Here is a 56540-nt window from a genome sequence, read left to right on the forward strand (position 1 = left end):
CAGCGGCGGCTCCTCGAACCGGGTGAGGTCCACGTGCACCCCACCGAACGGGAAACGATGCGGCGGCACGGGGTCGGTGACGAGCCCCCGCACCTTCTCCAGCAGGCCGCGATAATGCAGCAGGTCCAGGATCTGCCCGCTGAGGCCATGGGCCTTGGGAGTCTTCCCCTGTTCCGGCCGCCGTTCCAGGATCAGCGGGCGCGCACCGGCCAGCCGCAGTTCGGCGGCCAGCATCAGACCGGTCGGGCCGGCACCCACGATGATCACGTCGACGTCCGTCAAATCTTCACTCCTGTTCGGCCTGTTCCAGCTACGGCCGAGGATTCTGCGGCACCACCGGGGTCTTGCCGCAAGCCCCCTGGTGCGCTATATGTTGAACATGGAGGGGCGTACCCCACCATTTTTCCGGGTACGAGCACCAGGGATCGCGCGCCCGCGAGGCGGGACGCTGGCCGGGTGACCAGAATCCGCATCGCCACTGTGTTCACTCTCACCGCACTCGCCGCCCTCACGATCGCGCCCGCCGTTTCGGCCGCGCCGAAGGGTCTCGCCTGGGGTCCCTGCCCGTCCGGATCGCCACCGGGGTACGACTGCGCCGAGATCGAGGTCCCGTTGTCCTATCAGGACCCGGGCGGTCCCAGGATCACCCTCGCGCTCGGCCGTCTCCCCGCGACGGACCAGAAGCACAAACGCGGCACCCTTTTCACCAACCCCGGCGGCCCCGGGAACCACGGCCGCTTCAGCAGGTTCCGGACTCCGTCCCTGCACCGGCAGTTCGACATCGTCGGCTTCGACCCCCGCGGCGTCGGCGCCAGCACACCGGTCCGCTGCTTCACCAGCGACGCGGAAACCGAGCCGCTCAAACGGATCCTGGGCAACTTCCCGATCACCGAGGAGCAGGAGACCCGGCATTTCGCCGACGCCCGCGAGGTCACCGCGTCCTGCGGCCGCAACGCCGGGCCGCTGCTCGGCCATCTGTCCACCGCGAACGTCGCCAGGGACCTCGACAGGATGCGTGAAGCCGTCGGTGAGCGCCGCCTGCGCTATTACGGGCTTTCCTACGGCACCTATGTCGGCGAGGTGTACGCCAACCTCTTCCCGCATCGCGTCGGCGCCTTGGCGCTGGACGCGGCCAACGATCCGATCGCCTGGTCCACCGGGCACCGTCCGGAGGACGCGAACATCCCGTTCAGCATCAGGCTCGGCGGCTTCCGGGACGCGGACCGCGCGCTGCAAGCGTTCCTCGACGCGTGCGCGGCCGACACCCGGTGCGCGTTCCGCGAGCCGGGGAAGGACCTACGGGCCAAGTACGACGCGCTCCTCGACCGGCTGCAAGCCACGCCGGGGCCGGTCACCTATCAGGAGGTCATCCGGCGCACCCACCATGCGCTGACCGACGAGGCCCACTCGCCCGCGCTGGCGGAATTCCTTCAGTCCGTGACGAAACCCGTCGCGGCGAAGACCATCGCGACACCGTTCGATTCCGCGATGGGTGGCGGCGGGACGATCTGTGCCGACACCACGAACCCGCGTGACCCGGCCGCCTGGCCCCGCGCCGCCCGCGCGGCCGACCGGGAAGGCCGCGGTTTCGGTTCCTACGACGCGTATCTCTCCTTGCCGTGCGCCTTCTGGCCCGCCTCCGATCCGGCGCGGTACACGGGGCCGTGGAACCGGCCGACCGCGCCGATCCTGTTGCTGGCCAACGGCAAGGGCGACCCGGAAACCCCGTACGCCGGGGCGAAGCGGGCCGAACGCATCCTCGGCAACGCGCGGCTGCTGACGCTGGACGCCTGGGGGCACGGCGCGTTGAACCGCAGCGCCTGTGTGGACGCGGCTGTCGACGCCTATCTGTCCCACGGACGCCTTCCGGCGCGCGGCACCGTGTGCGCCCCGGATCACGCGCCGTTCGACGCCAGGTAGGCCCGTGCGGTGTCCGCGTCGGTGAGCCAACCGGCGTAATCCGCGGGATCGGCGAAGATGTTCGCGAACCGGCGCGCCACCTCGGGCACCGTCTGCGCGGCTTCCAGGGTGGCCAGCACGTGATCCGGCGGCGGTCCGAGCAGATCGTTGCTCAGCCGGGTCGCGTGCTGCGCCTTTTCCCAGTATTCGGCGAAGGTGCCGCGCAGGAACGCTTCGTCGAACGGACGGTCGCCGTGGTCGAGGACGCGCCGTTCGTAGACCGCGGCCGCGTGCGCCGCCATGTTCGCGCCCTGTCCGGCGATCGGGTCGTTCGTCACCGCGGCGTCGCCCATCGCGAGGACCTTCGCCCCCGACGGCAGCGTCCCGACCGGGTCGCGCACGATCGGCAGGACCCGGCCGCGCAGGACGTCCAGCGGGCCACTGGGGAGGGCGCCGGCGAGTGACTCCTCGACCCACGGGAACTGCTTGCGCAGCAACGCCATCGCGAGCTCGAAGTGCTCGTCGACGCCGGTGACGCCGTCCCACACGTCCATCGGGCCGCCGGGTACGCCGAATAACCCGAGACCGAAGACGGGACCGCGCACGGACTGGATCGGCAGCCCGAACAGCTCACCGGCCTGGGAGAGCCCGAACGTCAGGCCCGGATAAACCGGAAGCGGTTCTTCCCGGCCGGAGACGAGGTACAGGATCCCGATGGTGCGCTGCGGCTCACGATGCGGGGAACGCGCGTCGTCACGCGGGAAGAGGACGTCGAACTGCGGGCCGCGCCCGGCCGCGACGAGCACGAGTTCGAACTCGCGGGCGTACTCCTCCAGCCCCTCCGGGGTCACCTTGCCGATCCGCACCTCGCCGCCCCGGTCGGCGAAGGCGGTCAGCCAGGCGGACACCTTGACCCGCTGATCGACCGACTGCGCGGGCTGGTCGAACCGGGCCTGCCATGAGACGGCGGGCTCCAGGGAGTCCCCGGCGAGCCCGAAAGACGCGCCGAGGATCTCCGGGGCCTGTCCGTCCCAGAAGTTGATGCCCAGCGCGCGTTCCCTGGTCAGCGCGGGATGGAACACGCACTGGTTCGAGATGAGCCTGCCGTGCCTGATCGTTTCGGCGTCGCGGTCGGTGACCACGGTGACGGCGTATCCGTGCCGCTGCAGGCCCAAGGCCAGGACCAGGCCTGCTTGACCGGCCCCGACCACCACGATCCGGCGCATGGCTCCCCCTCAGTCGACCAAGGCTTGGTACACCAGGTTCCTCAATTCGACGCGGATCGGGTAGGTGGAAGAGGGCAGCAACTGGGTGAAGAACAGGACCGTGACGTCCTCGTCCGGGTCGACCCAGAACGCGGTGCTCGCCGCGCCGCCCCAGGCGAATTCCCCGGCGCTGGCCAAGGTCTTCGCCTTCACCGGGTCGTCGAGCACGGAAAAGCCCAGCCCGAAGCCGAAACCGTCGTAGGGCGCCTCGGAGAACCCGGTCCGCCCGCAGGTCTCCAGGTCCACGCCGCCGGGCAGGTGGTTGGTCGCCATGAGCCGCACCGTGCGCGGGCCGAGCAGCCGCACGCCGTCGAGTTCGCCGCCGCGCACCAGCATCTGCGCGAAACGGTGGAAGTCGCCAGCCGTGGAGACCAGCCCTCCGCCACCCGAGAAGCACGCGGGCTTCACGCGGCCGACGGCGCCCAGCTCGTCGTGCCGGAACGGCTCCTTGGTGGCGGGATGCGGCACGTAGAGCGCGGCCAGCCGGTCGAGATCGCCGTCGGCGACCTGGAACCCCGTCTCGTGCATGCCGAGCGGGGCGAAGATCCGCTCGGCGAAGAAGGCGTCGAGCGACTGGCCGGAGACGACCTCGATCAGCCTGCCGAGGATGTCCGTCGCGACCGAATAGTTCCATTCCGAACCCGGCTCGAACAGCAACGGCAGCCGCGCGATGGCCTCGGACACGCCCGCCAGATCGAGCCCCGGCGCGGTGCCGAAGTCGAACCCCGCCTCGCGGTAGGCGGCGTCGACCGGATGCGTGCGGTGGAAACCGTAGGTGAGCCCCGCGGTGTGGGTGAGCAGATGCCAGAGGCGGATCGGTTCGGTGGCGGGCACGGTCGCCTGCTTCACCGACGAGCCACCGGCGAAGACCCGCGGTTCCGCGAACTCCGGCAGCCAGCGGGAGATCGGGTCCTTGAGGTCGATGAGGCCGTCTTCGACGAGCATCATCGCGGCGACCGAGGTGACCGGCTTGGTCATCGAGTAGACGCGCCAGATCGTGTCGGTCTCGACCGGCAGCCCGGCCTCGATGTCGCGCAGCCCGTTCGACGCGAGGTGCGCGACCTTCCCGTTCCTGGTCACCACGGCCAGATACCCGGGGAGCCGCTTTCGCTCCAGATACCCGTCGAAGTGCTTGTCGATCCGGCGCAGCCGCTCCGCGTCGAAACCCACCTCGGCCGGGTCGACGTCCACCTTCAGCTCGATCATGCGACCGAGGCTACGCGTTCCGCTCGGCCTGTTTCTCCAGTCGCCACGCCTCGTCGGTCTTCCCGATCCGCCAGTATCCGGAGATCGACAGCAGGTCGCGCCGCATACCCCGGTCGTCCAGCAGATGACGACGGAGGTCACGGACGAACCCGGCCTCGCCGTGGACGAACGCCTGCACGACACCTTCGCGCCAGTCGAGCGCGCGGACGGCGGCCGCGAGGTCGTCGCCCCGGCTCCGGTGCAGCCAGGTGATCCGCGCGTCGCCCTTGGTGGTCAGCGTCTGCTCTTCGGCGGCGTCCTCCACCAGGATGAACGCGTGCACGGGAACACCCGCCGGCATCGCTTCCAGTGACGCGGCGATCGCGGGCAGGGCGCTCTCGTCACCGGCGAGCAGATGCCAGTCGGCCTCCTCGCCCGGCGCGTACGCCCCGCCAGGACCGGAAATAAGCAGCTCGTCGCCGGGTTTCGCGGCGGCGGCCCACGGCCCGGCGACGCCCTCGTCACCGTGGTGGACGAAGTCGAGCACCAGCTCGCCGAGGTTCGCGTCGAAGGCCCGGACGGTGTACGAGCGCATCCGCGGCCACTGCTCGCGCGGCAGCTCTTCGCGGACGCGGGCCAGGTCGAACGGTTCGGGGTAGGTGACGCCCGGCACCCGGAAGTGCACCTTGACGTAGGCGTCGGTGAATTCGTTGGGCCGGAACGAGGCGATCCCTTCGCCCCCGGCGACGATCCGGACCATATGCGGGGTGATCCGCTCGGTGCGCAGCACCCGCAGCCGGGTCGCCGACACCGCTCTCCGCGCCTCGGCCATGCACACTTCCTTTCCTGGGTTAGGTGAACCTAACCGAGCGTACGCCTCTCGCCGCCGGGCCGGGCCAGGTCTCCCAGCATCCGATCGAAACCCTCCCCGACCCGGCCGGCGAAGCCGACGAAGAACCGGTTCGCCAGTGGAACCGCCCATCGGCTCCAGGTGGCGACGTTGTACACCCGGTGGGTCACCCGGGCACCGGCCGGATCCTCCTCGACGGTGTACTCGCCGCGATACCACCAGCCACCCTGCTGGGCGAGGAAACGACGCTCGGCGTCCATCTCGAAGCCGGGGTTGTACGGCTGCGCCCGCAGCGTCTCCGCGAGCCGGGTGAAGACCTCGGCGACCGGCGCGCGGACCACACCGGCCACCTCGACCAGAAGCTTCACGATGCCCTCGCGGCCGGATCGCTCACCCGGGTGTTCTGGAACGACGCGACGCGCCAGCCGCCGGGCTCCTCCACGAGGACGTACGTCAGCGTCGACTCGCGGCCAGGCTCCGGCTCGCCGTCCGACAGCGACGACCCGCCGCCGGACACGACGATCGCGACGTCCGGCCGGACGAACCGCACCTTGGGCTCACCGCCGCCCGCCTCCAGCTTCGACCCCTTGAGCGGCCCCTCGAACAGCGACCGGTGCGCGCTTTCGATCATCGCCCGCCCGGGCATGTTCATCCCGAAGAAGGTCACGTAGTCGGCGTCTTCGGTGAAGAGCGACGCGTAGGCGGCCGCGTCGCCGTCGTTCCACGCGTCGGCGAGTTCGCCCAGCACGGCGAGGACTTCGGTCTGTCGATCGGTCATGATTCCTCCGCTTGGACGAACACTGTTCGTTTGACGAACACCGTTCTACAGGCGAACGGTGTTCGCGTCAAGTAGAGTGCCCGGCGAACCCAGGACCAGGAGGCGAACGAAGTGAGCAGGCCCCGGCGTCGCGCCGAGAAACCCGTGCTGTCCCAGGAACTCGTGGTGAAGACGGCACTGGACCTCCTCGCCGCCGAGGGGCTGGAGGCGGTGAGCATGCGGCGCGTGGCCCAGGCGCTGGAGACCGGCCCGGCGTCGCTCTACGCCCACGTGGCGAACAAGGAAGAGCTCCACGAGCTGATGGTCGACCATGTGCTCGCCTTCGGCCCGTTCCCGGAGCCCGATCCGGAACGCTGGGTCGAGCAGGCGAAGGAGCTGCTGCGCGACAACGTGCGCGCGCTGACGTCGGTCCCGGGGATCGCCAAGATCGCGTGGGCCATCCCCGTGCCGGTCGGGGCGAACGCCTTGCAGCAGGCCGAAGCGATGCTCGCGGTGCTGCGCGCGGGCGGCCTCGACCTCAGGCGAGCCTTGTTCGCCGCGGACGCTTTATGGCTCTACGCCAAGGCTTTCGCGTACGAAGGCGCGGGCTGGCAGCACGGCGACATCGACCTGGCCGAACAGGAGGAACGCGGCAAGCGGATGGTCGAGTACATGACGTCGTTCCCGCCCAACGCCTTCCCGAACCTGCTGGCCTCGGGTGAGTACTTCACCGCGGAGACCGCGCAGGAACGCTTCGAGTTCGCCATCGATCTCTTCTTGCGCGGCTTGGCTTCCTCTTAAGCACTCCAGGTGAGTCTCCGGTCGGTACTTCCGGTGCGCGGATGGCCGTTTCGCGCGACCTGGCGTGGCGTCTCGAAGGGCACCTTCGAGACGTTGAACGTCCCAAAGGTGCCCTTCAGGACACCAGGTCGATGTCGCGCCTTCAGCTCAGGTGAGCCGGCGCACCAGACCGTCGGCCAGCAACCGCCCCCGGTCGGTCAGCACCGCACGGCCCTGACCGTCCAAAGCGGACTGATCCAGCAGTCCTTCGGCGGCGGCGGCGCGGGCTTCGGCCCGGCCGTCGTCGTCGAGGGCGTCGAGCGGAAGCCCTTCGGACAGCCGGAGTTCCAGCATCACGCGTTCCAGATGCCGGTCCTCGTCGGTCAGCAGCTCACGCCCCGCGGCGGGTGACTCCCCGGCGGCGAGGGACGCGGCGTAGCGGGCCGGATGCTTGACGTTCCACCACCGGACGCCGCCGACGTGGCTGTGCGCGCCGGGACCGGCGCCCCACCAGTCGCCGCCGCGCCAGTAGCCGATGTTGTGCCGGCAGCGGGCTTCCTCCGAGGTCGCCCAGTTGGACACCTCGTACCAGCGCAGCCCCGCCGCGGCGAGGACGCGGTCGATCATCTCGTAGTCGGCGGCCAGCACGTCGTCGTCCGGCGCGGGCAGTTCGCCGCGGCGGATGCGGCGGGCGAGCGCGGTGCCTTCTTCGACGATCAGCGCGTACGCCGAGACGTGGTCGACCCCCGCGGCGAGCACCGCGTCCAGCGAAGCCTGGAGGTCTTCGGTCCGTTCCCCGGGCGTGCCGTAGATGACGTCGAGGTTGACGTGTTCGAACCCCGCGGCGCGGGCTTCTTCGGCGGCCGCGACCGGACGCCCCACGGTGTGCACACGGTCGAGGATCTTCAGCACGTGCCGCGCGGCCGACTGCATCCCGAGCGAGATCCGGTTGTACCCGGCGTCGCGGATGCCCGCGAAGAACTCGGGCGAGGTGGACTCCGGGTTGGACTCGGTCGTCACCTCGGCGTCCGGCGCGAGACCGAAGGTGTCACGAACGGCGTCGAGAACGCTTCGGAGCCCGTCGGCACCGAGCAGGGACGGGGTGCCGCCGCCGACGAAAACGGTGTCGACCGCGGGCGGCTTCCCCAGCACGCGCGCGGCGAGGTCGAACTCGCGCTTGAGGCCTTCGAGCCAGGACTGCGGCGACGAACCGCTGTCCAGTTCGCCGGCGGTGTAGGTGTTGAAGTCGCAGTAGCCGCAGCGGGTCGCACAGAAGGGGACGTGCACGTAGACACCGAACGGTCGCGTGCCGAGCCCTTCCAGCGCGCTCTCGGGGAGGGCGGACTCGACGGGCGTGGCGGTTTCGGGCAGCAACGCGGGCACACCCCAGTGTCCCCCACGCCGTGAAGGCCTCCTTCCCCGGGGAAAGAGGCCTTCACGGAACGCGTCATCGGTCGGCGATGCGTACCTTGACCGACGTGGAGCGGGTGCCGTCCTCGAACCGCACCCAGACGAGGGTCTCCATGCTCAGCGAGTAGTCGTTGACCACGTGGTCGACCGACCAGTCGCCGTAGCGATCCGTGACGGCGTCGCGGCTCATGGCGACCTCGACCAGCACCGTATGGGCCACATGCCCCCGGACGCCCGGCGAGCAGCCGACCGCCTCGAACCGGTACGAGTCGCCCTTGTGCAGAACAGCCCCCTCGTCGGGCGAGATCAGCCTGCACCCCTGCTGTGCCCCGGAAGCGGTACCCGGGATCAGCAGGGACGTCAGCACCATCGCGGCGACCACCCCTCGGCGCATGCGCAACTCCTCCGTCCTCTGTGGATCGGAGATCGAAGCTAGCGGCGTCGGCGGCCCCGCGCGGCCTCACTCACCCGAAGCGGTACTAGGCCAACCCGTTCGCGGCCAGCCATTCCGGCGACGGCGGGATCACCTCGATGATGTCGATCAGGAAGCCGTTCAGGTCCTCGATGTAGAAGTGCCGCTGGCCGAACTCCTCGTCCACGAGTTCGGTGACGATCTTGACCCCCTCCTCGCGCAGCCGCTCGTACTCGGCCGCCGCGTCGTCGACCATGAAGCCGACCATGGAGCCGGCCGCTTCCTGCGCCCGCCACGGCTCCGGCGTGGCCTTGTGCCCACGCTTGGCGAAGCTCATCTCATAGCCGGGGACGCCGACGTTGAGGCTGGAGAACCAGTCGAGCTCGATCGTCACCGACAGCTGCATATGCCGCTTCCACCAGGCGGTGGTCTCGGCGATGTCGTCGACGAGCACACAGGCACCGAAACCGCTGAGTTGCATCTGGTGTTTCCTCCCGGTTCTTAACCACTTGATGCGTAGTACTATAGACATAGTGGTTTGACTGAGGCAAGGAGAATGTTCCGATGCGACAGAACCCGGAGCGCCGGACCGCGCTCACCGACGCCGCGATCACCGTCCTCGCCCGCGAGGGCGCTCGCGGCCTCACCTACCGCGCCGTGGACGTCGAAGCGGACGTCCCGCCGGGAACGACGTCGAACTACTTCCGCAACCGGGACCAGCTGCTCGGCGAGGTGGGCGTCCGCGTGCAGGAACGACTGTCGGCCCCGGCCGAGGTGATGGCGAACCCGCAGGCGGAATCGCCGTCCCACGACCGGGTCGGCGTCCTGCTCGGCGAGCTCATGGGCCGCCTGACCGCCCACCGCGAGCCCTACCTCGCCCTGCTCGAACTACGGCTCGAAGCCACCCGCCGCCCGGATCTCTCGGCCGCGCTGTCCAAGACCATCCGTGAGGGCATCGACATGAGCGTCGACTGGCACATCGCGGCGGGGATGCCGGGCGGGCGCGCCGAAGTACTGCTGATGTACCTCGCGCTGACCGGGCTCACCGTCGAACGGCTCACCCTGCCGGAGGTGCTCGCGGACGTCACCGACGAGGAGGTCATCCGGATCATCGTGGACCGCGTCCTGCCGTCGTGAGGAGCGCGCGTTCTGCGTCACAATGCCCGGCGTCGAACCCGGACTTGACCTTCCAGTCAGGCGTTTGACCAGCAAAAACAGTCGAATCCGGACGGTGTTCCCAGCATTCGGACCGGCCTGGACCACATAGTGGGCGCGTGGCACGCTGAATCAATGACCCGCGCCGGAATCACCCTCGTGGCACGCCGCCACGTGGACCTCCGTCGTGTGGCGAGCGCGCTCTGTGCGACGAACCGCTGACTCCCCGCCACCACCACGATCTGCCGGAGGACTCCCATGTCGTCGCCCACGCGCGAGACCCCTGCCCGCACGCCCCGGGTGAAACAGAAACGGGGCGAGGGACAGTGGGCGCTGGGGTATCGCGAACCCCTGAACCCCAACGAGCGGTCCAAAAAGGACGACAACCCGCTCAACGTCCGTGCGCGGATCGAGAACATCTACGCCCGCGGCGGCTTCGACTCGATCGACCCGGGCGACCTCCGCGGCCGGTTCCGCTGGTTCGGTCTCTACACCCAGCGCAAGCCGGGGATCGACGGCGGCCGCACCGCGACGCTGGAACCCGAAGAGCTCGACGACCGCTACTTCATGCTGCGGGTGCGGATCGACGGCGGCGCGCTGACCACCGGCCAGCTGGCCGTGCTCGCCGAGATCTCGCAGACCCACGCGCGCGACACCGCCGACATCACCGACCGCCAGAACATCCAGTACCACTGGATCCAGATCGAGGACGTCCCGACGATCTGGGACAAGCTCGAAAAGGCCGGGATGACCACGCTGGAAGCGTGCGGCGACAGCCCGCGCGTCATCCTCGGCTCCCCCGTCGCGGGTATCGCCGCCGACGAGATCATCGACGGCACCCCCGCGATCGACGAGATCAAACGCCGCTACATCGGCGACCCGCGCTACTCGAACCTGCCGCGCAAGTTCAAGACCGCGGTCTCCGGGCAGCAGGACGTCGCGCACGAGATCAACGACGTCGCCTTCGTCGGCGTGAACCACCCCGAACACGGCCCCGGCTTCGACGTCTGGGTCGGCGGCGGGCTGTCCACCAACCCGATGATCGGGCAGCGGCTGGGTGCCTGGGTCTCCCTCGACGAGGTCCCCGACGTGTGGGAAGGCGTGATCAGCGTCTTCCGCGACTACGGCTACCGGCGGCTCCGCGCCCGCGCCCGGATCAAGTTCCTGGTCAAGGACTGGGGCGCCGCGAAGTTCCGCCAGGTGCTGGAGGACGAGTACCTCAAGCGCAAGCTGACCGACGGCCCCGCGCCCGAGGTGCCCGCCGGCCAGATCGACCACGTCGGCGTGCACCCGCAGGTCGACGGGAAGTTCTACGTCGGTGCCGCGCCGGTCGCGGGCCGGGTCTCCGGGTCCACCCTGCTGGCGGTCGCCAAGGCCGCCGAGCGGGCCGGGTCGAACCGCGTCCGCCTGACCCCGCACCAGAAGCTCGTGGTCCTCGACGTCCCCGAGGCCGAGGTGAACGGGCTGAAGAGCGAGCTGTCCGAGCTCGGCTTGGAGACCGAACCTTCGCCGTGGCGCCGCGGGATCATGGCCTGCACCGGCCTGGAGTTCTGCAAACTCGCCATCGTCGAGACCAAGGCCCGCGCGATCGAGCTGGTCACCGAACTGGAAAAACGTCTCGCCGACATCCAGGCCGAGATCGAGAACCCGGTGACCGTGCACCTCAACGGCTGCCCCAACTCGTGCGCCCGCGTCCAGACCGCCGACATCGGGCTGAAAGGCCAGATCGTCACCGACGAGGACGGCAAGCAGGTCGAGGGCTTCCAGGTGCACCTCGGCGGCGGGCTCGGCCTGGACGCCGGGTTCGGCCGGAAACTGCGCGGGCACAAGGTGACCGCGTCGGAACTGACCGCGTACGTCGAACGGGTCGTGCGGGCGTACATCGCCGGCCGCGAACCCGGTGAACGGTTCGCCCAGTGGGTCCTGCGGGCCGACGAGGGCGTCTTGCAATGACCGAACGCGCGACCCCGTACTACTGCCCTTTCTGTGGCGATGAAGATCTCCGGCCGGAAGAGGGCGGCTCGTGGCTGTGCTCGGGCTGCCGCCGGGTCTTCACCGTGAAGTTCCTCGGACTGTCCGTTCCGGAGGTGTCGCAAGGATGACCGCCACTGCCGACTACAAGACCCTCGCCGAACGGGCCTCGAAGGAGCTCGCGGAGGCGACCGCGACCGAAGCCCTGCGCTGGACCGCGGAGACCTTCGGTGACGATTTCATCGTCGCGTCGAACATGCAGGACGCCGTCCTCATCGATCTGGCCACCCAGGTCAAACCCGACGTCGACGTGCTGTTCCTGCAGACCGGCTACCACTTCCCGGAGACCATCGGCACCCGTGACGCCGTGCAGGCGGTGTACCCCGGCGTGCGGATCGTCAACGCCGAGGCCGCACAGAGCGTCGCCGAGCAGGACGCCGAGTACGGGCCGAAGCTGCACGAACGCGACCCGAACCAGTGCTGCCACCTGCGCAAGGTCGTGCCGCTGCGGAACACGCTCGCGAAGTACTCGGCGTGGGTGACCGGCGTCCGCCGTGTCGACGCGCCGACCCGCGCGAACACCCCCATCGTCACCTGGGATGACCGCAACGGGCTGGTGAAGATCAACCCGATCGCGCCGTGGTCCGACGACGAGTTCAGGGACTACATCGACGAGCACGGGATCCTCGAGAACCCGTTGGTGTCCATCGGTTATCTGTCGATCGGCTGCGCGCCGTGCACGGCCAAGGTCGCTCCGGGCCAGGACCCGCGCAGCGGCCGGTGGGCCGGGCAGGGCAAGACCGAGTGCGGTTTGCACGGGTGAGAAGGGACGACATGACCACGCTCGAACCAGTCGCCGCCGCGGCACAGGACAACCTGGCGGCCTTGGAATCAGAGGCCATCCACATCTTCCGCGAGGTGGCGGGCGAGTTCGACCGGCCGGTGATCCTGTTCTCCGGCGGCAAGGACTCGACGCTCCTGCTGCACCTGGCGATCAAGGCGTTCTGGCCCGCTCCGGTGCCGTTTCCGTTGCTGCACGTGGACACCGGGCACAACTTCGACGAGGTCATCGACTTCCGCGACCGCGTCGTCGAACAGCACGGGCTGCGGCTGGTGGTGGCGAAGGTCCAGGACTGGATCGACGACGGCAGGCTCGAAGAGCGCGCCGACGGCATGCGCAACCCGCTGCAGACCACGCCGCTGCTCGACACGATCGCCGAGAACAAGTTCGACGCGGTCTTCGGCGGCGGCCGCCGCGACGAGGAACGTGCCCGCGCCAAGGAACGGATCTTCAGTCTGCGCAACGCTTTCGGCCAGTGGGAGCCGCGGCGGCAGCGCCCCGAACTGTGGAACCTCTACAACGGCAGGCACCGCCCCGGCGAGCAGGTCCGCGTCTTCCCGCTGTCCAACTGGACCGAGGCCGACGTCTGGAACTACATCGCGCGGGAGAAGGTCGAGCTGCCGTCGATCTACTACGCGCACCGCCGCGAGGTCTACCAGCGCGACGGCATGTGGCTGGCCGAAGGCCCGTGGGGTGGCCCGAGGCCTGACGAGGTCGTCAAGGAACTGACCGTCCGCTACCGGACCGTCGGCGACGGTTCGTGCACGGGCGCCATCGAATCGACCGCCGCCACGGTGGACGAGGTCATCGCCGAGGTCTCGGCCTCCCGGCTCACCGAACGCGGCGCCACCCGCGCCGACGACCGGATGTCGGAGGCGGCGATGGAAGACCGCAAGCGGGAAGGGTACTTCTGATGTCCAGCCTCCTCAGGCTCGCGACCGCGGGCAGTGTGGACGACGGGAAGTCGACCCTGGTCGGGCGGCTCCTGTACGACACCAAATCCGTCCTCGCCGACCAGCTGGACGCGGTCACCCGCGCCAGTGTCGACAAAGGACTGTCCACTCCGGACCTCTCCCTGCTCGTGGACGGCCTGCGTTCGGAACGCGAGCAGGGCATCACGATCGACGTGGCGTACCGGTACTTCGCGACTCCGAAGCGGAGTTTCGTGCTGGCGGACACACCAGGCCACGTGCAGTACACGCGGAACACGGTGACCGGGGCGTCCACCGCGCAGCTGGCCGTGCTGCTGGTCGACGCGCGCAAGGGCGTCATCGAGCAGACCCGTCGTCACGCCGCGGTGCTCGCGCTGCTCGGCGTCCCGAACCTGGTGCTCGCGGTCAACAAGATCGACCTCGTCGGCTACGACGAAGCGACGTTCACCGTGATCGCCGAGGAGTTCGCCGAGCACGCCGCGTCACTGGGCTACGAGCGGGGTTCCGTGCTCGCGGTGCCGGTTTCGGCGCTGGTGGGCGACAACGTGGCGGAGAAGTCGGACAAGACCCCCTGGTATTCCGGCCCGACGCTGCTGGAGCACCTGGAAACGGTGCCCGTGGCGCCGGATCCGCACGATTCGGCGTTCCGATTCCCGGTGCAGTACGTGATCCGGCCGCGCACGGCCGACCACCCCGACTACCGTGGGTACGCGGGGCAGATCGCGGCGGGCACCGTCCGGCCGGGCGACGAGATCGTCGTGCTCCCGCAAGGAATCCGCAGCCGGGTGGAGGCCATCGACACCGCCGACGGGCCGCTCGCCGAAGCCGGCGCCGGCACCTCGGTGACGCTGTTGCTCACCGACGACGTCGACATCTCGCGGGGTGACCTGATCGCCGCCGCGGACCGGCAGCCGACGGTGACCGACGAGATCACCGCGACCCTGTGCTGGCTCTCGGCCAAGGCGCTCAAACCGGGCGCGCGGGTGCTGGTGAAGCACGGGACGCGGACGGTGCAGGCTCTCGTCGGCGAACTCCACGCGCGGTTCGACGAGCAGACGTTGTCCAGTGTGGACGATCCGGGCACATTGGAACTCAACGACATCGGCCGGGTCACGCTCCGGCTGGCTGAGGAGATCGGCGTCGACGACTACGGCGTCAGCCCGAGGACGGGCGCTTTCCTGGTCATCGACCCGAAGGACGGCGATACACTGGCGGCCGGACTCGTCGGCGAAAGGTTCGCATGACCCCACCGCTCCTCGCCGTCGCCCACGGCAGCCGCGATCCGCGGTCCGCCGCGACCATCCGCGCCCTGCTCGACGTCTCCCGTGGGCTGGCGCCGGAAGTCGACATCCGCGAGTCCTTTTTGGATCTCTCGGAGCCGCTGCTCACCGACGCCCTGCGCGGTTTGTACGCCGAGGGACATCGCGAGGTCGTCGTGGTGCCCCTGCTACTGGGCGTGGCCTACCACGCCCGGGTCGACCTGCCCGCGCTCGTCGCCGAGGCGACCGCGGACTGCCCGGGCCTCGACGTGCGGGTTTCCGGGGTGCTGGGCATCGACCCGCTCATCGAGACGGTCGCGCTGGACCGGCTCGCCGAGGCGGGAGCGGACCTGGACGATCCCGGGCTGGGCGTCCTGCTGGCCGGCGTCGGGTCGTCGAACGTCGCGGCGAACGACGCGGTCGCCGGGATCACAACCCGCTGGCACCTTCGTCGCGGATTGCTCGCCACCCCGGCCTTCGCCAGCGCCGCGCAGCCGGACGTGCCCGCCGCCATCGCGCGGTTGCGGCTCAACGGCGCGCAGCGGCTCGCGGTCGCGGGCTGGTTCCTCGCGCCGGGACTCCTGCCGGACCGGATCGCACGCCTGGCCCGGGAAGCCGACCCGTCGGTGATCGTCGCCGGGCCGCTGGGGCCGGATCCGCGGATCGCCGGGCTCGTCCTGGACCGCTACGACGTCGCCGCGGCCCGGCTCGCCGCCTGATCGTTCATCGGCTCAGTAGAACGTTTCGTCCCGTTCGGACCCTTGATACCGATCTTCGGTGGGTCTCATTCCCATTTTCGTGACACCCCGCGTATGGGAACGGAGATTTCTTGACGGGTTACTTAACTTGCCGGTAACTCTCTAAACGCTGCGCAGCTCCCTCTCTCCCCATCGAACCCCCAGGTAGGTGGAACATGAAGGCTGCCATCCGTGCCTTGGTCTGCGCCTCGGCCGTGCTCGTCCCGTTCGCCGGTCTCGCCGCACCGGCTTCCGCGGCGACCACCGTCGTCTTCGACTGCGAGGCGAAGCCGCCGCTCGTCGGCAACAAGTACCTCAAGCTGAACCAGGACGCCGACGTCACCGCTCCGGCCACGGTCGCTCCCGGCGCCGCGCTCGACGTCGTCATCGACCCGGCGCCGAACACCGTCCCGGCCGAGGTCAGCGGCTACCAGGTCAAGAACATCAAGGACTTCGCCCTGAAGATCCCGATCCCGGCGAACTCGACCTGGGTAGGCGCCGACCTCGCCGGCGGCTCCGGCATCGGCTCGACCCCGCCCAAGATCACCGTCTCCGGCAGCGTCGCGACGCTGAGCTTCCCCGGCCCCATCGCGGGCGGTTCGACGTTCGAACTGCCGACCGTGACCGCGCATCTGACCGCGGGCTCGTCCGGCACCATCGAGACGAAACTGGGCGGGACCAGCTACAGCGACCCGGGCCTGACGTTCACCGCCGTGGTCAGCGCCGGTTTCGACGTCTCCGCCCCGACCGCCTGTTTCCCGAACCCGAGCCCGACCTTCACCACGACGACGATCGGCTGACCCGTGCCTGCGCCACCGTCGTGGAGATGGTGGCGCAGGCCACTGCCCGGCCCGACTTCGCCCGTGCGAAGGTGGGGCATGGCTGACGAACTGGTGCACTACGACGTGGTGGGCGGCACCGCCACGATCACCTTGGATTCCCCGCACAACCGCAACGCGCTCTCCGCCCAGCTGCGGCGTGAACTGAGCGAATCGCTGGACAAGGCGAAGTCGGACGACGCCGTGCGGGTCATCGTGCTCACCCACACCGGACCGGTGTTCTGCGCGGGCATGGATCTCAAGGAGGCCCGCGGCGCCGGTGCGGGCGCGCAGGGCGTCAACGAGTTCCCGAAGATCCTCCAGCAGCTGTGGACCAGCCCCAAACCGGTCGTGGCGAGGCTGGCGGGCCCCGCGCGGGCGGGCGGGATCGGCATGGTGGCCGCGACCGACATCGCCGTGGCCGTCCACGAAGCGACCTTCGCCTTCTCCGAGGTACGGATCGGTGTCGTCCCCGCCGTCATCTCGCTCACCGTGCTGCCCCGGCTCAACGCCCGCGCCGCGCACGAGCTCTTCCTGACCGGTGACACCTTCGACGCGAAACGCGCCGTCGAGATCGGCCTGCTGAACTCCGCCGTTCCAGCCGGCGAACTCGACGGCGAGGTCGCCCGCTACGTCAAGGCGCTCGCCCTCGGCGGGCCGAAGGCACTCGCGGCGACGAAGGAACTGCTCAGCAAGCCTCGCCCGGCGACGCCGTCCGAAGGCTTCGAGGCCATGAACAAGTTGTCCGCCGGATTCTTCGCGAGCGAAGAAGGCCAGGAGGGCATCACGGCCTTCGCGCAGAAGCGCAAGCCGAACTGGGTCCCGGAGGCCTAATCCGGCAAGACGACAGTGAGGCGCCGGGAGTCCTTCCGATCACCGGAGGGCCCCAGCGCCCGCTGCGCGTCGGACAGCACGCTGCGGACGGCCAGATACGCCTTGGGATCACGCTCCCTGAGGCCCGAGGAACCGGACCAGATCAGCACGTGCTCGCCGGGCGGGAGCCACGACAGGTCGGTGAGGCAGTCGTAGAGCGCGTCGAGGTTCTTCCCGAAGTAGTCGGGGAACGACAGCGCCTCCGCGATCGCGTCGAGCGTCGAGTCCTTGTCGACCGTCCGCGTGCCGTCGAGCAGATGCGGATACGCGCCGCGGGCGAACGCCTTGTCCGCCGCTTCCTTGCCCGCGCTCATCGGCTGGGATCCACGACGACGAAGGACTTGTAGTGGTCCTCGGTGTAGTACAGCTCCTTGCCGCCACCGGTCACCAGCCGCCTCGCCCCGCGATCAGGGCTGCCCGGCGTCTTGACCGTGTATTCCCGGTAGTAGCCGGACCCCTTGGCCGGCAGGACCTTCTCCCGGTTCTGGAAGGTGACGTCGTCGTTGCGCGGATACGGGTACGGCCCGTCCGCCTGGATGAGCTTCCAGGTGTCGGACGCCTGCGGGGGAAGGCCGGTGAGCGGTTTGACCGGCAGCCCGGACTCCGCGCCCGCGACCTTGCCCTTCGCCCCGCTCGCCGCGGCGTCGCCCGACGGCGCGGCCGAAGCGGACGAACTCGCCGGGGCGCTCTTCGTGTCGTCACCGCTGATGCCGTCCTTGACGAACCAGCCTGCGAGCACCAGCACGATCAGGCCGATCAGGGCGGCGGTGATCCGCCTACGGTTGAACATGGTGTGCCAGCTTAGGACGGCCGGTCGGAGTCGTTCGCATCGCGGGCCGTGCCGAAGAACCGGGCGAGCTTGCCGAACACCGTGTCGAGCACCAAGGCCGCGACCAGGCACAGCGGCACCACGACCGCCATGACCAGCACGAACTGGACGGGGAACGGGGCCTGCGCGAGCCACAGCTCGACGCCGTCCCACCAGTCTGCAAGCCCGTTGAACACGCTGTGAGCCTACGCTCGCGCCCGCTGCCACCACCGGTCAGGCCATGTAGGTTGCTGACATGTTCGCCGTTTACGCTTCCGAACCCAACGCCGAAAAGCCGCTGGACTCGCTCGTGATCGGCGAGCGACCGGAGCCCGACGTGCCCGAAGGCTGGGTGCGGGTCGGCATCAAGGCCGCCAGCCTCAACATGCACGACCTGTGGACGTTGCGCGGCGTCGGCATCAAACCCGAGCAGTTCCCGATGATCCTGGGCTGCGACGGCGCGGGCACCCTCGACGACGGCACCGAGGTCGTCGTCCACTCGGTGATCAACGCCCCGGGCTGGCAGGGCGACGACACTCTCGACCCGAAGCGCACCCTGCTCACCGAGAAGTACCAAGGCACCTTCGCCGAGCAGGTCGTGGTCCCGGCGCGCAACGTCGTGCCGAAGCCGTCGAGCCTGACCTTCGCCGAAGCCGCGACCATGGGCACGGCGTGGCTGACCGCGTACCGGATGCTGTTCGTGAAGTCCGGGCTGCGGCCGGGACAGACGATGCTCGTGCAGGGCGCGTCCGGCGGCGTCTCGACCGCCCTCGTCCAGCTCGGGCGTGCGGCCGGGTTCCGGGTCTGGGTGACCGGGCGCAGCGAGGAAAAGCGTGCGCTGGCCGAGAGTCTGGGCGCACATCAGACCTTTGAGTCCGGCGCGCGGCTGCCGGAGCGGGTCGACGCCGTCTTCGAAACCGTCGGCAAGGCGACCTGGTCGCACTCGGTGAAGTCGCTCAAACCGGGCGGGATCATCGTCGTTTCGGGCTCGACCAGCGGCCCGGACGCTCACGCGGAGTTGCAGCGCGTGTTCTTTCTGCAACTGCGGATCGCGGGTTCGACCATGGGGACCAGGGACGAACTGAACGATCTCCTCGCCTACCTCGAGCTCACCGGGGTCCGTCCGCAGATCGGCACCGAGCTTCCGTTCGCCGAAGCCGAAACCGGGTTTAAGAACATGCTCGACGGGGAAACTTCCGGCAAGGTGGTCTTCACACATTCATCGGAGGGGTGAGCTCTCCCCCCTCGCCGCGATGAAGTGCGCACATAGGCGCACGTCCCCGCGTTCCGCCCAGGTCAAGCAGTCATTTCGCAGTCTTGTCAAGTGTCAAGAACGTTATGACTCAGGGAGCTTTTCACGACCAAAGTTCGACCAAAATCCGACCTCTCGCGGTTAGCCTGGAGAGATGACCGCATCGCAGCGGCCCGAACCGGCGGACCCCGGGGGCCGGATCAGTACCCACGTCGACCCGATCCGCGTCTCGTTCCGGCGCTACGCCGGTGTCCGCACCAGAGTGCTCGAGGTCGGGCCGCAGCCGGTGGAATCCACCGACCGCGCGCCCCGGCGGGTGCTAGGCAAGCGGGCCACCGCACGCGGACAGGTCAAACCGACGGCGCCGAGGCTGGTGCTGCTGCACGGCTATTGCGACAGCGCCGACACCTGGCGCCCGGTTCTGGAGCTGCTCGCGGCCGCCGGTGTTCCGGCGGTCGCGGTCGATCTGCCCGGGTTCGGTGACGCTCAGCCACTGCGGCCGGGCCCGATACTCCCGCAGCTGGACGCGTTCACCGCGGCCGTGGTCAAGGAGCAGGCCGTACTCGGCACGGTGGTGCTCGCCGGCAACTCGCTCGGCGGCACCATGAGCCTCCGGGCCGCCGAGAACCACCGCCTGCCGGTCGCGGGCGTGGTGTCGATCGCGGCGCCCGGTTTCGTGGACAGCTGGCTCATCCGCACCGTGGCCCGGTATCCGCTGCCGCTCCGGATGTACTCGGCCCTCCCGCTGCCGATCCCCGGGTTCCTCGTGCGCGCCGTCGCCGAGCAGGTCGTCCCCCGGTTGCTGTACGCCGACTCCTCCGTCGCGGACGCCGCCCAGGTCCGCCGGTTCACGTCGCTGTTCCCGGATTACCGGTCCACCACCACCAGGCTCGAACAGGCGAGGCAGCTCGTCGAAGAGCTGGCGAACGCGTACCGGCTCGAGGAGGTCCGCATCCCGCTCCTGGTGGTCGTCTGCGGCAAGGACAAGCTGGTCAGCGCCGCCTCCGGACGTCAGCTGCACGCACTGGTCCCGCACAGCAGGCTGATGGTGCGCGAGGACTGGGGCCACTGCCCGCAGCTGGACGACCCCGTCGAGATCTCCGAACTGCTGACCTACTTCTCCGCCGGCGCGTCCAGGCCCTCGAAGATCGCCGCTCGCGTGGCCGCCGAAGTGAGCGAGGACACCGTCGCCGGATAGGTGCGAAGTCCCGACTCCCGCTACGGTGCCCTTCGGACTGTGACCCAGTCCGAAGGGCACAACCTGTTGGGAGACGACGATGTCCGCACCGCGCAGCCTGGGCTCGGGATCCGGGATTTTCCGCCGTAAACCGATCGATCAGATCCAAGAACTCAGTGGGGGCGGAGGGCTCCAACGCACGCTCGGCCTGCGGCAGCTGACCGCGATCGGCGTCGGGGGCATCATCGGCGCGGGGATCTTCTCCCTGGCCGGCGCGGTCGCGAACAAGACGGCCGGACCGGCCGTGCTCATCTCGTTCCTCATCGCGGGTATCGCCAGCGCCGCCGCCGCGTTCTCCTACGCCGAGTTCGCCGGGCTGATCCCCCGCGCCGGGTCCGCCTACACCTACGGCTACACCGTGCTGGGCGAGATCGTCGGCTGGTTCATCGGCTGGGACCTGCTGCTGGAGTACACCGCGATCGTGGCGGTGGTCGCGATCGGCATCTCCGGCTACTTCAACGAATTGCTGGGCTATCTCAACATCGAGCTCCCGACCTGGATGCTGGGCGCTCCGGGCACCGAAACGGGCGATGTCGCGCCGGGGTCCTACAAGATCAACCTGTTCGCCGTGCTGCTGTGCCTGCTGATCGCCTTCATCCTCAACCAGGGGATGAAGAACGCGGCCCGGTTCGAAACGCTGCTGGTCTACCTGAAGGTCGGCCTGGTCCTGCTGGTCATCGTCGTCGGCGTCTTCCACATCAACACCGACAACTACTCGAACTTCTTCCCGTTCGGCCTCAGCGGCGCGTTCACCGGCGCGGCGACGGTGTTCTTCGCGGTCTTCGGTTACGACGCCATGTCCACCGCGGCCGAGGAATCGACCGACTCTCAGAAGCACATGCCGAAGGCGATCATCTACTCGCTCGCCATCTCGATGGTGCTCTACGTGCTGGCCTGCCTGGTCCTGACCGGAATGGTCAACTACAAGGACATCGACAGCGAGGCCGCCTTCTCCAGCGCCTTCGCCGGGCTCGGCATGAAATGGCTCGGCCTGATCATCGCCGTCGGCGCGATCATCGGTATCACCACGGTGCTGTTCACCTTCCTCATGGGCGCGAGCCGGGTCGGCTACTCGATGAGCCGCGACGGCCTGCTGCCCAAGTGGTTCAGCAAGACCCACCCGGTCCGCAAGGTGCCGAGCCGGATGACCTGGGTGCTCGGTATCGCGTCGGCGGTCATCGCCGGGCTGCTGCCCATCGGCGAGGCCGCGGAACTGACGAACATCGGCATCCTGCTCGCGTTCGTCGTCGTCTGCATCGCGGTGATCGTCCTGCGCTACAAGCAGCCCGACCTGCCCCGCACGTTCAAGACACCGGGCATGCCGATCGTGCCGATCATCGGCGTCGTCTTCTCGATCTGGCTGATCACGTTCCTGAACCCGGAGACCTGGCTGCGGTTCGCGGCCTGGTTCGGCGTCGGCCTGATCATCTACTTCGCCTACAGCCGCCGCCACTCCGCGATGAACTCGAACAACGGCGACCCGAAGCAGGTCAGCGGAGACGACTCAAACGCGTAGCCGCTTCGCGGGCTTCGGCCTGGAGGCGTTCGACGATCGACGCCGCCGGGCCGGAGCCCGCGAGTTCGTAGGTCTGCCCCGCGTAGAGGGACATGATCTCGGGGTCGCCGATCTTGCCCGCCGCCGCGCGGATCGGTTTGGTCAGGTTGTTGACCTCCGGATACGCCGACGGTGCCGTGGCCGAGAAGTCCGCGACCACACGGTTGACCAGCGACCGGGCGGGACGCCCGCTGAACGCCCTGGTGAACGCGGTCGGCCTTCCTCCGTCCGCGAGTGCCTGCCGGTGCGCGGGCTGCGTCCCCGCCTCGTCCGCCCGCAGGAAAGCGGTGCCCAGCTGTGCCGCGACGGCCCCCGCTGCCAGCACCGCCGCGATATCGGCGCCGTGCACGAGCCCACCCGTCGCGACGAGCGGCAGATCCGTCCGCGCCGAGACCAGGCGGAGCAGGCTGAGGACGCCGTACTGCGCGCCCCCGCCTTCGGCTCCGGGCTCGTCAGCGAAGAGCCCTCGATGCGCTCCGGCCTCGAATCCCTGGACCACGAGGGCGTCCGCGCCGACATTCGCGGCCTGATCGGCCTCAGCCGGGCTGGTGACGGTGACGGCCACCTTGCTCCCGTTGGCGTGCAGGCGTTCGACGTCCTCGGGCGAAGGCGCGCCGAACGTGAACGAAACGACCGGCACCTTCCGCTCGAGGACGACCTCGAGCTTCGCGGCATAAGCGTCGTCGTCCCAGCGCGGCTCGCCGGGCTCGACACCATGGCGTTCGGCCTCCGCGCGCCAGCGCTCGATATGCGCGCCGAGGTCCGCCTCGGCGGAGCCGCCCGGGACGAAGAGGTTCACGCCGAACGGTTCGCCGGTCAGCGCGGCCGTCTTCGCGATCCGGTCCGAGAGGGCGTCAGCGCTCAGATAGCCCCCGGCCAGGAAGCCGAATCCCCCCGCCGCGGTCACCGCGGCCACGAGCTCGGGAGTGGTCGGCCCGCCCGCCATCGGGGCCACGATCACGGGAAAACGCAGATCTTCGAACACGTTTCCGACGATAGCCTTCTCGTGCTGACACGGAATGTGACGTTCGAGTCACTCCAAGGTTCCACCGTGGTGGTCTAGACCTTTAACGGCGGAAATGCGACCATCGGACGGCGCGTGACGCGCGTCACGCCCCTGTCCCCTGGAGGCACCCGGTGAAGACCTTGAAAGCGCGGCTGGGCCGCGCCTTCGTCGGGGTGGCGCTGCTCGCCGGCGCCACCACCGCAGCCGCCCCCGTCGCCGACGCGGCGACCCCGCCACTGCAGGCGATCGTCCCGGTCCCGGTCTCGGTCCGTGCGGTCACCGGTTCCGACCACACCCTGACCGCGAACACCAAGATCTACACCCAGGCCGGTTCGGCACAGGCCAAGGCCGTCGGCGACTACCTCGCCGGGATCTTCCGCGCCTCCACCGGCTTCCCGCTGCCCGTCTCCGACGCGCCATCGGGCACCCCGGCCGACGGGATCTCACTCCTGCTGTCCGGAGCCGACTCCCGTGTCGGCGACCAGGGCTACCAGCTCAGCTCGACAACCGCTTCGGTCGTCCTGCGCGCGACGACCGCGCAAGGTCTCTTCGGCGGCGTACAGACTCTGCGGCAGCTGCTGCCGGGCAAGATCGAAAGCTCCACGGTCCAGCAGGGTCCCTGGACGATCCCGGGTGCCGACATCCTGGACTATCCGCGATTCGGCTACCGAGGCGCGATGCTCGACGTCGCCCGGCATTTCCATCCGGTCGCGACGGTCAAGCGGTACATCGACCAGCTGGCGCAGTACAAGATCAACAACCTGCACCTGCACCTCGCCGACGACCAGGGCTGGCGCATCCAGATCGACAGCTGGCCGCGACTGACCACCTACGGCGGCAGCACCCAGGTCGGCGGCGGCCCCGGCGGTTACTACACCAAGGCGCAGTACACCGAGATCGTGAACTACGCGGCCTCGCGATTCATCACGGTCATCCCGGAGATCGACATGCCAGGGCACACCAATGCCGCCCTGGCCTCGTACGCCGAGCTGAACTGCAACAACACCGCTCCCCCGCTGCGCACCGACACCGCCGTCGGCTACAGCTCGCTCTGCATCTCGAAGGAGATCACCTACACCTTCGTCAACGACGTCATCCGCGAGGTCGCCGCGCTGACGCCCGGGCCGTACTTCCACCTCGGCGGCGACGAGGCACAGGCCACCAGCGACGCGGACTACCGCACGTTCATGAACCGGGTGCTGCCGATGGTGGCCGCCGCGGGCAAGCAGGTCGTCGGCTGGCACGAGATCGGCAAGGCCACCCTGCCCGCCACGGCGACTCCGCAGTTCTGGGGCACGACGACGTCCAGCACGGAGGTCTCGAACGCCGTCGCCCGCGGCAGCAAGGTGATCCTGTCGCCTGCCAACAAGGCCTACTTGGACATGAAGTACAACTCCAGTACCCCGATCGGGCTCTCGTGGGCCGGCTACATCGAGGTGCAGGACGCCTACAACTGGAACCCGGGCGCCTACCTCTCCGGCGTTCCCGAATCCGCCGTCCGCGGCGTCGAATCCCCGCTGTGGACCGAAACCGTGGTCACCCCGGCGAACATCGACTACCTGGCGTTCCCCCGGCTCCCCGCGCACGCAGAACTCGGCTGGTCACCGTGGTCGTCCCACGATTGGAACACCTTCCGAGTACGCCTCGGCGCCCAAGCCCCGCGGTGGCAGGCCCAGGGCCTCGACTACTACAAGTCGGGCCAGGTGCCCTGGGAAACCGGATCCGGTAACCCGGGCACCTGCTCGCTCCCCGCCTGGGACCGGGCTTCGGTCTACACCGGCGGAGCGACCGTCTCCCACAACGGACACAAGTGGACGGCGCAGTGGTGGACGCAAGGCGAAGAGCCCGGGATGACCGGTCAATGGGGTGTCTGGCGGGACAACGGGACCTGCTGATCCCGTCCAGTAGTCCGCTCGGCCCCTTTCACCGGGCCGAGCGGGCTACGGTGGCCCTATGGCCGCAGACCTCGAACTCGTCCGCACACTTTCCTTGCGCGAAAACGGACTCGCGACCGTCTCGACGGTTCGCGCGGACGGCACCGTCCACTCTTCGGTGGTCAACGCCGGGGTCTTCGAAGACCCGGTCACCAAAGCACCCGGAGTCGCCTTCGTCGCGATGGGCGGGGTGAAGAAACTCGACCTGTTCCGCCGGGCCGGCCACGCCACGGTCACCTTCCGGCGCGGCTGGGAATGGGCGGCGGTCCAGGGAAGCACGCACCTGATCGGGCCGGACGACCCGGACCCGGACTTCGACCCGGCCGGCCTTCCCGGTTGCTGCGCGAGGTCTTCATGGCGGCGACGGGCACCCACGACGACTGGGACGAGTACGACCGCGTGATGGCCGCCGAACGCAGGGTCGCCGTCTTCGTCACGGCGAACCGCATCAGCGGGAATCGCTGACGCGAAAGGGCCGCCCGGATCGTGATCCGGGCGGCCCTTTCGTCTGCAGTTACTGCTTCTTCTTGCCTGAGTCCTCTGTGGACAGCGCGGCGACGAAGGCTTCCTGCGGGACCTCGACCCGGCCGACGGTCTTCATCCGCTTCTTGCCTTCCTTCTGCTTTTCCAGCAGCTTGCGCTTACGCGAGATGTCACCGCCGTAACACTTCGCGAGCACGTCCTTGCGGATCGCGCGGATGGTCTCGCGGGCGATGATGCGGGCGCCGATGGCGGCCTGGATCGGCACCTCGAAGTTCTGCCGCGGGATCAGCTCGCGAAGCCGGTTCACCATGCGGTTGCCGTAGTTGTAGGCGTCGTCCTTGTGCACGATCGCGGAGAACGCGTCGACGCCCTCGCCCTGAAGCAGGATGTCCACCTTGACCAGGTCCGCCGCCTGCGCCCCGGCCTCTTCGTAGTCCAGCGACGCGTAACCGCGCGTCCGCGACTTCAGCGTGTCGAAGAAGTCGAAGATGATCTCGCCCAGCGGCAGGTTGTACCGCAGTTCGACCCGGTCCTCGGACAGGTAGTCCATGCCGAGCAGCGTGCCGCGCTTGTTCTGGCACAGCTCCATGATCGTGCCGATGAACTCCGACGGCGCCAGGATGCTCACCTTGCTGACCGGTTCGAGCACCTTGTCGATCTTGTTCCCGGTCGGCCAGTCCGACGGGTTGGTGACGTGGATCTCCTTGCCGTCGTCCAGCACCACGTCGTAGACCACGTTCGGCGCCGTGGAGATCAGGTCGAGGCCGAACTCGCGCTCCAGCCGGTCGCGGGTGATCTCCAGGTGCAGCAGGCCGAGGAAGCCGCAGCGGAAGCCGAAGCCGAGCGCCACCGACGTCTCGGGCTCGTAGTCGAGCGCGGCGTCGTTGAGCTGGAGCTTGTCCAAGGCCTCGCGCAGGTCCGGATAGTCCGAACCGTCCACCGGGTACAGGCCGGAGTAGACCATCGGCTTCGGCTCGCGGTAGCCGGCGAGCGGCTCCTTCGCGCCCTGGCGTTCGGAGGTGACGGTGTCACCGACCTTCGACTGCCGGACGTCCTTCACCCCGGTGATGAGGTAACCCACCTCACCGACACCCAGCCCCTTGCTGGCCTTGGGCTCCGGCGAGATGATCCCGACCTCGAGGAGTTCGTGGGTGGCGCCGGTGGACATCATCTTGATCCGCTCGCGCGGCGTGATCTTGCCGTCGACGACCCTGATGTAGGTCACGACGCCCCGGTAGGTGTCGTACACCGAGTCGAAGATCATCGCCCGTGCCGGAGCGTCGGCGTCGCCCTGCGGCGCGGGCACCTGCTTCACCACCGCGTCGAGCAGGTCACCGACCCCGACACCGGTCTTGGCGGACACGCGCAGCACGTCCGAGGGCTCACACCCGATGATGTGTGCGATCTCGGCGGCGTACTTGTCCGGATCCGCCGACGGCAGGTCGATCTTGTTGAGCACCGGGATGATCTGGAGGTTGTTCTCCAGCGCGAGGTACAGGTTGGCGAGCGTCTGCGCCTCGATCCCCTGCGCGGCGTCGACCAGCAGCACGGCGCCTTCACACGCCTCGAGCGCGCGAGAGACCTCGTAGGTGAAGTCGACGTGGCCCGGGGTGTCGATCATGTGCAGGACGTGGTCCTGCCCGTCGACCTTCCAGGGCAGGCGCACGTTCTGTGCCTTGATGGTGATGCCGCGTTCCCGCTCGATGTCCATTCGATCGAGGTACTGAGCCCGCATGGCCCGTTCCTCGACCACGCCGGTGAGCTGCAGCATCCGGTCGGCCAGGGTCGACTTGCCGTGGTCGATGTGCGCGATGATGCAGAAGTTCCGGATGAGCTCCGGGGGCGTGAAGGTCGTGTCGGCGAACGTCGTCAACGGGTTTCCTCGCGAAGGTCGGGGTGTGCCACCTCTATGCTCCCATGCCGCTCCGGGTGCGAGTGGGGGTCATCCCCGATGCGGCCCGTGATGAGCTGTGGTGCCCTCGAAGTATGAGCACTTCACTGTCCCAGATACTCGACCGAACGTTCGGCCGTCCCCGGGGACTGCTCGGCCGGTTCGGCGGCCGGGCGATGGCGCACGGCAACGCCGCCACCGAACTTCGCGTCGTCGAGCTGGCGTCGATCGAGTCCGGCGAAACCGCCCTGGTCGTGGGCCCGGGCCCGGGCGTCGGTCTCGAGGCCACGGCCGGCCGCGCGGGCCGCGCGATCGGGGTCGACCCCTCCCCGGAGATGCTCGCGCTCTCGCGCCGCCGCTGCGGCGACGAGGTGGAGCTGCGGCACGGCACCGCGGCCTCCACCGGCCAGCCGGACGAAAGCGTCGACGTGGTTCTGAGCGTCAACAACGTGCAGTTGTGGGAGGACCGGGCGGCCGGATTCGCCGAACTGTTCCGCGTGTTGCGGCCCGGCGGGCGGCTGCTCCTGTCGTCGCACGAGAAGTGGCTGCCGGTCTCCAGGCACGAACTGGCCGACGAAGCGGCCGCCGCCGGCTTCACCGACCTGCAGACCTGGACCTGGGAACCGCCGGGCTTCGGCGCCTCGCTCGCCGCTCAGCTGCGCGCGATCAAGCCGCTGAACTAACGCGGGTCAGTGCGCAACGGGTGCTCACGCGGCACCTCGACCAGTACGATCCTGGTGCCGTCCGGGTCGGCGATCCACGCTTCGTCCAGGCCCCAGGGTTCACGTCGCGCCCCGCGGACAGGCTCCAAACCCTTCTCCGCGAGTTCCTCGAGCGCCGCAGGCAGATCCCGGACCTGGAGCCACAAGGCGACGTCAGGGGTCGGGCCGGTCTTCCCGGTACCGACGATCTCGATCGACCCGTTCCCGGCGAAGAACACCGTCCCGCCGGGGAACTCCTTGTCGATGGCCAGGCCCAGGGTGTCCCGATAGAACGCCGTCGACACGTCGAGGTCCTTCGGGTGGATCAGCACCCTGCTGCTCAGCACGTCCATGGCTCAATCCCTACCGGATGGGTTCAGGCCATCGCAATCGCGGTGATCCCCGCCAGCACCACCAGCGACCCGGCCAGCCTGCGGACGGCGTTCGCCTCCCCCAGGACCAGCCAGGCGGCAAGGCCACCCAGGACGATGCTCAGCTCCCTCGCCGGTGCGACGAGGCTCACCGGAGCGATCTGGAGGGCGTAGAGCACCAGCAGGTAGGCGACCGGCGAAAGGACGCCGACCACGAGCACCTCACGCTTGTGTTCGCGCCAGAGCCACGAGACCTCTTCGCGGTCCTTCAGCGCGTACGGCGTCATGAGGAGGCTCTGCACGATCGCACCGGTTCCGAAGTAGACGATCGGCGGGACTCCGAGGCCCGTGACCGAATGCGCGTCCCAGAGGGTGTAGGCGGCGATCGTGAGACCGGTCAGCAGTCCGTAGACCAGGCCTTTGCGGCGGGCGGCACGATCGGCGGCGTCGGCATGCGCCGGCACCCGCCCGGATCCGATCACCAGCACCCCGGCGACGACGAGGAACGCGCCCACCAGGCCGAGCACGCCCGGTCGCTCGCCGAGCAACACGACCGCCGCGAGCACCGAGATCAGCGGCCCGGTACCGCGGGCGACGGGATAGACGACGGAAAGGTCGCCGACGGCGTAGCCCCGCTGGAGGACGACCCCGTAGGTGACGTGGAACACCGCCGTGACCACCGCGGCGAACAACCAGGTCCACTGTGGACGTTGCGGCTCCACGGCCAGCGAGACGGCCATGACGGGGACGAGCAGGACAGCGGACAGGCTGTAGTAAGCCCAGACGAACCGGGCTCCCCCACGACGGATCCGCTTGGCCGCGAGATTCCAGCCCGCGTGGATGACGGCGGCGATGACGACGAAGGACAGAGCGGTGGCGTTCACGACGGACCTTTCACGTTTCCGCGCATGCGGAAAACACCGGTCCTCCAGGCTTTTGTCCCGTCAGATGAACGGCGGCGCTTCCGGCCCCGCCGATGGTGCCGCTCGGACCTGTCCCGTCTGCCCTGATTGTGTGTTTCCCGAGCGGGCAGGCGGCGGAACCCTAGGCACTACACTCCGCACCGTACCCCAAGCCCCCGTCCCGAGGTCACCGCGAGCCACCCCGGGACGGCTGTTAAGCTTGCCTTTCACCGTCGTGTGGCATTCCGTCATGGAGGAAACCCGCGCGCTCTCACGAGTACGCAGGGCCGGTCACAGCGCGGCGATGAAACCACCGAGAGATTCAAGAGGAGCGCCCCCGTGGCCAACATCAAGTCGCAGATCAAGCGCATCACCACCAACGAGAAGGCGCGTCAGCGCAACCAGGCGATCCGGTCCTCGGTGAAGACCGCGATCCGCAAGTTCCGTGAGGCCGCCGACGCCGGCGACAAGGCCAAGGCCCTGGAGCTGCAGAAGGACGCGGCCAAGAAGCTGGACAAGGCCGTGACCAAGGGCGTTCTCCACGCCAACCAGGCCGCCAACAAGAAGTCCGCGCTGGCGAAGCGCGCGAACTCTCTCTGATCGGCTTTCGAAGGGCCCCGGCGACACGAGTCGCCGGGGCCCTTCGCCGTGTTCAGCGGCTTGTGCCGTGGGCGTCGACGACCTCCAGGACGGCACGCTCCAACGCGTACTCCGGGTTGGCCGCGACCCCCTTGACCTCGGCGTTGAGCCGGGCGACCACCCGCATCGCGGTGGCGAGCCCGTCCTGGCCCCAGCCACGGGCCTGCCCCTGCGCCTTGCGCACCTTCCACGGCGGCATGCCCAGCTCACCCGCCATCTGGTTCGGGTTGCCGCGACCGGCACCGGACACCCGCGCGATCGTCCGGACGGCGTCGGCGAGGGCGTCCGCGACCAGCACGTGCGGTACGCCCAGCTGCATCGCCCAGCGCAGCGACTCCAGTGCCGCCGCCTTGTCCCCGGCGACGGCCTTCTCCGCCACGGCGAACCCGTTCACGTCCGCGCGGCCCCGGTGATAGCGCCGGACCGCCTGCTCGTCGACCGCTCCGCCGGCGTGCGCGCCCCCCGGGGGGGCCGCNGCGACTCCAGTGCCGCCGCCTTGTCCCCGGCGACGGCCTTCTCCGCCACGGCGAACCCGTTCACGTCCGCGCGGCCCCGGTGATAGCGCCGGACCGCCTGCTCGTCGACCGCTCCGCCGGCGTCCGCGACCAGCTGGGTCGCGGCCGACGACAGTTCGCGCAGATCCGAGCCGACCGCGTCGATCAGCGCGAGCACCGCCGCACCGTCGATCTTCCCGCCGACCCGGCGAACCTCGTTGCGGACAAAAGATTCCCGCTCAGCGGGCTTGGTCAGTTTCGGGCACTCGACGACCTCCGCGCCGGCCTTCTTCAAGGCGGTGGGGAGCCCCTTCGCGGCCTTGCTCCGGCCACCTCCGCTGTGCACGACGACGAGCACGATGCCGTCGGCGGGGGCCTTCACGTAGGCCATCACCCCGTCTGCGAGCTCCTGCGAGATGTCGTGCGCGGACTCGAGGACGATCACCCGCCCTTCGGCGAACAGGGAGGGGCTGACCATCTCCGCGAGTGCCGGGACTGTGAGGTCCGACACCCGGATCCGGGTGAGATCCGCCGTCGGATCGGCCGCTTTGGCCGCGTCCGAAGCGCTGCGGACCGCGCGTTCGATCAGCAGCTCTTCCTCACCGAGAACCAGGACCAGCGGCGATGGGGCGGAAGCTTGCGTCGTCACGGTGTCGATCCTGCCACTCCTCCTCTCGTGTGCTTTGTCCGGTGATGTGTTGCGGGCACGGTGGCCCCACCTGAGCCTCATGTCGTACGGTGTTGGCGAGGCGACGCGATCACACGCGTGCCGACAATCGAATACCGCTCATCCAGAGGGGCAGAGGGAACGGCCCGATGAAGCCCCGGCAACCGGCGTCAGCCTGTCATTCCGCGATCGCGGGATAGCTGACGAACACGGTGCCAATTCCGGCCCGCCATGGCGGGGCAGATGAGGAAAGGAACCTCGCGATGACCGCAACCCTCGGCACGACCTCCACCACCAAGACCCCGGATCTCGGACCGGCCGTCGAACTGGTGTCGAAGGAAGAGGGACACCGGCAGCCGCTCGCCCCCGAATTCGTTTCCGCCGAGGACTTCTCGCCGCTCGAAGTCGCCTACGACTTCGGCCGCGTGCGCCGCGAGGACATCGAAGCCGGACCGAAGAACATCTGGCGCTACAAGAAACTCCTTCCCGTTCCCTCGAACGTCGAAGAGATCCCCAACACCGAGCCCGGCGCCACCCGGCTCATCCAGGCCGACAGGCTCGCGAAAGCCTTGGGCGTCAAGAAGGTCTGGGTCAAGGACGACACCGGCAACCCCACTCACTCGTTCAAGGACCGCGTGGTCGCCGTCGCTTTGGCGGCCGCGCGCGAGTTCGGGTTCGACGTGCTCGCCTGTCCCTCGACCGGCAACCTGGCCAACGCCGTCGCCGCCGCGGCGGCCCGCGCCGGCTGGCGGTCGGTCGTGCTGATCCCGAAGACCCTGGAACGCGCCAAGATCCTCACCACCGCCGTGTACGACGGTGACCTGATCGCGGTCGACGGCAACTACGACGACGTGAACCGGCTCGCCACCCAGCTCGCCGCCGAGCAGGAGAGCTGGGCGTTCGTCAACGTGAACGTCCGGCCCTACTACTCGGAAGGCTCCAAGACGCTGGCCTTCGAGGTCGCCGAACAGCTCGGCTGGCGGCTTCCTTCCCAGATCGTGGTGCCGATCGCCTCCGGTTCCCAGCTCACCAAGGTGGACAAGGGTTTCCGCGAGTTCGGACAGCTCGGCCTCGTCGACGAGACGCCGTACAAGGTGTTCGGCGCGCAGGCCACCGGCTGCTCCCCCGTCTCGGCGGCCTTCCGCGCCGGGCACGACGTCGTCCAGCCGGTCAAGCCGGACACGATCGCCCGGTCGCTGGCGATCGGGAACCCGGCCGACGGTCCCTACGTCCTCGACGTGGTCAACCGCACCGGCGGTGCTATCGAAGACGTCACCGACGAAGAGGTCGTCGAGGGCATCCGGCTGCTCGCCCGCACCGAAGGCATCTTCACCGAGACCGCCGGCGGCGTCACCGTCGCGACGGCCAAGAAGCTCATCGAGACCGGCAAGCTCAACCCGGACGAGGAGATCGTCCTGTTGATCACCGGCGACGGCCTCAAGACCCTCGACGCCGTCGAGGACAAGATCGGCCCGAAGGCCACCGTCAGCGCCTCGGCCGACGCGGTCCGCGAGGCTCTGGGCATCTGAGTTCCCGACGGCCCGCCTCAAGAACGAGGCGGGCCGCGGGGCTCACCCCGGCGTACCAGGGCGAGACCTCGCGCGTCGGCGACGACAGCGGTGTCGCCGTCCGTGTCCGTCCTGGCGACCGACGCGCCGACGGCCACTAGATTGTCCAAAGTGGACTTGTTCGGATGTCCGTAGGTGTTTCCGGCGCCGACGCTCACCAACGCCGCCTGCGGCGCGACGGCGTTGAGGAAATCCGGTGCCGTGTAACGGCTTCCGTGGTGCGGGACCTTCAGGATCTCGGCACGCAGTTCGGCACCCTCGGCCATCAGGTCGGTCTGCGCCGCCAGCTCGATATCGCCCGTCAGCAGCACCCGGCCCGCCGGGGTCCCGGCGCGCAGGACGACGGAACCGTTGTTGATCACCGTGCCGTCCTGTTCGCGGACCGATCGACTGGTGACGTACCGAGGCCCCAGTACGTCCAGTGACAGCCCCGGCCAGTCCAGCCGTTGCCCGATCTCCAGCTCCAGCAAGGGAATCCCGCGGCGCGCGGTCTCGTCCGCGACCTGCTGCCACGCCCAGGCGGGAGCCCGGCCGGGGCCGACGGCGACCGCCCCGACCGACCTGCCCTCGAAGACGGATTCGAGACCGCCGATGTGGTCGGCGTGCAGATGACTCAGCACGATCAACGGCACCCTGTCGACGCCGAGCCTGCTCAGGCATTCGTCGACCGGCCCCGGCTCCGGCCCGGTGTCGACCAGGACCGCCCGCCCTTGCTCACCTGTGGCGAGGGCGACGGCATCACCCTGCCCGACGTCGCAGGCGACGGCACTCCACGACGCCGGCGGCCATGCCGGAGCAAGCACTCGCACCGGTACGAAGACGAGCAGCCCGGCGGCCAACGCGACCGCCAGGAGGATCCTGGCGTGCCGCAGCCGGATTGCGACGAGCAGGACGACGAGCAATCCGGCCGCCAGCAGCCCGCCCCACCAGCCATCCGGCCAGTCCAGGACCGCTCCCGGCGCACGGGCGCCGTGGCGGGCCACGGTAATGAGCCAGCTCGCCTCGGGTTCGGTCAGGCGGACCAGCAGTGTTCCCGCCGACGGCCACCACGGGCCGACGACGGTGGCGAGCACACCGAACACGGTGGCCGGGGCGACCACCGGCGCGGCGAGCACGTTGGTCACCACCGAGACGAGACTGACCGATCCCGCCATGCCCGCGATGACCGGCGTGGTCACCACGAACGCGGCCAGCGGGATGGTCAGCCCCTCGGCGTAGCCTGCCGGAACGCCGCGTCCGACCAGCCATTCCGCCCACCTCGGCGCCAGCAGTACCAGACCGGCCGTGGCCAGCACCGAAAGCGCGAACCCGAAGTCGGCGGCCATCGCGGGGTCGGCCACGACGAGCCCCGCCACCGCGAACGCCAGCGCGGGCAGCGCCGAACCCCGGCGTCCCAGTGCCAGCGCCAGCAGCCCGACCGCCCCCATCACCCCGGCGCGGAGCACGCTGGGCGCGGGCCCGGCGAGGACCACGAACCCGGCGAGCCCCGCGGCGGCCGCGGCGGCGGAGGTCCGCGGCCCGACCCGGAGCACCCTCAGCAGGAGGAGGATCGAGCCGCAGACGATCGCCACGTTCCCACCGCTCACGGCCATCAAGTGGGACATGCCGGAGTCCGTGAACTCGCGTTCGACCCTCGGGGACAGTGTGCTCGTGTCCCCCACGACCAGCCCGGGCACGAGACCGGCCTGCTCCTCCGGGAGGACGGCGCACAGCTCCCGGAGCCCGGCGCGCAGCGATTCCGCGGCTCGCTGCCACCAAGGCTCCGGCCCGAGGGCCGACGGCGGGCCTCGCACCGAGAGGACCGCGACCGTCAGTTCGGCCCCCTTCGACGGCGCGAGCCGCCCCGAGGCGGTGACCTGCTGCCCGGGCAACAGGCCGGTCCACCCATCGGCGGGAGCGAGCAGGAGGATCCGGCCGGCCGAATCCACCGCCCGTTCACCCGTCACCGCGGTGTCCACCGTCGCGGCGATGACCACCAGGCGGGTGCCTGCCCGGCGATCGGCGTATCCGGCACCGCGGACCGGACGTGGCCGCTCGGTGACCACCACCCTCGTGGTGACGTCACTCCCCCGTGCGGCGGCGGCACGGAGGTCGTCGTGCTCGGCGGCCCGGATCCGCAGCGCCACCGGGCCGGCGGTGAGCACACCGAGGACGGCCAGGGCACCCAGGCCCGCCACCCACCGGGTCGCCGTCCGGCGGGCGCGGACACCGGCGGCGATCGCGAGCACCACGGCGGCCGCACCGCAGAGCATCGTGATCCACCAGCCGCCCAACAATCCGGAAAGAGTGCCGAGCCAGGCAGTCATCGCGGCCGGTATCAGCCGCAGGTCCTGCCCTCGCCACGACGCGGTGTCCACTTCGGACGGATCGGCGGACGGGTTCATCCGACGGACACCAATTCCCGGACCTTCTTGAACTTGCTTTCGCCGATCCCTTCTACGTCACGGAGTTGCTCGACGCTGGTGAACCCGCCGTGCCCGGACCGCCAGTCGACGATGCGTTTCGCCATCACTTCGCCGACCCCGGGCAGGGTGTCGAGTTGCTCGGCCGTGGCCGAGTTCAGGTCGAGCTTCCCCGGCGGTGCCCCCGTTCCCGCCGCGGCGGGAACGGGGACGCCGACGGCCACCTGCTCGCCGTCGGTGAGCCGCCGGGCCAGATTCACTCCGGTCAGATCCGTTCCGGGCTGTGCCCCACCGGCCGCCGTGAGGGCATCGGCGACCCGTGCGCCCGGAGGGACCGTGACCAGGCCGGGTTTGAGGACCCGGCCGACGATGCTGATCACCAGAGGCGCCTTGCCCGCCGCGGCGGGGACGTCTCCGGCGGCCTTCGCCGACGGCAGGGGCGGCGGGGTCTCCGCCCCCGGCCGGTGTCCGAACAAGGCGATCGCGCCGGTCACGATCACGGCCACCGCGATCAGCACGGCCGCCACGACGAACCACCGCCGGTTCACCGGGATCCCGTCCGCCGTGAACCGGGCGGGCACCCAGCGGCGGACGAGCCTGCCCGCGGGCGGGCCCTGGGTGGGCGACGACAGCTGCGCTGCCAGCCACGCCAGCCTGGCGTTGACGGAGGGTCCCGTTGGACGGGCGGTTTGGTCGAACACGTGAACGACGCTACGGAGCGGGAGTGGCGGGCGGCAGTGGCGAGTTCCGAGGCTGTGGACAAGTGGGGTGTTGTGGACAACCCGGCCGCGGTCGAGGCCCGTTCACCGGTTTCCGTCGGGGCGGTGTGGGAGGCTTGCCGGCTTCTAACCAGCTCGCTGGATCACGACGCCGAGCACGCCGGGCCCGGTATGGGCCCCGATGACGGCGCCGATCTCCGAGACCACGCACCCGTCCGGGCAGTTGATGGATTCCTCGAGCCGGTTGGCCAGTTCGACGGCGCGCTCGGGGGAAGCCAGGTGGTGGACGGCGATGTCGGCGAGTCCGCCTTCGGCCGCTTTCACGGCGAGTTCGACCAGGCGCGCCACCGCGCGGTTCATCGTCCGCACCTTCTCCAACGGCTGGATCCGGCCTTCGGACATGTGGAGCACCGGTTTCACCGCGAGCGCCGTGCCGAGCAGGGCGGCGGCCGGGCCGATCCGCCCGCCGCGGCGCAGGTATTCGAGGGTTTCGACGGCGAACAAGGTCTCCGAGCGGCTCACCGCGTCGACCGCGGCGGCCTCCACCTCGGCGGGTTCCGCCCCGTCAGCGGCGGCACTCGCCGCGCGCAGGGCGGCGAAGCCGAGTCCCATCGCGGTGCTGCGCGAATCGACCACGCGCACCTTGTCCGGCCCGACCTCTTGGGCTGCGAGCACCGCGGCCTCCCAGGTGCCGGACAACTCCCGGGACAGATGCACCGACACGACGGCGTCCGCGCCCTCGGCCAGCGCGGCCCGGAACTCCTTGACGAATTCGGCGGGCGTCGGCCGGGACGTCGTCACCAGTCTGCGTTTGCCGAGCGCCTCGGCCAGGGCGGCGGGGCCCATTTCGAGGCCGTCGAGGAAAACGACGCCGTCCACGAGGACGTGCAGCGGGACCACCCGGATCCCGTTCCGTTCGGCGAAGCCTTCCGGCAGGTGGGCGGTGGAATCCGTGACTACGGCGACCGACACGGCAGTCAGCCTACGTTGCCGCGGGGCGGAGCACCGGGGCCATCAGGCGGGCCATTTCCGCGCCGACGGCGGCATGTCCCTCCCACCCCCAGTGCATTCCGTCCGGATTGCCCCGCCCGCTCAGCACGTGGTCGCCGACGACGGCTTCGAGATCCAGCAGCGGGACGTCCGCGCGACGGCCCCAATCGGCGAGAGCGGCGGCGGCTCCGGCGCGGGCGGTGTGGACGCGGCCGTACGAGTCGGATCGATGCACGGAGGGCAGCATGCCGAAGATCGGCAGCTCCGGTCGCAGCGTGCGCAAGGCCCCGACAGCGGTGTCGAGGTACTGGACGGTGAGCTTCGACGGCAGGACCACCGGGCGTCCCCGGAGGGCGATCGCGAGCCGCGGTTGAGCGGCCAGATACGCCTTGCGCACCACGCGCCGCAGCGGGTCGGGCCGCAGATAGCGGAGGCCGGTGCGCAGGTAGGTGGGCAGCGGCGAGGGCAGGGTGTCCATGCTCCCGACGGCCAGCACGACGGCGTCGACGTGATGCAGATCGGCCCAGACACGCGGATCACCGATCAACGACCACCAGGCGTCACGGGCGGTCCAGCCGAACCCGGCGACGAGGTCCGCGGCGCCACCGAGCGCTTCGGCGGCGATGTTGGGCCACAGACGCGCGTCGTCGGCGGCGTGCGGGCCGTCCGGGCCGTGGAAGCTGAGGGAATCGCCGAACACCAGCAGGCGCGGGGCCATGTTCAGCCGGTGATGCCCGCGTTGTAGGCGGCCAGCCGCCAGTTGCCGTCACGCCTGGTCAGTTCGACCCAGTGACAGTTCGCGATCCCGCCCAGCGATGGCCAGGACGGGACCGGCAGGCCGAGCAGCTTCGCGGTCAGCGCGATGATCAGGCCGCCGTGCGTGGCCAGCAGTACCGCGTCGCCGGCGTCGGAATTGGGCCGGTCCAGGTCCGCGACGACCTCCATCGCGCGTTCGGCGACGTCGACCCGCGACTCGCCGCCGGGCGGTGCCCAGGTCGCGTCGACGCGCCAGCGCGCGCGTTCCCCCGGGTACGTTTCGTCGACTTGCTGACCGGTGAAGCCCTGCCATTCACCCAGATGGGTTTCCCGGAGGCGCTTGTCGATCCGCAGCGGGACGCCGATGGCCTCGGTGAGCACGGTGGCCGTGTCGGTGGCGCGGCGCAGATCCGAGGCGATCACCAGATCCGGCGAGAACCGGGCGAGCGCGGGCACGGCGAACCTGGCCTGGTTCCAGCCGACCGGTGTCAACGCGGAGTCCAGATGCCCCTGCATCCGGCCTGCCGCGTTGTAATCGGTCTCGCCGTGGCGCCAGAGCACCAGCCGCCGCGGGCTCACGAGGCGCCTTGCGCGTCGGCGGGGTCCTCCTCGGCGGGTGTCTCCAGACCGGCGACCTCGATCCGCGGGCAGTCCTTCCAGAGCCGCTCGAGACCGTAGAAGGAGCGTTCCTCCTGGTGCTGGACGTGGATGACGACGTCGACGTAGTCCAGCAGGACCCAGCGGCCCTCACGGGCGCCTTCACGACGGACGGGCTTGTGCCCGCCGAGCCGGAGCTGCTCCTCGACGTTGTCGACGATGGCGCCGACCTGGCGCTCGTTGGGCGCGGACGCGATGACGAAGGCGTCGGTGATGACCAGCTGGTCGGACACGTCCAGCACGACCACGTCGCTCGCCTTCTTGTCCGCCGCCGCATGGGCGGCCGCTACGGCCAGCTCTCGTGCCTCGGACGTGGCTGTCACAGTTCTCCTCAAACAGATGGCTTCACTCGCGGGTTCGCCCGACGAGGGTACCCGGTCAGGAACCCCGGTCTTTCCGATAGAGGTCCTTTTTGGCGATGTAGCGCACCACACCGTCGGGGACGAGGTACCAGACGGGCTCCCCGCCTTCGACGCGTTCGCGGCACGCGGTGGACGAAATCGCCATCGCGGTCACCTCGACCAGGCTCACCTTCCCGCTCGGCAGATGCTGCGAATTGAGGCGATAGCCGGGCCTGGTGACGCCGATGAAATGGGCGAGGTCGAACAGCTCGTCCGCGTTGCGCCAGGTGAGGATCTGTTCGAGCGCGTCCGCGCCGGTGATGAAGAACAGCTGGTCGTCCGGGTACTCGGCACGCAGGTCCCGCAGGGTGTCGACGGTGTAGGTCTGCCCGACGCGGTCGATGTCGACGCGGCTGACCGAGAACACGGGGTTGGACGCCGTCGCGATCACCGTCATCAGATAGCGGTCCTCGGCACGGGTGACCACCCTGTCGGACTTCTGCCACGGCTGACCGGTGGGCACGAAGATGACCTCGTCGAGCGCGAATCGCGCCTGGACCTCACTGGCCGCGACGAGGTGCCCGTGGTGAATGGGGTCGAACGTGCCGCCCATGACCCCGATCCTGCGTGGTGACATGGGTCGTGAGCCTATACAGCGCACGAGGCTCCACGCTCGGGTCGCCGAACCCACCGACCGGCGGTGATCTGGATCACATTACAGTCCGTTCCATGGATGAACGGTCCGTTCACGACATGCCGATCGCGACTTCGTCGGTGGCATGGGGTAGAGGTGGGGACGTGGACACATCGACTCTCCGGGATCGCGCCGAGACCCTCCTCCAGTCGTTGGCGGGCGAGGGCGCCCGCCTGCGTGACGACCAGTGGACGGCCATCGAGGCGCTGGTCGCCCACCGCCGTCGCGCGCTCGTCGTGCAGCGCACCGGCTGGGGGAAGTCCGCGGTGTACTTCCTGGCCACCGCGTTGCTGCGGGAGCGGGGCAACGGCCCGACGGTGATCATCTCGCCGCTGCTCGCGCTGATGCGCAACCAGATCTCCGCGGCGGCGAGGGCCGGTATCCACGCGGCGACGATGAACTCCGCGAACCCGCAGGAGTGGGATCAGGTCCAGGCGGCGATCGCGGCGGGCGAGGTCGACGTCCTCCTGGTCAGCCCGGAGCGGCTCAACAACCCGGATTTCCGCGACACCGTCCTGCCGAAGCTGACCGCGACCGCCGGCCTGCTCGTGGTCGACGAGGCGCACTGCATCTCGGACTGGGGCCACGACTTCCGCCCGGACTACCGGCGGCTGCGGACCCTGTTGAAGGATCTGCCCGACGGTGTCCCGGTGCTCGCCACCACCGCGACCGCGAACGACCGCGTGGCCACCGACGTCGCCGAGCAGCTCGGCATCGGCAACGGGGGCGACACCCTCGTCCTGCGCGGCAGCCTGGACCGCGAAAGTCTCCATCTGTCGGTGGCCAAGCTGCCGACGTCGCAGGCCCGGCTCGCCTGGCTGGCCGAGCACCTGGCGGGGCTGCCGGGTTCCGGCATCATCTACACACTCACCGTCGCCGCAGCGCACGACGTCGCGGGGTTGCTGACCGAGCGCGGCTACCCGGTCGCCGCCTACACCGGGAAGACCGACCCGGCGGACCGGCAAGCGGCCGAAGACGACCTGCTGAACAACAACGTCAAGGCGCTGGTGGCCACTTCGGCACTGGGCATGGGCTTCGACAAGCCGGACCTGGGCTTCGTTGTCCATCTCGGTGCACCGTCCTCCCCGATCGCCTACTACCAGCAGGTCGGCCGTGCCGGGCGTGGCGTCGACCGCGCCGAAGTGATCCTGTTGCCGGGCCACGAGGACAAGGACATCTGGGCGTACTTCGGCTCACTGGCCTTCCCGGATGAGCTTCGGGTGACGCAGGTGTTGAACGCCCTGGCGTACGCGGACCGTCCACTGTCGACACCGGCGCTCGAACCGTTCGTCGAGCTTTCCCGGTCCCGGCTGGAGATGGTCCTGAAGGTGCTGGACGTCGACGGCGCCGTTCGCCGGGTGAAGGGCGGCTGGGAGGGCACCGGCGAAGAGTGGCGCTACGACAAGGAGCGCTACGCACGAGTGAGCGCGGCACGGGCCAACGAACAGAACGCCATGCTGGCTTACCTGGAGACCACCGGCTGCCGGATGGAGTTCCTGCGCAAGCAGCTCGACGATCCCGAAGCCACTCCCTGCGGGCGATGTGACAACTGCACCGGAAGGCATTGGGACACCACGATTTCCGACGACGCCGTCGACGCCACCCGGCAACGGCTGCGCCGTCCGGGGGTCGAGGTCGCGCCGCGGAAGATGTGGCCGACCGGGATGGCCGGGCTGGAGGTCCCGCTCTCCGGGCGGCTGCCGGCGGGCGAGCAGGCCGAGACCGGCCAGGTCGTCGGCCGGGTGACCGACGTCGGCTGGGGCACGCGGCTGCGCGAACTCGTCGGCCCGGCCGCGGCGGACACCGAACTCCCCGAACCGGTCTTCCAGGCCTGTATCGAGGTACTCAAGGGCTGGCAGTGGACGGAACGCCCCGTGGCGGTGGTGGAAGTGCCGTCCGCCACCCGACCTCAGCTGATCCACAGCCTGGCGACGAAGCTCGCCTCGATCGGACGCCTGGAGTACCTGGGCGCCGTCGCCTCGGCGGGGCCGCCCCCGCGTCAGGCGAACAGCGCGCAACGGCTGGCCGATCTGTGGAAACGCCTCAGCCTCCCCGAAGACCTGGCGGCGCGAGTGGCCGCGGCCGACGGCCCGATCCTGCTGGTCGACGACCTCATCGACACCGGGTGGACGATGACGCTGTCCGCGCGGCTGCTCCGCCAGGCCGGAGCCCGTGCGGTGCTGCCGTTCGCTCTCGCCAGCACCTCGTAACCAAAGAGCCCGATCCCGACATTCGACAGGTTCTTTCCCGCGCGAGGACTTTCTGGCAAGGTTCCGTCCACGCGCGAGTACGGAGGTGCCGATGGCGGACTCAACGACGGAGCGGCTGGGACATCGGCTCCCGATGAAGAAGTTGTTCGCCGCCAGTGTCGGCAACGCTCTGGAATGGTTCGACTGGACCATCTACGCGACGTTCAGCATCTACTTCGCCAGTGAGTTCTTCCCGAAGGGCAACGAAGCCCTGGCGTTGATCAACACCTTCGCCACCTATGCGCTGGCGTTCTTCTTCCGCCCGCTCGGCGGGATGCTGCTCGGCCGGTTCGCCGACGTCAGGGGCCGGAAGCCGGCGATGATCCTGACCATCGTGCTGATGGCGGGCGGATCGGTGGCCATCGGCCTCCTGCCGACGTTCGACCAGGTCGGCTGGCTCGCCCCGATCCTGTTGCTGCTGGCCAGGGTGGCGCAAGGACTGTCGCTCGGTGGTGAGGTCTCCAACGCTTCGGCCTACCTCGGCGAGATCGCCCCACCCGCCCGTCGTGGCCGGTACTCCGCCTTCTTCTACATCTCGACCGGTTCCGCCGTCCTGCTCGCCTCGATCCTCGGGTTCGTGCTCGCGCGGACGATGTCCAAGGCGGATCTGACCGCGTACGGCTGGCGGATCCCGTTCCTGCTCGGCGGTGTTCTCGGCATCGTCGGCCTGTGGCTGCGGCGCAGCCTCTCCGAGACCGAGATCTTCGAGGAGAAGAAGTCGACCGCACGCCGCGTCGAGCGCCCGCTGCGCACCACCCTTCGCGAGCACCCGCGGGCCGTCGTGCAGCTCGTGGGCTTCTCGATGCTTTCGACCCTTTGCTACTACACGTTCTTCAGCGCCCTGACCTCCTTCGCGGTCAAGACCCGCAAGGCCGACGACGTCGACGTGTTCCTCGCGTTGTCGATCGCGACGGCGTTGTTCGTCGCGCTCCAATACCCGATGGGCGCCTTGTCGGACCGCTTCGGGCGCAAGCCACAGCTGCTCGTCTGGGCGGCGGCGACCGCGATCCTCATCGTTCCACTGTCCACTTTGGTCAGGCCGGGACTGCCCGGGCTGATGATCGTGTTCTGCGTCGGGCTCTGCCTGTACACGGCGATGACGTCGATCGCGCCCGCGATCATGAGCGAGCTGTTCCCCACCGAACTGCGCGGTCTGGGCATCGGCGCCTGGTACAACCTGACCGTCGCGTTGTTCGGCGGGACCGCTCCCCTGGTGCTCACCGCGCTGTCCGACGCGGGGTTGTCCACACTCTTCTTCTGGTACGTGGCCGCCGGCGCGGTGATCGCGTTCTTCGTCATCCGCACCCTGCCGGAGACGAAGGGCAGCGACCTGCGCTGAAAACTCCGTCGCCGATGACGTGGCGAGGTGGCTACCCTCGCGCTCCTACGACGAGCGCGAAGGAGGGACACCGTGTTGTTCGGCGATGTGAGCGAGGAACTGGCGCGACGCGTGGTGGAAGCCCTTCGCCACGTCACCGATATCGAGCCTCCGTCCGCGCTGGTGCGGGTCTCCGCGCAGGACGGGGTCGACTACCAGTGCGATCTCGCGATGAGCCTGGGCAAACTGCTCGGCAAGCCGCCCAGGGAGATCGCCGCCGCGATCGCGGCGCGGCTCGACGTCGCCGACCTCGCCGAACCACCGGAGGTCGCGGGGCCGGGCTTCCTGAACTTCACGTTGCGCTCGTCCTGGCTGGCCGAGCAGACGACCGCGCTCAACGGTGACCCGCGGCTGGGTGTCGCGGTGACACCACGGCCGCGGCGGATCGCCATCGACTACAGCAGTCCGAACGTGGCGAAGGAAATGCACGCCGGACACCTCCGGTCGACCGTCATCGGTGACGCGATCACGCGATTGGCGCGGTTCGCCGGACATGAGGTCATCCCGCACAACCATCTCGGCGACTGGGGTACCCCGTTCGGCATGCTGATCGAGCATCTGCTCGACGAGCGTCCCTCGGGTCCGTACACGATCGGAGATCTCAACGGCTTCTACCGGGCCGCCCGGTCGAAGTTCGAAAGCGACGACGACTTCGCGACCCGGTCGCGGAACCGGGTGGTGCTCCTGCAAAGCGGTGACGATGAGACCTTGTCGCTGTGGCGGCGCCTGGTCGACGAATCGACACGGCATTTCACTCAGGTTTACGAACTCCTCGGCATCGACCTGACGGGCCGGGACATCTACGGCGAGAGCTTCTACAACCCCTTTCTCGCCGCGGTCGTAGACGACCTGACCGCCGCTGGGCTGACCGAGGTCAGCGACGGCGCGGTCTGCGTCTTTCCCGACGGCTTCCGCAACCGGGAAGGCGATCCGCTGCCGCTCATCGTTCGGAAGCGGGACGGTGGGTACGGCTACGCGGCCACCGATCTCGCGACCCTGCGGTACTGGACGGAACAACGTGGGGTGACCGACCTGCTCTACGTCGTCGGTGCGCCGCAAGCGCAGCACTTCGCGATGGTGTTCGCCGTTTGCCGGGCCGCCGGTTGGCTCCGCGAGGAGCATCAGGCCGAGCACGTCGCGTTCGGCTCGGTGCTCGGTGAAGACGGCCGTGCCATGAAGACCCGGGCAGGCGAGTCGGTCCGTCTTTCCGACCTGCTCACCGAGGCGGTCTCCCACGCCGCCGAAGTGATCGACGACCGGGGCGACCTCTCCCCCGACGTGAAGGAAGAGGTCGCCGAGGCGATCGGGATCGGCGCGCTCAAGTACGCCGACCTGTCCGGGGATCGCGAGCGTGACTACGTCTTTTCCTGGGACCGGATGCTCGCCGTGAACGGGAACACGTCGGTCTACCTGCAATACGCCAACACGCGGATCCGTTCCGTGCTGGCGAAGGCGGGTCAGGACCTCACCGGAGCGCGGATCCTGCTCGGCCATCCCGCGGAACGGGCGCTGGCGCTCGCGCTGACCCGCTTCCCCGAGGCGGTCGGTGCGGCGACCACCGGGTATCTCCCCCACAAGTTGTGCACCTACCTGTACGAAACCGCGGTCGTGTTCACGCGGTTCTACGAACAGTGCCCGCTGCTGAACGCGGAAGGTGCCGGCGTCCGCGACTCACGGCTGCTGCTGGCCGAACTCACCTCGAAGACGCTGACGCTGGGTTTGTCCCTGCTCGGCATCTCCACCCCTGCCCGGCTATGAGTCGCCGTGGTCGCTGAAGACCTTGCGCTTCAACGGAGGGACCGCCTGGAAAAAGCGGAACATCCCCCGTGCCATCGTGCGGCCCGCCCGGTTCTCCGACACGAACTGGCGGGCGCTGCGTTCCGAGTCGCGCACCGCCGCGAAACCGTAGTCCCGCATCCGCTGCTCGTAGTCGGCGACCGCGGAGCGCACCGAGCCGGTCTTCCGTGCTTCGACGAGGTTGCGGCACAACAGTTGCGCGTCCCTGAGCGCGGTGTTCGCGCCGATACCGCGAAACGGGGTCATGCTGTGGATCGCGTCACCGAGCAGGGTGATATTGCTCGTCGGCCAGGGAGCGACGGGCTTCGACGTGAAGATCGGCAGCCGGGACACCGACCCCTCGGGTGAGCCGGCGACCAGTTCCTTGAACGCGGGGGCCCAGCCGTCGATCAGGTCCAGCACCAGGGCTCGCAGCGCGACACCGTCCAATGAGGACAGGTTGTCCGGGTAGCGCCGGCCGTCCGCCGCGAACGCCCACATGATGTAGCTCGAGGTGTTGTCGAACAGGACGGGGTCGTATTCGGCGGTCTCGTCGTTGACCGACGAGACCCCGCTCAGCTCGTGCGGCGCACTGAACAGCCCCGCGCCGGTGCGCGGCATCACCATGCTCGGACCGTCGGTGAGCCGGGCGGGCAAACGCTTGCGGGTCTCCTGGGTCAGGGGATATTTGCCCGCGATCGCGACGATCCCGGTGTCCACCCGCTCGGCTTCGGGAAGGAACTGTTTGCGCACCCGGGAACTGGCCCCGTCGGCGCCGATGACCAAGTCGGCCTCGATAGTGCTGCCGTCGGCGAACTCGCAGACGACCACCTCGCCTTCACGGCGGTAGCCGACGAACTCCTTGCCGTGGCGCAGAACTCCGTCGAGCCCGTCGGACAGCACCTGATGGAGGCTGATCCGGCTGACCGAGTGGTGATCGGACGCGGGATCCGGGCTCGACGTGAGCTCGCTGTCGATCACCATCAGGGCCTGCAGCCGCTCGGTGACGAACGTGAACGGCCCGCGCATGCTGCCCGTGGTCTCCAGGAAACGTCGCCAGAGCTCGGGCGGCAGGCATTCGTGCAGCGCGGCCGAGCCGTGCGGATTGATGTGCACGCGATAGCCCTGCAGGCGTTCGGTCCGGGTGCGGCTGCGCTCGTGAACGGACACGTCGATTCCCGCCTTGCGCAGACCTTGCGCCAGACAGAGCCCGCCCGTGCCGCCGCCGATGATCGCGATTCTCGTGGTCATGGGTCTCTCCTTCGCTTCGCCGACAACTATCAACCATACGGATGATACAGTCAACTACATGTTTGAAAGAGTCAGCGGCTAAGCTGAACCGCATGTCCGAAGCCGTCCCGCGCAGCCCTCGCCGCGCCCCCGTCGAACGCCAGCGCGATCCCGAGCGCACGAAGGCGCAGCTCCTGGAAGCGGCGAAGGCCGAATTCGGCGCGAAGGGGTACGCCGCGGCACGCGTCAGCGAGATCGCCACGAAGGCGGGCGTGAACAAGCAGCTGATCTCGTACTACTTCGGCGGCAAGGAAGGGCTGTACAACGCGCTGACGGCGACGATGCACGACGACTACGCCGCGGTCGCCGACCACGAAAAGCCGTTCGCGGAGGTCGTCCGGTTCTTCGTCCAGTCGGGAGTCCGGGACCACGACCTCGCCAAGCTGTTCCTCTGGGAGAACCTGACCGACGGCGCACCCGACGCGGTCGGCGTCGAGGGCCAGCGCGGATTCCTCCAGCGGCAGGTGGAGTACGTGCGGGCCCGGCAGGCCGCGGGCGACTTCCCTGCCGACCTCGATCCCGCATTCCTGCTGGTGATCTTCATGGCCGCTTCCAGTGCCGCGCTGGCGCTGCCTCGCGTCGTACGCGCCGTCTCCGGTCAGGACCCCGCCTCCGCCGAGTTCGCCGAGGCCTATGGCGAACAGTTGGCGCGTCTCGTCGGCCACCTCGCCGATCCAGGAAAGCGGTAGCAAAGGTCCCCCGCTACCGCTTGAACCTTTCGGGCCACCGCCGGTCTAGGGAGGGCGAGAGGAAGAACGGCGGCCGACGTTCGGCATGTGCGGCGACTGGTACGGGTCCGAGGACCTGATGCGGCGGCCTATCGAACCGGGACGGCGATCGCGGAGGCGAGGCCCAGGTCCGCGGAACGTCCTGGCCCCGGGCCTGGTGCGCTAGCGGCGCAGCGGGACGAGGTCGTCCGCGTGGACGACCTCGCGCCGCTGTTCCGCGGGGAGGTCGTGACTGGAGCGGCCGATGAGGTCGGGCAGTTCACCCGCGTCGAAGGCTACGACCCCGCGCGCCACGGTCCGCTGCCGGAGATCGACGAGGTCGACGACGTCGCCCGCCTGGAAGTCACCGTCGACGCCGGTGATCCCGGCGGCCAGCAACGAGCGGCGGCGGCGGACGACGGCCGCGACCGCGCCGTCGTCGAGGTGCAGTTTCCCGGACGCGCCCGCGGCGTAGCCCAGCCAGAACCGGCGGGCCGACAGCCGGGAGTCGGCGGCGGCGAAGGCCGTGCCGACCTCGGCGGTGGTCAGGGCGCGCGCGGCCTCGGAAGCGGCGGCGAGCAGGACCGGGATCCCGGCGCCGGCAGCGGTGCGGGCGGCGGCGAGCTTCGAGACCATGCCGCCGGTGCCGAGCCCGGAGCTCGACATGCCGACGGTGATCCCGTCCACATCGGACTCCCCGGCGACCTCGGAGATCTTGCGAGTCGCGCCGTCGCGGGGATCCCCGTCGTACAGACCGTCCACATCGGACAGCAGGATGAGCGCGTCGGCGCCGATGAGGTGGGCCACCAGCGCGGCCAGCCGGTCGTTGTCGCCGAAGCGGATCTCTTCCGTGGCCACGGTGTCGTTCTCGTTGACCACCGGCACCGCACCGAGGGCCAGCAGCCGGGTGAACGTGTTCTGCGCGTTGCGGTAGTGCGCGCGGCGCACGACGTCGTCCGACGTCAGCAGAACCTGGCCCACCGTCAGGGAGAACCGGCCGAACGACTCGGCGTAGGCGTGCGCCAGCGCGAGCTGGCCGACACTGGCCGCGGCCTGCTGGGTGGCGAGGTCACGCGGCCGTTTGCCGAGCGAGAGCGGCGCGAGTCCCGCGCCGATCGCGCCCGAGGACACCAGCACGATCTGCGTGCCGCGGGAGACCCGGTCGGCGATCGCGTCCACCAGCGCGTCCAGCCTGGTCACGTCGAGACCGTCGCCGGCGGTGGTCAGCGCGGAGGAACCGACCTTGACGACCACCCGCTTCGCGTCGGCGATCGCCACCCGGGTTGAGCTCACTCGTCGTCCATCTCGTCTTCGTCTTCGATGCCGTCCGGACCGTCACGACGGATCCGGCGGGCTTCCTTGCGCTCGGCGGCACCGATCCGGCTGGTGTTCTCCAGCCGCACGTCCGTGCCCCGGCCCGACAGGTGCACCGCGACCCCGGCCGGGGTCGACGGCTCCCACTCGAACTGCACGTCGCCGATGGTGACGGGGCTGCCGGGTACGGCGCCCTTGCGTGCGAGTACTTCCTCGACACCCAGCCGGTTGAGCCGGTCCGCGAGGTAACCCACGGCTTCGTCGTTGCCGAAGTTGGTCTGGCGGATCCACCGTTCCGGGCGGGAGCCGCGGATGATGAACGCGCCTTCCTCCTCCGGATCGTGCTCGACGGTGAAGCCCGCGTCGTCGACGGCCATCGGCCGGAGCACGACCTTGGCCGGCTCGGGGGCGGGCTGGTCGGCGCGGTACTTCTCGACGACGGCGGCGAGCGCGTAGGTCAGTTCCTTGAGTCCCTGCCGCGACGCCGTCGAGATCTCGAACACGCTGAGCCCGCGGGCTTCCAGCTCCGGGCGCACGAACTCGGCGAGTTCGGCGGCGTCCGGGATGTCGATCTTGTTCAGCACCACCACGCGCGGCCGGTCGGCGAGGTCGCCGCCGAGGCTCGGGGTGTAGCGGGCGAGTTCTTCTTCGAGGGCGTCGATGTCGGACAGCGGGTCGCGCCCTGGCTCGAAGGTGGCGCAGTCGACGACGTGCACCAGCACCGCGCAGCGCTCGATGTGGCGCAGGAAGTCGAGGCCGAGGCCCTTGCCTTCGCTCGCGCCGGGGATCAGCCCCGGGACGTCGGCCATGGTGAACACGGTCGAGCCGGCGGTGATCACGCCCAGGTTCGGCACCAGCGTGGTGAACGGGTAGTCGGCGATCTTCGGCTTGGCGGCCGACAGCACCGAGATCAGCGACGATTTGCCCGCGGACGGGAAGCCCAGCAGCCCGACATCGGCGACCGAGCGCAGCTCCAGAACGAGGTCGCGGGTCTCCCCCGGCTCGCCCAGCAGCGCGAAGCCGGGTGCCCGGCGGGCCTTGGAGGCCAGAGCCGCGTTTCCGAGGCCGCCACGGCCGCCCTGGGCGGCGACGAAGGTGGTGCCCGGCCCGACCAGGTCGGCCAGGATCTCGCCGTCCTCGGTCATCACGACGGTGCCGGACGGGACGCGCATCTCCAGCGTCTCCCCCGCCGCGCCGGCGCGGTTGCCGCCCTGGCCCAGCTTGCCGTTGCCGGCGCGGGCGTGCGGGCGGAAGTGGAAGTCGAGCAGCGTGTGGACGTTCGGGTCGACGACCAGCAGCACGTCGCCGCCGTTGCCGCCGTTACCGCCGTCCGGGCCGCCGAGGGGCTTGAACTTCTCGCGGTGCACCGAGGCGCAGCCGTTCCCACCGTCACCGGCGGCCAGATGGATCACCGCTCGGTCCACGAACCGGGACGCCATGACTTGCCTCTATTCACTCGCGAAAAAGGGGATACACAAAACAAACGAGGGGTGGGCCCGGATATTCCGGCCCCACCCCTCGTCAGAGGTTCTAACTCGAAGCCGGAACTCAGGCTTCGGTCGGCACGATGTTGACCGTCTTGCGGCCACGCTTCTCGCCGAACTGGACCGCACCGGCGGCCAGCGCGAACAGCGTGTCGTCGCCGCCACGGCCGACGTTCACACCGGGGTGGAACTTGGTGCCACGCTGGCGGATCAGGATCTCGCCCGCGTTGACTTCCTGGCCGCCGTAGCGCTTGACACCCAGTCGCTGCGCGTTCGAATCGCGACCGTTGCGGGAGCTGGACGCACCCTTCTTGTGAGCCATGGCTCAATCCTCTTTCTGACGAAGATCCGGAGAAAGTCCTACTTGGAGATGCCGGTGACCTCGACGCGGGTCAGCTTCTGCCGGTGACCCTGGCGCTTGTGGTAGCCGGTCTTGTTCTTGAACTTGTGGATCCGGATCTTCGGACCCTTGGTCTGCTCGACGACCTTGCCGGTGACCGAGACCTTCGCCAGCGCGTCGGCGTCCGTGGTGACGTCGCCACCGTCCACAAAAAGGACTGCGGGGAAGGTGTGCTCGGTACCCGGCTCGCCTTCGAGCTTCTCGACCTCGACGACGTCGCCGACGGCCACCTTGTACTGCTTGCCGCCAGTCTTGACGATCGCGTACGCCGACACGGAAGTCTCCTGCTTACTCGACAACGGGTGGGGGCTTGCGTGATCGGCCCACCCAAGTTTCGGTGGTCCGGATGCTGCGCAAGGTGCCCGCTCTAGGTGGCGGGCCGTTCTACAGGTTACGTGGGGCTCCCCGATGCGATCACACCGGGGTGCCCCTAGGTGTTCACTAGCTCTTTTCCGACGCCTTGACCGGCGGACCGGCCGGCCGCGAGGCCGCCCGTCGCGGACGACGGCGGGTGGTGGAGCGCACGGCCGGGGCCGGGACGTCCACCTCGGGCTCGGTCTCCTCCTGGGCCGCCGGGGCCTCGGGCGGGGAAACCTCTTCCGTCACAACAGTCTCAGAAGTCACCGGAACCTCGGGTGCTTCGGGCTCGGGGCCCGATTCCGCGACCACGGCGATCTCTTCCTCGCGCACGGCCGGGGCCTCGTCGTCCGAAGTCGTCACCGGCTCACCGGCGAGTTCGGTCGCGGGCGCCTCGGCGACCACCTCCGGAACCGGCTCAGCGGCCGCCTCGGCCGCCTGTTCGACGGTCGCATCGGCAACAGGCTCCGAGACCGGCTCAGCGGGCTGCTCGACCGCCTGAGGGGCGTGGCCGTTGAGCGCGGCGCCCTCGACGTTCTCGGTGGTCTCGTGCGAGTGCTCGCCCTTGGCCGCCTTGGTGGCGTTGGCCACAGCCTGGACCGCCGAAACCACCGACTCGCGCTGAGCGGGCGCCGGGGGCGCCTCGGTCTTGGCCGCGGCGGGCTCGTTCTGCCCCTGGTCCTCACCCTTGCCACGGCCGCGGGACCGGCGGGAGCCCTGCTCCTTGCCGCCACCGCCACCGCCGGCACCGCCGTGGCTGTGCCCGTTCCCGCCGCCACCGGTGCGCTGCGGCTCGGTCGAGACGACCACACCGCGGCCCTTGCAGTGCTCGCACGGCGTCGAGAACGCCTCGAGCAGCCCGGTGCCGATCTTCTTGCGGGTCATCTGCACCAGGCCGAGCGAGGTGACCTCGGCGACCTGGTGACGCGTGCGGTCACGGCCGAGGCATTCGGTCAGCCGGCGCAGCACGAGCTCGCGGTTGGATTCGAGCACCATGTCGATGAAGTCGATGACGATGATGCCGCCGATGTCCCGGAGCCGGAGCTGGCGGACGATCTCCTCCGCCGACTCCAGGTTGTTCCTGGTCACCGTCTCTTCGAGGTTGCCACCCGATCCGGTGAACTTGCCGGTGTTGACGTCGATGACCGTCATCGCTTCGGTGCGGTCGATGACGAGGTAACCGCCCGAGGGCAGCCAGACCTTGCGGTCCAGCGCCTTGGTGATCTGCTCGTCGATCCGGTGGTCGGCGAAGGCCGAACCGGTGCCCGTGTACCGCTTGACGCGATCCGCCAGGTCCGGCGCCACGTGCTGGACGTAGTTGTAGATGGTGTCCCAGGCCTTGTCGCCCTGGATCTCCAGCTTGGCGAAGTCCTCGGTGAACAGGTCGCGCACGACCTTGACCAGCAGGTCCGGCTCTTCGTAGAGCATGACCGGGGCGCTGTTCTTCTTGCCGCCGTTGCCTGCTTCGGCCTTCTCCTTGATGACGTCCCACTGCGCCTTGAGGCGGCGGACGTCGCGGTCCAGCTCTTCCTCGCTGATGCCCTCGGACGCGGTGCGGATGATCACACCGGCGTCCTCGGGGACGATGCGCTTGAGGATGTCCTTCAGGCGGCGGCGCTCGTTCTCCGGGAGCTTCCGGGAGATGCCGGTGGCGCCGCCCGCGGGCACGTAGACCAGGAAGCGGCCCGGCAGCGAGATCTGCGTGGTCAGCCGGGCGCCCTTGTGCCCGACCGGGTCCTTGGTGACCTGGACGAGCACGGAGTCGCCGGTGGAGAGCGCCTGCTCGATCTTGCGGGCCTTGCCCTCGAGACCGGCGGCGTCCCAGTCGACCTCACCTGCGTAGAGCACGGCGTTGCGGCCGCGGCCGATGTCGATGAAGGCGGCCTCCATCGACGGCAGCACGTTCTGCACGCGGCCGAGGTACACGTTGCCGACGATCGAACCGGTGCCCGACGAGGTCACGAAGTGCTCGCACAGGACGCCGTCCTCGAGCACGCCGATCTGCGTGGAGTCGCCCTTCTCGGCGACGACCATGGTGCGCTCGACCGACTCGCGGCGGGCGAGGAACTCGGCCTCGGACAGGATCGGCGCACGACGGCGGCCCGCCTCGCGGCCGTCCCGGCGGCGCTGGCGCTTGGCCTCGAGCCGGGTCGAGCCGCGCACGCTGCGGACCTCGTCCCGCGCGGGGCGCTCGGTCTCGGCGGCCTTGGCCTGGCGCACGTGGACGACCGTGTTGGGCGGGTCGTCGCTGGTGGCCTCGGCGTTGTCGTCGTCCCCGCCCTTGCGACGACGGCGGCGGCGACGGCGCTTGCTGCCACCGTCCGAATCATCACCATTGTCCGAGTCGGCTTCGGCGGACGCCTCTTCGGCGGACTCGGCTGCGGCCTCGTCGGTCTCGGCGTCCTTGTCCTTCGCGCGCTGCTGACGCCCGCGCGGGGTTTCGGCAGGCTGCTCGTCCTCGTTCTCGGACTCGGCCGAGCTCTCGTCGCCGCCCTTGCCCCGGCCGCGGCCACGACGTCCGCGACGACGGCGGCGACGGCCGTTGGCGTCATCACCGTCCTCGTCGGTGCCGTGGCCTTCGGCCTGCTCGGTCTGCGTCTCGTCCTCGTCGGAGGCGGTTTCCTCGGTCGGGGTGAAGGCCGGCTCCGGCTTGCGGGCGGGCTTCGCCACGACGGGCTCCGGCGGGAGGAACACCGGCGACGGCGCGGCGAACACCGGGACGTGCACGGAGGCCTTCGCGGGCCTGGTCGTCGCCTGCGGCGGCTCCGGCGTCACCGGGGCGGCGAGCGCGGGCGGGACACGCCGCGAAGGGGCCTCTGCCTGCGGAGCGGGCTCCGGCTCGGCTTCGGGCTTCGGCTCGGGAGCCGCCGGGGTCTCGGCGACGGGAGCCTCGGCGGCAGGAGCGGCCTCGGCGGTCTCGGGCTCACCGCCGGCGAGGGCTTCGGCGAGCTTGTGCGCCACCTCACTGGTGACGCTGGACTGCGCGCTCCGGACGGTCTCGCCGAGCTCACCGAGCTTGGCCATCAGTTCACGGCTGTTGGATCCCAGCAGCTTCGCCAGCGCGTGCACCCGGATCCGGGGAGGCAGTTCGCCCAGCTGGCTTGCGATGGGTGTGGCGGTATTCCCGCCGGTGACGGCGGGTGTGTCCGCGTTCGACATATATCTCCTCCGCCCCCGGGCGCGTCGGCTGGCTCACACCGGCTCGACGCGGCCGCGCAGGGGCCCCTTTCTGTTCGTTCCGCCGTGGTGGTCACCAGCAGCGGGAATCCTTGCCCGGCACCGCGACGGCGCCGGGGTTGTCCGGGCGCCGCGTACGGCTGAAGGTCTGCTCGGCGGAGCGCTGGCCACGTTCGCGACATCGGGCCGCCCGCCACGTCGTCGAGCCGCATGCAGCGGCGACGCGTGTGGAGGATGTGCAGCACACCACCGGGCCACGAGACCGCGAGCGCCACCTCTCACGTGGGCCCGTCGGCCAGCGGCCACCGCGAGTATCCCACACCCCGGCCCCACTCCGGTGTACTCGGTGCCACAGACCTGGCTCCCGGGCGCGCCGCGCCCACCGGCCGAGCGAACTTCGCGGAAGAGCTTGTCGACCCGGCCGAGGGTGGCTAGCGTGCCGCTCGGGGGTACCGATGCCGAGCCCAGGCGGCGGTGCCCTCGTCGTCCGATGTTCTCCGGTGGGAGGTCAGGTGTCCCTGCTGGGGCGGTCCCTGCGAGCGGCCGTGTGCGCCTTGGTGGTGCTCTGCGGCTCGGTCGCCGCCGTGACGACGGCCGAGGCGGAGACCTCGTGTCATCCACAGGGACGGGCGCTGCGTTACGTCGTCGCCTTCGACAAGGGCACTTCCGAGGCCGAAGCCAGGGAGGCCGTCACCCGCGGCTGCGGCAGCACGACGACCTACTATCCGCAGATCGCGGTCGCCGTGGCGACCTCGGCCGACCCCGCCTTCGCCGAACTGGTCCGGCCCGCCGCCGCGTTCAGCGCGCAGGCGGAGCGGCTGGCGGTGCAGCGGGCCAACGGCACATCACCGGCCAGGTCCGCGCCCGCTCGCGCCGAACTCCAGCCGACGGATCCGGCGAAGGTCCCCTCCGCCGACCGCACCGGCGAGCAGTGGGACATGCGGGCGATCGGCGCCGACAAGGCCCACGCGATCGAACCGGGCAGCCGGGACGTCGTCGTCGGCGTCCTCGACTCCGGTGTCGATCCCGCCCATCCCGAACTGGCGAGCGCCCTCGACCCCGCGAAGTCCGCGGGCTGCCTGACCGGCGTGCCCGACCGGAACTGGGCCGCGACGACCTCGGTGCACGGCACCCACGTCGCGGGGATCATCGCCGCGGCCGACGACGGCAAAGGCGTCACCGGGGTGGCGCCCGGGGTCCGGATCGCCTCGGTGAAGGTGATCGACGATCGCGGGTACGCCGACCCCGAAGCCGCCGTCTGCGGGCTGATGTGGGCCGCCTCACAGGGCATGACGGTGACGAACAGCAGTTACTTCGTCGATCCGTGGTCGCTCTCGTGCGCCCACAACGACGAACGGGGCGTGGTGAACGAGGTCATGGCCCGCGCCGTCGAGTACGCGACCTCGGCGGGCACCCTCACCGTCGCGGCGGCGACCAACGAGGCCGCCGAGCTGGTGCCGTCGCCGCGTTCGGGCGCCCGGTCCGGCTCCGAGGGCTGCCAGGCGCTGCCCGCGGGCCTGCGTGACGTCGTCGCGGTGTCGTCCGTGAGCGAAGAGCGGATCAAGGCCGGCTACAGCTCGTACGGACTGGGCGTGATCGACGTGACCGCTCCCGGCGGCGAGGCCGGGCGATGCGTGCTCTCGACCGTTCCCGGCGGATACGCGCCGCTGTGCGGGACGTCGATGGCGGCGCCGCACGTCGCCGGTGTCGCGGCGTTGCTCGCTTCGAAGCACCCCGGCTACAGCGCCCGCCAGCTGAGGCGGACGCTGGACGCCCAGGCCACCCCGATCGCGTGCCCCGCCGACTACGACCTGACCGGTGACGGCTCGCAGGACGCGTACTGCACCGGGTACGCGGGATTCAACGGCTTCTACGGGCATGGGCTGGTCGACGCGCTGGCCGCGGTGGCGCCGCGGCGCACAGGCGCGAACCCGGCCCGCTGACCGGTCAGCGCAGAAGCAGCTTGCCGAACCGCTTCGAGGACGCGTAGATCCCGACCGCCGCCAGCGCCACCAGGTACGCCACGTTGCCGACCATGCCCCACGACAGGACGCCCGCCGAGAGCCCGCGCATCAGCTCGATGCCGTGGTACAGCGGGAAGACCTGCACGATCCACTGGATCCCGGACGGGTACACCGAAAGCGGGTAGAACGTCGTGGAGAACAGGAACAGCGGCATCAGCACGAGGTTGATGTAGTCGAACTGCGACACCGACCGCAGGAAGGTCACCAGCACGATGCCGATGGCCGAGAACGCCATCGCGATCAGCAGCGCCGCCGGGATCATCAGCAGGGCCCACCACGAGCCGGGCAGCCCCATCACGGTCATCACGCCGAGGAAGGTCGCCGAGTAGATCCCGCCGCGCAGCACCGACCAGCCGACCTCGCCGAGCGCGATGTCCAGCGGCCCGATCGGGGTGGCGAGCATGGCGTCGTACAGCTTGGCGTACTTCAGCTTGAAGAACAGGTTGTACGTCGAGTCGAGGATCGCGCCGTTCATCGCCGACGCCGCGAGCAGGCCGGGCGCGACGAAGGCGACGTAGCTCATCGCCTGGCCGCCGGGACCGACGACCTCGCCGACCAGTTTGCCGAAGCCGAGCTGGAAGGCCATCAGGTAGAACAGCGGCTCGAAGACGCCGGACACGAACAGCATCCAGGCGTGCGAGTACGTCAGGAAGGTGCGCTCCAGCACCGCCGTCGACCGGCCGCTGTACAGCGCGGACGGCAGGATGCGCAGCAGCACCCCACGCCGGGGCGCTTCGGTGAGGACCGCCATTTCAGACCACCAGCCGTCGGTAGAAGTACTTGTGCGCCAGCGCCCAGCCCACCCCGGCCAGCACGACCAGGAAGGCGAGGTGGCCCAGCGTGGCGAGCGGGCCGACGGTGCCGAGACTGACCGCCCTCGCCGCCTCGTTGCCGTGCCACAGCGGGGAGATCCAGGCGATCCACATCAGCGGGGCGGGCAGCTCGGTGATCGGGAAGAACGTGCCGGAGAACAACGTCATCGGGATCAGGACGAACCGGAACACCAGGCCGAACCGCGTGCCCTCGTCGTAGGTGGTCGCGGCCAGCGCCATCACCGGAGTGCCGCACGCGATGCCCGTCAGCGTCCCGATCAGGATGACGGCGAGCACGCCGAAGCTCGTCCAGGATCCGAAGAGCGCCGCGATGACGGCGTAGATCACGCCCGCCAGGGTC

Annotated in this window: 55 protein-coding genes, 3 pseudogenes and 1 riboswitch (2 of these 59 only partly in view); of the genes and pseudogenes, 25 read left to right on the forward strand and 33 right to left on the reverse strand. The window is 69.6% G+C overall.

The genetic code is table 11. The annotated features are described in order from the left end of the window. Positions 1-282: the beginning of an FAD-dependent monooxygenase gene (locus tag ACXIZN_RS22120; RefSeq protein ID WP_457956623.1), read on the reverse strand. Its footprint begins 1209 nt before the window's first position; 282 of the gene's 1491 nt are visible here — the first part of the coding sequence; it begins with the start codon at positions 280-282; its stop codon lies beyond the left edge, outside the window. Positions 283-456: 174 nt separating this feature from the next. On the opposite strand from ACXIZN_RS22120, the gene ACXIZN_RS22125 reads away from it, so the two are divergent. Further along, entirely contained in the window at positions 457-1920 is a 1464-nt protein-coding gene (locus ACXIZN_RS22125; protein WP_457956624.1) for an alpha/beta hydrolase, read from the forward strand. Here ACXIZN_RS22125 and ACXIZN_RS22130 read toward each other — a convergent pair. Genes ACXIZN_RS22130 through ACXIZN_RS22150 form a run of 5 tightly spaced genes read right to left on the reverse strand, consistent with a single transcriptional unit; the run spans position 1896 to position 5977 of the window. After that, positions 1896-3125, reverse strand: a complete 1230-nt coding sequence (locus tag ACXIZN_RS22130) for a styrene monooxygenase/indole monooxygenase family protein (protein ID WP_457956626.1) — start codon at positions 3123-3125, stop codon at positions 1896-1898. The genes ACXIZN_RS22125 and ACXIZN_RS22130 overlap by 25 nt on opposite strands. Before the next feature lie 9 nt (positions 3126-3134). Further along, the gene (locus ACXIZN_RS22135) at positions 3135-4370 is read right to left on the reverse strand and encodes a serine hydrolase domain-containing protein (protein WP_457956628.1); all 1236 of its coding nucleotides are present in this window, start codon (positions 4368-4370) and stop codon (positions 3135-3137) included. A gap of 10 nt (positions 4371-4380) precedes the next feature. Continuing rightward, positions 4381-5181 carry a siderophore-interacting protein gene (locus ACXIZN_RS22140; protein WP_457956629.1) on the reverse strand — a complete coding sequence of 267 codons (801 nt, stop codon included), beginning with the start codon at positions 5179-5181 and terminating at the stop codon, positions 4381-4383. 29 nt (positions 5182-5210) lie between these two features. Next, positions 5211-5567, reverse strand: coding sequence for a hypothetical protein (locus ACXIZN_RS22145; RefSeq protein WP_457956631.1), 357 nt, complete (start codon positions 5565-5567; stop codon positions 5211-5213). Further along, on the reverse strand, positions 5564-5977 hold the full coding sequence (locus ACXIZN_RS22150) for an SgcJ/EcaC family oxidoreductase (RefSeq protein ID WP_457956633.1): 414 nt from the start codon (positions 5975-5977) through the stop codon (positions 5564-5566). The genes ACXIZN_RS22145 and ACXIZN_RS22150 overlap by 4 nt, the downstream gene beginning before the upstream one ends. 111 nt (positions 5978-6088) lie before the next feature. Here ACXIZN_RS22150 and ACXIZN_RS22155 point away from each other — a divergent pair, with 111 nt between their 5' ends. Next, the gene (locus ACXIZN_RS22155; RefSeq protein WP_457956634.1) at positions 6089-6757 is read left to right on the forward strand and encodes a TetR/AcrR family transcriptional regulator; all 669 of its coding nucleotides are present in this window, start codon (positions 6089-6091) and stop codon (positions 6755-6757) included. Positions 6758-6904: 147 nt separating this feature from the next. Here ACXIZN_RS22155 and hemW read toward each other — a convergent pair whose 3' ends face one another. The 3 genes from hemW to ACXIZN_RS22170 form a co-directional block, all read right to left on the reverse strand. Continuing rightward, positions 6905-8119, reverse strand: a complete 1215-nt coding sequence (hemW, locus tag ACXIZN_RS22160; RefSeq protein WP_457956636.1) for a radical SAM family heme chaperone HemW — start codon at positions 8117-8119, stop codon at positions 6905-6907. Positions 8120-8183: 64 nt separating this feature from the next. After that, complete coding sequence (locus ACXIZN_RS22165; RefSeq protein WP_457956637.1) at positions 8184-8540, reverse strand: hypothetical protein; 357 nt, start codon at positions 8538-8540, stop codon at positions 8184-8186. A gap of 85 nt (positions 8541-8625) precedes the next feature. Beyond that, positions 8626-9039, reverse strand: a complete 414-nt coding sequence (locus ACXIZN_RS22170) for a VOC family protein (RefSeq protein ID WP_457956639.1) — start codon at positions 9037-9039, stop codon at positions 8626-8628. Positions 9040-9122: 83 nt separating this feature from the next. Between ACXIZN_RS22170 and ACXIZN_RS22175 the strand changes: the two genes are divergently transcribed. The 10 genes from ACXIZN_RS22175 to ACXIZN_RS22220 all read left to right on the forward strand — a co-directional run bounded on the left by ACXIZN_RS22175 (position 9123) and on the right by ACXIZN_RS22220 (position 17105). Further along, complete coding sequence (locus tag ACXIZN_RS22175) at positions 9123-9695, forward strand: TetR/AcrR family transcriptional regulator (protein WP_457956641.1); 573 nt, start codon at positions 9123-9125, stop codon at positions 9693-9695. Between the two features lie 153 nt (positions 9696-9848). Next, complete coding sequence (locus tag ACXIZN_RS22180) at positions 9849-9935, forward strand: putative leader peptide (RefSeq protein WP_360907593.1); 87 nt, start codon at positions 9849-9851, stop codon at positions 9933-9935. A 36-nt stretch (positions 9936-9971) separates the two neighbouring features. After that, positions 9972-11666 carry a nitrite/sulfite reductase gene (locus ACXIZN_RS22185; RefSeq protein WP_457956643.1) on the forward strand — a complete coding sequence of 565 codons (1695 nt, stop codon included), beginning with the start codon at positions 9972-9974 and terminating at the stop codon, positions 11664-11666. Beyond that, positions 11663-11815, forward strand: a complete 153-nt coding sequence (locus ACXIZN_RS22190) for an Insertion element protein (protein ID WP_457956644.1) — start codon at positions 11663-11665, stop codon at positions 11813-11815. Before ACXIZN_RS22185 ends, ACXIZN_RS22190 begins: the two co-directional genes overlap by 4 nt. Then, the gene (locus ACXIZN_RS22195) at positions 11812-12507 is read left to right on the forward strand and encodes a phosphoadenylyl-sulfate reductase (protein WP_219153622.1); all 696 of its coding nucleotides are present in this window, start codon (positions 11812-11814) and stop codon (positions 12505-12507) included. Before ACXIZN_RS22190 ends, ACXIZN_RS22195 begins: the two co-directional genes overlap by 4 nt. Before the next feature lie 11 nt (positions 12508-12518). Then, positions 12519-13439: a sulfate adenylyltransferase subunit CysD gene (gene cysD / locus ACXIZN_RS22200; protein WP_034316337.1), complete on the forward strand. Its 921-nt coding sequence runs from the start codon at positions 12519-12521 to the stop codon at positions 13437-13439. After that, the gene (locus ACXIZN_RS22205) at positions 13439-14701 is read left to right on the forward strand and encodes a sulfate adenylyltransferase subunit 1 (protein WP_126729544.1); all 1263 of its coding nucleotides are present in this window, start codon (positions 13439-13441) and stop codon (positions 14699-14701) included. The genes cysD and ACXIZN_RS22205 overlap by 1 nt, the downstream gene beginning before the upstream one ends. Continuing rightward, a complete protein-coding gene (locus ACXIZN_RS22210; protein WP_457956645.1) occupies positions 14698-15435 on the forward strand; it encodes a sirohydrochlorin chelatase in 738 nt (245 codons plus the stop codon). Before ACXIZN_RS22205 ends, ACXIZN_RS22210 begins: the two co-directional genes overlap by 4 nt. Positions 15436-15629: 194 nt before the next feature. Then, entirely contained in the window at positions 15630-16253 is a 624-nt protein-coding gene (locus ACXIZN_RS22215) for a cyclase (RefSeq protein ID WP_126729547.1), read from the forward strand. 78 nt (positions 16254-16331) lie between these two features. Next, positions 16332-17105: an enoyl-CoA hydratase-related protein gene (locus tag ACXIZN_RS22220; protein WP_457956646.1), complete on the forward strand. Its 774-nt coding sequence runs from the start codon at positions 16332-16334 to the stop codon at positions 17103-17105. Here the strand turns inward: ACXIZN_RS22220 and ACXIZN_RS22225 are convergent. From ACXIZN_RS22225 to ACXIZN_RS22235, 3 genes are read right to left on the reverse strand one after another with little or no spacing between them, the layout of a single operon-like run. Further along, positions 17102-17458: a barstar family protein gene (locus ACXIZN_RS22225; protein ID WP_457956648.1), complete on the reverse strand. Its 357-nt coding sequence runs from the start codon at positions 17456-17458 to the stop codon at positions 17102-17104. The genes ACXIZN_RS22220 and ACXIZN_RS22225 overlap by 4 nt on opposite strands. Next, positions 17455-17934, reverse strand: a complete 480-nt coding sequence (locus tag ACXIZN_RS22230) for a ribonuclease domain-containing protein (protein WP_457956649.1) — start codon at positions 17932-17934, stop codon at positions 17455-17457. Before ACXIZN_RS22230 ends, ACXIZN_RS22225 begins: the two co-directional genes overlap by 4 nt. An 11-nt stretch (positions 17935-17945) precedes the next feature. Continuing rightward, a complete protein-coding gene (locus ACXIZN_RS22235) occupies positions 17946-18149 on the reverse strand; it encodes a hypothetical protein (RefSeq protein ID WP_126729554.1) in 204 nt (67 codons plus the stop codon). Positions 18150-18208: 59 nt separating this feature from the next. Here ACXIZN_RS22235 and ACXIZN_RS22240 point away from each other — a divergent pair, with 59 nt between their 5' ends. The 3 genes from ACXIZN_RS22240 to ACXIZN_RS22250 all read left to right on the forward strand — a co-directional run bounded on the left by ACXIZN_RS22240 (position 18209) and on the right by ACXIZN_RS22250 (position 21957). Next, complete coding sequence (locus ACXIZN_RS22240; RefSeq protein WP_457956650.1) at positions 18209-19186, forward strand: zinc-binding dehydrogenase; 978 nt, start codon at positions 18209-18211, stop codon at positions 19184-19186. A gap of 172 nt (positions 19187-19358) precedes the next feature. Beyond that, positions 19359-20402: an alpha/beta hydrolase gene (locus ACXIZN_RS22245; protein WP_457956652.1), complete on the forward strand. Its 1044-nt coding sequence runs from the start codon at positions 19359-19361 to the stop codon at positions 20400-20402. Between the two features lie 79 nt (positions 20403-20481). After that, positions 20482-21957 carry an amino acid permease gene (locus ACXIZN_RS22250; RefSeq protein WP_457956654.1) on the forward strand — a complete coding sequence of 492 codons (1476 nt, stop codon included), beginning with the start codon at positions 20482-20484 and terminating at the stop codon, positions 21955-21957. Here the strand turns inward: ACXIZN_RS22250 and ACXIZN_RS22255 are convergent. Beyond that, a complete protein-coding gene (locus ACXIZN_RS22255) occupies positions 21932-22981 on the reverse strand; it encodes a nitronate monooxygenase (RefSeq protein WP_457956655.1) in 1050 nt (349 codons plus the stop codon). The two genes, ACXIZN_RS22250 and ACXIZN_RS22255, sit on opposite strands and share 26 nt — an antisense overlap. Before the next feature lie 152 nt (positions 22982-23133). On the opposite strand from ACXIZN_RS22255, the gene ACXIZN_RS22260 reads away from it, so the two are divergent. Together ACXIZN_RS22260 and ACXIZN_RS22265 are read left to right on the forward strand one after the other, a co-directional pair. Next, positions 23134-24897, forward strand: coding sequence for a family 20 glycosylhydrolase (locus tag ACXIZN_RS22260; RefSeq protein WP_457956656.1), 1764 nt, complete (start codon positions 23134-23136; stop codon positions 24895-24897). Positions 24898-24955: 58 nt separating this feature from the next. Next, positions 24956-25401 (forward strand): annotated as a pseudogene (locus tag ACXIZN_RS22265) (pyridoxamine 5'-phosphate oxidase). 49 nt (positions 25402-25450) lie between these two features. Here ACXIZN_RS22265 and lepA read toward each other — a convergent pair. Continuing rightward, positions 25451-27292 (reverse strand): translation elongation factor 4, encoded by a 1842-nt coding sequence (lepA, locus tag ACXIZN_RS22270; protein WP_034316306.1) that lies wholly within the window; start codon positions 27290-27292, stop codon positions 25451-25453. A 113-nt stretch (positions 27293-27405) separates the two neighbouring features. Between lepA and ACXIZN_RS22275 the strand changes: the two genes are divergently transcribed. Beyond that, positions 27406-27993, forward strand: coding sequence for a class I SAM-dependent methyltransferase (locus ACXIZN_RS22275; RefSeq protein WP_457956657.1), 588 nt, complete (start codon positions 27406-27408; stop codon positions 27991-27993). Here the strand turns inward: ACXIZN_RS22275 and ACXIZN_RS22280 are convergent. Both ACXIZN_RS22280 and ACXIZN_RS22285 read right to left on the reverse strand, forming a co-directional pair. Beyond that, positions 27990-28364: a VOC family protein gene (locus ACXIZN_RS22280; RefSeq protein WP_007034800.1), complete on the reverse strand. Its 375-nt coding sequence runs from the start codon at positions 28362-28364 to the stop codon at positions 27990-27992. The two genes, ACXIZN_RS22275 and ACXIZN_RS22280, sit on opposite strands and share 4 nt — an antisense overlap. Before the next feature lie 23 nt (positions 28365-28387). Continuing rightward, a complete protein-coding gene (locus ACXIZN_RS22285; RefSeq protein WP_457956659.1) occupies positions 28388-29266 on the reverse strand; it encodes an EamA family transporter in 879 nt (292 codons plus the stop codon). Positions 29267-29623: 357 nt separating this feature from the next. Here ACXIZN_RS22285 and rpsT point away from each other — a divergent pair, with 357 nt between their 5' ends. Next, positions 29624-29884: a 30S ribosomal protein S20 gene (gene rpsT, locus ACXIZN_RS22290; RefSeq protein ID WP_007034798.1), complete on the forward strand. Its 261-nt coding sequence runs from the start codon at positions 29624-29626 to the stop codon at positions 29882-29884. A gap of 52 nt (positions 29885-29936) precedes the next feature. Here rpsT and ACXIZN_RS22295 read toward each other — a convergent pair. Beyond that, positions 29937-30380, reverse strand: a pseudogene (locus ACXIZN_RS22295) (DNA polymerase III subunit delta); the annotation flags it as partial. 32 nt (positions 30381-30412) lie between these two features. Next, positions 30413-31066 (reverse strand): annotated as a pseudogene (holA, locus tag ACXIZN_RS22300) (DNA polymerase III subunit delta); the annotation flags it as partial. 135 nt (positions 31067-31201) lie between these two features. Next, positions 31202-31334, forward strand: a riboswitch (SAM riboswitch). A 13-nt stretch (positions 31335-31347) separates the two neighbouring features. Between holA and thrC the strand changes: the two are divergent. Further along, a complete protein-coding gene (thrC, locus tag ACXIZN_RS22305) occupies positions 31348-32613 on the forward strand; it encodes a threonine synthase (protein ID WP_005158594.1) in 1266 nt (421 codons plus the stop codon). Between the two features lie 17 nt (positions 32614-32630). On the opposite strand, the gene ACXIZN_RS22310 is transcribed toward thrC, so the two are convergent. The 7 genes from ACXIZN_RS22310 to nadD form a co-directional block, all read right to left on the reverse strand. Next, on the reverse strand, positions 32631-35036 hold the full coding sequence (locus tag ACXIZN_RS22310; RefSeq protein ID WP_457956660.1) for a ComEC/Rec2 family competence protein: 2406 nt from the start codon (positions 35034-35036) through the stop codon (positions 32631-32633). Next, positions 35033-35755 (reverse strand): helix-hairpin-helix domain-containing protein, encoded by a 723-nt coding sequence (locus ACXIZN_RS22315; RefSeq protein WP_457956661.1) that lies wholly within the window; start codon positions 35753-35755, stop codon positions 35033-35035. The genes ACXIZN_RS22310 and ACXIZN_RS22315 overlap by 4 nt, the downstream gene beginning before the upstream one ends. A 144-nt stretch (positions 35756-35899) precedes the next feature. After that, positions 35900-36745, reverse strand: coding sequence for a DegV family protein (locus ACXIZN_RS22320; protein WP_192745832.1), 846 nt, complete (start codon positions 36743-36745; stop codon positions 35900-35902). Positions 36746-36755: 10 nt separating this feature from the next. Further along, positions 36756-37481, reverse strand: a complete 726-nt coding sequence (gene octT / locus ACXIZN_RS22325) for a diglucosylglycerate octanoyltransferase (protein ID WP_192745833.1) — start codon at positions 37479-37481, stop codon at positions 36756-36758. 2 nt (positions 37482-37483) lie between these two features. Further along, positions 37484-38098 carry a histidine phosphatase family protein gene (locus ACXIZN_RS22330; RefSeq protein ID WP_457956662.1) on the reverse strand — a complete coding sequence of 205 codons (615 nt, stop codon included), beginning with the start codon at positions 38096-38098 and terminating at the stop codon, positions 37484-37486. Further along, positions 38095-38499, reverse strand: coding sequence for a ribosome silencing factor (gene rsfS, locus ACXIZN_RS22335; RefSeq protein ID WP_016332398.1), 405 nt, complete (start codon positions 38497-38499; stop codon positions 38095-38097). Before rsfS ends, ACXIZN_RS22330 begins: the two co-directional genes overlap by 4 nt. Positions 38500-38554: 55 nt before the next feature. Continuing rightward, complete coding sequence (gene nadD, locus ACXIZN_RS22340; RefSeq protein WP_192745834.1) at positions 38555-39154, reverse strand: nicotinate-nucleotide adenylyltransferase; 600 nt, start codon at positions 39152-39154, stop codon at positions 38555-38557. A 161-nt stretch (positions 39155-39315) separates the two neighbouring features. On the opposite strand from nadD, the gene ACXIZN_RS22345 reads away from it, so the two are divergent. The 3 genes from ACXIZN_RS22345 (at position 39316) to argS (ending at position 44596) form a co-directional block, all read left to right on the forward strand. Further along, a complete protein-coding gene (locus tag ACXIZN_RS22345; RefSeq protein WP_457956663.1) occupies positions 39316-41421 on the forward strand; it encodes a RecQ family ATP-dependent DNA helicase in 2106 nt (701 codons plus the stop codon). Between the two features lie 91 nt (positions 41422-41512). Next, positions 41513-42799 carry an MFS transporter gene (locus ACXIZN_RS22350; protein ID WP_457956664.1) on the forward strand — a complete coding sequence of 429 codons (1287 nt, stop codon included), beginning with the start codon at positions 41513-41515 and terminating at the stop codon, positions 42797-42799. A 72-nt stretch (positions 42800-42871) separates the two neighbouring features. Beyond that, complete coding sequence (gene argS / locus ACXIZN_RS22355; RefSeq protein WP_457956666.1) at positions 42872-44596, forward strand: arginine--tRNA ligase; 1725 nt, start codon at positions 42872-42874, stop codon at positions 44594-44596. Here argS and ACXIZN_RS22360 read toward each other — a convergent pair. Then, the gene (locus ACXIZN_RS22360; RefSeq protein WP_457956667.1) at positions 44591-45865 is read right to left on the reverse strand and encodes an FAD-dependent oxidoreductase; all 1275 of its coding nucleotides are present in this window, start codon (positions 45863-45865) and stop codon (positions 44591-44593) included. The genes argS and ACXIZN_RS22360 overlap by 6 nt on opposite strands. A gap of 92 nt (positions 45866-45957) precedes the next feature. Here ACXIZN_RS22360 and ACXIZN_RS22365 point away from each other — a divergent pair, with 92 nt between their 5' ends. Further along, positions 45958-46593 carry a TetR/AcrR family transcriptional regulator gene (locus tag ACXIZN_RS22365; RefSeq protein WP_457956669.1) on the forward strand — a complete coding sequence of 212 codons (636 nt, stop codon included), beginning with the start codon at positions 45958-45960 and terminating at the stop codon, positions 46591-46593. 201 nt (positions 46594-46794) lie between these two features. On the opposite strand, the gene proB is transcribed toward ACXIZN_RS22365, so the two are convergent. The 5 genes from proB to ACXIZN_RS22390 all read right to left on the reverse strand — a co-directional run bounded on the left by proB (position 46795) and on the right by ACXIZN_RS22390 (position 53325). After that, the gene (proB, locus tag ACXIZN_RS22370) at positions 46795-47904 is read right to left on the reverse strand and encodes a glutamate 5-kinase (protein WP_457956671.1); all 1110 of its coding nucleotides are present in this window, start codon (positions 47902-47904) and stop codon (positions 46795-46797) included. Beyond that, on the reverse strand, positions 47901-49364 hold the full coding sequence (gene obgE, locus ACXIZN_RS22375; RefSeq protein ID WP_192745841.1) for a GTPase ObgE: 1464 nt from the start codon (positions 49362-49364) through the stop codon (positions 47901-47903). Before obgE ends, proB begins: the two co-directional genes overlap by 4 nt. Before the next feature lie 109 nt (positions 49365-49473). Further along, complete coding sequence (gene rpmA, locus ACXIZN_RS22380) at positions 49474-49731, reverse strand: 50S ribosomal protein L27 (protein WP_007034782.1); 258 nt, start codon at positions 49729-49731, stop codon at positions 49474-49476. Between the two features lie 38 nt (positions 49732-49769). Continuing rightward, positions 49770-50084: a 50S ribosomal protein L21 gene (rplU, locus tag ACXIZN_RS22385; protein ID WP_005158538.1), complete on the reverse strand. Its 315-nt coding sequence runs from the start codon at positions 50082-50084 to the stop codon at positions 49770-49772. A 166-nt stretch (positions 50085-50250) separates the two neighbouring features. Further along, entirely contained in the window at positions 50251-53325 is a 3075-nt protein-coding gene (locus tag ACXIZN_RS22390) for a translation initiation factor IF-2 N-terminal domain-containing protein (protein ID WP_457956672.1), read from the reverse strand. 530 nt (positions 53326-53855) lie between these two features. Between ACXIZN_RS22390 and ACXIZN_RS22395 the strand changes: the two genes are divergently transcribed. After that, a complete protein-coding gene (locus ACXIZN_RS22395) occupies positions 53856-55286 on the forward strand; it encodes a S8 family peptidase (protein ID WP_457956674.1) in 1431 nt (476 codons plus the stop codon). A gap of 4 nt (positions 55287-55290) precedes the next feature. On the opposite strand, the gene ACXIZN_RS22400 is transcribed toward ACXIZN_RS22395, so the two are convergent. Together ACXIZN_RS22400 and ACXIZN_RS22405 are read right to left on the reverse strand one after the other, a co-directional pair. After that, positions 55291-56118: an ABC transporter permease gene (locus tag ACXIZN_RS22400; protein ID WP_457956675.1), complete on the reverse strand. Its 828-nt coding sequence runs from the start codon at positions 56116-56118 to the stop codon at positions 55291-55293. A 1-nt stretch (position 56119) separates the two neighbouring features. Next, positions 56120-56540 carry the 3' portion of an ABC transporter permease gene (locus tag ACXIZN_RS22405; RefSeq protein ID WP_457956676.1) on the reverse strand. It continues 395 nt past the right edge of the window, so the window shows 421 of its 816 coding nt (coding positions 396-816); its start codon lies beyond the right edge, outside the window — the gene reads right to left on this strand; it ends in the stop codon at positions 56120-56122.

This window comes from Amycolatopsis sp. TRM77291, from assembly GCF_054166285.1.

Bases quoted from the DNA above. Each gene is read 5' to 3' on its own strand.
- cysD (WP_034316337.1), top strand. From the start codon at position 12,519: ATGACCACGCTCGAACCAGTCGCCGCCGCGGCACAGGACAACCTGGCG.
- ACXIZN_RS22360 (WP_457956667.1), bottom strand. From the start codon at position 45,865: ATGACCACGAGAATCGCGATCATCGGCGGCGGCACGGGCGGGCTCTGT.
- ACXIZN_RS22170 (WP_457956639.1), bottom strand. From the start codon at position 9,039: ATGCAACTCAGCGGTTTCGGTGCCTGTGTGCTCGTCGACGACATCGCC.
- ACXIZN_RS22230 (WP_457956649.1), bottom strand. From the start codon at position 17,934: ATGTTCAACCGTAGGCGGATCACCGCCGCCCTGATCGGCCTGATCGTG.
- ACXIZN_RS22135 (WP_457956628.1), bottom strand. From the start codon at position 4,370: ATGATCGAGCTGAAGGTGGACGTCGACCCGGCCGAGGTGGGTTTCGAC.
- ACXIZN_RS22150 (WP_457956633.1), bottom strand. From the start codon at position 5,977: ATGACCGATCGACAGACCGAAGTCCTCGCCGTGCTGGGCGAACTCGCC.
- ACXIZN_RS22400 (WP_457956675.1), bottom strand. From the start codon at position 56,118: ATGGCGGTCCTCACCGAAGCGCCCCGGCGTGGGGTGCTGCTGCGCATC.
- ACXIZN_RS22130 (WP_457956626.1), bottom strand. From the start codon at position 3,125: ATGCGCCGGATCGTGGTGGTCGGGGCCGGTCAAGCAGGCCTGGTCCTG.
- ACXIZN_RS22220 (WP_457956646.1), top strand. From the start codon at position 16,332: ATGGCTGACGAACTGGTGCACTACGACGTGGTGGGCGGCACCGCCACG.
- ACXIZN_RS22205 (WP_126729544.1), top strand. From the start codon at position 13,439: ATGTCCAGCCTCCTCAGGCTCGCGACCGCGGGCAGTGTGGACGACGGG.
- ACXIZN_RS22250 (WP_457956654.1), top strand. From the start codon at position 20,482: ATGTCCGCACCGCGCAGCCTGGGCTCGGGATCCGGGATTTTCCGCCGT.
- ACXIZN_RS22310 (WP_457956660.1), bottom strand. From the start codon at position 35,036: ATGAACCCGTCCGCCGATCCGTCCGAAGTGGACACCGCGTCGTGGCGA.
- nadD (WP_192745834.1), bottom strand. From the start codon at position 39,154: ATGTCACCACGCAGGATCGGGGTCATGGGCGGCACGTTCGACCCCATT.
- ACXIZN_RS22190 (WP_457956644.1), top strand. From the start codon at position 11,663: ATGACCGAACGCGCGACCCCGTACTACTGCCCTTTCTGTGGCGATGAA.
- ACXIZN_RS22140 (WP_457956629.1), bottom strand. From the start codon at position 5,181: ATGGCCGAGGCGCGGAGAGCGGTGTCGGCGACCCGGCTGCGGGTGCTG.
- ACXIZN_RS22185 (WP_457956643.1), top strand. From the start codon at position 9,972: ATGTCGTCGCCCACGCGCGAGACCCCTGCCCGCACGCCCCGGGTGAAA.
- ACXIZN_RS22225 (WP_457956648.1), bottom strand. From the start codon at position 17,458: ATGAGCGCGGGCAAGGAAGCGGCGGACAAGGCGTTCGCCCGCGGCGCG.
- ACXIZN_RS22195 (WP_219153622.1), top strand. From the start codon at position 11,812: ATGACCGCCACTGCCGACTACAAGACCCTCGCCGAACGGGCCTCGAAG.
- ACXIZN_RS22390 (WP_457956672.1), bottom strand. From the start codon at position 53,325: ATGTCGAACGCGGACACACCCGCCGTCACCGGCGGGAATACCGCCACA.
- ACXIZN_RS22365 (WP_457956669.1), top strand. From the start codon at position 45,958: ATGTCCGAAGCCGTCCCGCGCAGCCCTCGCCGCGCCCCCGTCGAACGC.
- ACXIZN_RS22275 (WP_457956657.1), top strand. From the start codon at position 27,406: ATGAGCACTTCACTGTCCCAGATACTCGACCGAACGTTCGGCCGTCCC.
- ACXIZN_RS22240 (WP_457956650.1), top strand. From the start codon at position 18,209: ATGTTCGCCGTTTACGCTTCCGAACCCAACGCCGAAAAGCCGCTGGAC.
- thrC (WP_005158594.1), top strand. From the start codon at position 31,348: ATGACCGCAACCCTCGGCACGACCTCCACCACCAAGACCCCGGATCTC.
- ACXIZN_RS22165 (WP_457956637.1), bottom strand. From the start codon at position 8,540: ATGCGCCGAGGGGTGGTCGCCGCGATGGTGCTGACGTCCCTGCTGATC.
- rpmA (WP_007034782.1), bottom strand. From the start codon at position 49,731: ATGGCTCACAAGAAGGGTGCGTCCAGCTCCCGCAACGGTCGCGATTCG.
- octT (WP_192745833.1), bottom strand. From the start codon at position 37,481: ATGGCCCCGCGCCTGCTGGTGTTCGGCGATTCCCTCAGCTTCCACGGC.
- ACXIZN_RS22350 (WP_457956664.1), top strand. From the start codon at position 41,513: ATGGCGGACTCAACGACGGAGCGGCTGGGACATCGGCTCCCGATGAAG.
- ACXIZN_RS22210 (WP_457956645.1), top strand. From the start codon at position 14,698: ATGACCCCACCGCTCCTCGCCGTCGCCCACGGCAGCCGCGATCCGCGG.
- ACXIZN_RS22280 (WP_007034800.1), bottom strand. From the start codon at position 28,364: ATGGACGTGCTGAGCAGCAGGGTGCTGATCCACCCGAAGGACCTCGAC.
- ACXIZN_RS22215 (WP_126729547.1), top strand. From the start codon at position 15,630: ATGAAGGCTGCCATCCGTGCCTTGGTCTGCGCCTCGGCCGTGCTCGTC.
- ACXIZN_RS22180 (WP_360907593.1), top strand. From the start codon at position 9,849: ATGACCCGCGCCGGAATCACCCTCGTGGCACGCCGCCACGTGGACCTC.
- obgE (WP_192745841.1), bottom strand. From the start codon at position 49,364: ATGGCGTCCCGGTTCGTGGACCGAGCGGTGATCCATCTGGCCGCCGGT.
- ACXIZN_RS22175 (WP_457956641.1), top strand. From the start codon at position 9,123: ATGCGACAGAACCCGGAGCGCCGGACCGCGCTCACCGACGCCGCGATC.
- ACXIZN_RS22245 (WP_457956652.1), top strand. From the start codon at position 19,359: ATGACCGCATCGCAGCGGCCCGAACCGGCGGACCCCGGGGGCCGGATC.